Annotated in this window: 45 protein-coding genes and 7 pseudogenes (1 of these 52 cut by a window edge); 21 read left to right on the top strand and 31 right to left on the bottom strand. The window is 68.7% G+C overall.

Annotation, left to right across the window (positions count from 1 at the left end; translation table 11 throughout):
• From PZE19_RS17080 to PZE19_RS17035, 10 genes are all read left to right on the top strand, one after another.
• Positions 1 to 71, top strand: the 3' end of a protein-coding gene (locus PZE19_RS17080) for a hypothetical protein (protein WP_277861834.1). 3,991 nt of this gene lie to the left of the window's left edge; the window shows 71 of its 4,062 coding nt (coding positions 3,992-4,062); its start codon lies off the left edge, out of view; it ends in the stop codon at positions 69 to 71.
• 116 nt (positions 72 to 187) lie between these two features.
• Positions 188 to 643 (top strand): hypothetical protein, encoded by a 456-nt coding sequence (locus tag PZE19_RS17075; RefSeq protein WP_277861833.1) that lies wholly within the window; start codon positions 188 to 190, stop codon positions 641 to 643.
• Between the two features lie 51 nt (positions 644 to 694).
• Complete coding sequence (locus PZE19_RS17070; protein WP_277861832.1) at positions 695 to 1,111, top strand: hypothetical protein; 417 nt, start codon at positions 695 to 697, stop codon at positions 1,109 to 1,111.
• 536 nt (positions 1,112 to 1,647) lie between these two features.
• Positions 1,648 to 1,881 (top strand): hypothetical protein, encoded by a 234-nt coding sequence (locus PZE19_RS17065; RefSeq protein WP_277861831.1) that lies wholly within the window; start codon positions 1,648 to 1,650, stop codon positions 1,879 to 1,881.
• A gap of 167 nt (positions 1,882 to 2,048) precedes the next feature.
• Positions 2,049 to 2,861, top strand: a complete 813-nt coding sequence (locus tag PZE19_RS17060) for a hypothetical protein (protein WP_277861830.1) — start codon at positions 2,049 to 2,051, stop codon at positions 2,859 to 2,861.
• Between the two features lie 35 nt (positions 2,862 to 2,896).
• A complete protein-coding gene (locus PZE19_RS17055; RefSeq protein ID WP_277861829.1) occupies positions 2,897 to 3,268 on the top strand; it encodes a hypothetical protein in 372 nt (123 codons plus the stop codon).
• 38 nt (positions 3,269 to 3,306) lie between these two features.
• Entirely contained in the window at positions 3,307 to 4,002 is a 696-nt protein-coding gene (locus tag PZE19_RS17050; RefSeq protein WP_277861828.1) for a hypothetical protein, read from the top strand.
• Positions 4,003 to 4,019: 17 nt separating this feature from the next.
• Positions 4,020 to 4,811, top strand: a complete 792-nt coding sequence (locus PZE19_RS17045; protein WP_277861827.1) for a hypothetical protein — start codon at positions 4,020 to 4,022, stop codon at positions 4,809 to 4,811.
• A gap of 60 nt (positions 4,812 to 4,871) precedes the next feature.
• Positions 4,872 to 6,998, top strand: coding sequence for a hypothetical protein (locus PZE19_RS17040; protein WP_277861826.1), 2,127 nt, complete (start codon positions 4,872 to 4,874; stop codon positions 6,996 to 6,998).
• Between the two features lie 872 nt (positions 6,999 to 7,870).
• A complete protein-coding gene (locus tag PZE19_RS17035) occupies positions 7,871 to 9,244 on the top strand; it encodes a glycosyltransferase family 2 protein (protein ID WP_277861825.1) in 1,374 nt (457 codons plus the stop codon).
• An 823-nt stretch (positions 9,245 to 10,067) separates the two neighbouring features.
• Here the strand turns inward: PZE19_RS17035 and PZE19_RS17030 are convergent.
• The 5 genes and pseudogenes from PZE19_RS17030 to PZE19_RS17020 all read right to left on the bottom strand — a co-directional run bounded on the left by PZE19_RS17030 (position 10,068) and on the right by PZE19_RS17020 (position 13,357).
• Positions 10,068 to 10,391 (bottom strand): hypothetical protein, encoded by a 324-nt coding sequence (locus tag PZE19_RS17030; RefSeq protein WP_277861824.1) that lies wholly within the window; start codon positions 10,389 to 10,391, stop codon positions 10,068 to 10,070.
• Between the two features lie 162 nt (positions 10,392 to 10,553).
• Positions 10,554 to 10,724 carry a DUF6444 domain-containing protein gene (locus PZE19_RS33030; protein WP_368411302.1) on the bottom strand — a complete coding sequence of 57 codons (171 nt, stop codon included), beginning with the start codon at positions 10,722 to 10,724 and terminating at the stop codon, positions 10,554 to 10,556.
• Between the two features lie 477 nt (positions 10,725 to 11,201).
• Positions 11,202 to 11,822 carry a transposase gene (locus PZE19_RS17025; RefSeq protein ID WP_277861823.1) on the bottom strand — a complete coding sequence of 207 codons (621 nt, stop codon included), beginning with the start codon at positions 11,820 to 11,822 and terminating at the stop codon, positions 11,202 to 11,204.
• Between the two features lie 134 nt (positions 11,823 to 11,956).
• Positions 11,957 to 12,106 (bottom strand): annotated as a pseudogene (locus PZE19_RS33025) (hypothetical protein); the annotation flags it as partial.
• A gap of 762 nt (positions 12,107 to 12,868) precedes the next feature.
• Positions 12,869 to 13,357: a hypothetical protein gene (locus PZE19_RS17020; RefSeq protein WP_277864401.1), complete on the bottom strand. Its 489-nt coding sequence runs from the start codon at positions 13,355 to 13,357 to the stop codon at positions 12,869 to 12,871.
• A gap of 107 nt (positions 13,358 to 13,464) precedes the next feature.
• Between PZE19_RS17020 and PZE19_RS33345 the strand changes: the two are divergent.
• Positions 13,465 to 14,776, top strand: a pseudogene (locus tag PZE19_RS33345) (IS701 family transposase); the annotation flags it as partial.
• Positions 14,777 to 14,806: 30 nt separating this feature from the next.
• Here the strand turns inward: PZE19_RS33345 and PZE19_RS17000 are convergent.
• Both PZE19_RS17000 and PZE19_RS16995 read right to left on the bottom strand, forming a co-directional pair.
• Positions 14,807 to 15,797 (bottom strand): IS630 family transposase gene (locus tag PZE19_RS17000; protein ID WP_438269994.1). Its coding sequence is split into 2 segments (ribosomal slippage): positions 14,807 to 15,622 and positions 15,624 to 15,797, totalling 990 coding nucleotides; the frame shifts between segments, so codons are not numbered across the junction.
• 135 nt (positions 15,798 to 15,932) lie between these two features.
• A complete protein-coding gene (locus tag PZE19_RS16995; protein ID WP_277864362.1) occupies positions 15,933 to 17,180 on the bottom strand; it encodes an IS701 family transposase in 1,248 nt (415 codons plus the stop codon).
• A gap of 193 nt (positions 17,181 to 17,373) precedes the next feature.
• On the opposite strand from PZE19_RS16995, the pseudogene PZE19_RS16990 reads away from it, so the two are divergent.
• From PZE19_RS16990 to PZE19_RS16980, 3 genes and pseudogenes are all read left to right on the top strand, one after another.
• Positions 17,374 to 18,544: pseudogene (locus PZE19_RS16990) on the top strand (ISAzo13 family transposase).
• A gap of 665 nt (positions 18,545 to 19,209) precedes the next feature.
• Positions 19,210 to 19,968: a pentapeptide repeat-containing protein gene (locus PZE19_RS16985; protein ID WP_277861819.1), complete on the top strand. Its 759-nt coding sequence runs from the start codon at positions 19,210 to 19,212 to the stop codon at positions 19,966 to 19,968.
• Positions 19,969 to 20,518: 550 nt separating this feature from the next.
• A complete protein-coding gene (locus PZE19_RS16980) occupies positions 20,519 to 21,541 on the top strand; it encodes a sigma-70 family RNA polymerase sigma factor (protein WP_277861818.1) in 1,023 nt (340 codons plus the stop codon).
• A 158-nt stretch (positions 21,542 to 21,699) separates the two neighbouring features.
• Here PZE19_RS16980 and PZE19_RS16975 read toward each other — a convergent pair whose 3' ends face one another.
• Positions 21,700 to 22,689: an IS630 family transposase gene (locus tag PZE19_RS16975; RefSeq protein WP_277861817.1), complete on the bottom strand. Its 990-nt coding sequence runs from the start codon at positions 22,687 to 22,689 to the stop codon at positions 21,700 to 21,702.
• A 9-nt stretch (positions 22,690 to 22,698) separates the two neighbouring features.
• On the opposite strand from PZE19_RS16975, the pseudogene PZE19_RS16970 reads away from it, so the two are divergent.
• Positions 22,699 to 23,512, top strand: a pseudogene (locus PZE19_RS16970) (IS5 family transposase).
• A gap of 128 nt (positions 23,513 to 23,640) precedes the next feature.
• On the opposite strand, the pseudogene PZE19_RS16965 reads toward PZE19_RS16970, so the two are convergent.
• From PZE19_RS16965 to PZE19_RS16935, 6 genes and pseudogenes are all read right to left on the bottom strand, one after another.
• Positions 23,641 to 23,981 (bottom strand): annotated as a pseudogene (locus tag PZE19_RS16965) (IS701 family transposase); the annotation flags it as partial.
• A gap of 77 nt (positions 23,982 to 24,058) precedes the next feature.
• Positions 24,059 to 24,211 (bottom strand): hypothetical protein, encoded by a 153-nt coding sequence (locus tag PZE19_RS16960; protein WP_277861815.1) that lies wholly within the window; start codon positions 24,209 to 24,211, stop codon positions 24,059 to 24,061.
• 85 nt (positions 24,212 to 24,296) lie between these two features.
• Positions 24,297 to 25,712: an IS701 family transposase gene (locus PZE19_RS16955; RefSeq protein WP_277861814.1), complete on the bottom strand. Its 1,416-nt coding sequence runs from the start codon at positions 25,710 to 25,712 to the stop codon at positions 24,297 to 24,299.
• A gap of 184 nt (positions 25,713 to 25,896) precedes the next feature.
• Positions 25,897 to 27,290: pseudogene (locus tag PZE19_RS16950) on the bottom strand (ISNCY family transposase).
• Between the two features lie 1,137 nt (positions 27,291 to 28,427).
• The gene (locus PZE19_RS16940; protein WP_277861813.1) at positions 28,428 to 29,729 is read right to left on the bottom strand and encodes an MFS transporter; all 1,302 of its coding nucleotides are present in this window, start codon (positions 29,727 to 29,729) and stop codon (positions 28,428 to 28,430) included.
• The gene (locus PZE19_RS16935; RefSeq protein ID WP_277861812.1) at positions 29,726 to 30,274 is read right to left on the bottom strand and encodes a hypothetical protein; all 549 of its coding nucleotides are present in this window, start codon (positions 30,272 to 30,274) and stop codon (positions 29,726 to 29,728) included. Before PZE19_RS16935 ends, PZE19_RS16940 begins: the two co-directional genes overlap by 4 nt.
• A gap of 205 nt (positions 30,275 to 30,479) precedes the next feature.
• Between PZE19_RS16935 and PZE19_RS16930 the strand changes: the two genes are divergently transcribed.
• The 3 genes from PZE19_RS16930 (at position 30,480) to PZE19_RS16920 (ending at position 33,637) form a co-directional block, all read left to right on the top strand.
• Positions 30,480 to 31,601: a DNA topoisomerase IB gene (locus PZE19_RS16930; protein WP_368411301.1), complete on the top strand. Its 1,122-nt coding sequence runs from the start codon at positions 30,480 to 30,482 to the stop codon at positions 31,599 to 31,601.
• Positions 31,602 to 32,673: 1,072 nt separating this feature from the next.
• The gene (locus PZE19_RS16925; RefSeq protein ID WP_277861810.1) at positions 32,674 to 33,279 is read left to right on the top strand and encodes a hypothetical protein; all 606 of its coding nucleotides are present in this window, start codon (positions 32,674 to 32,676) and stop codon (positions 33,277 to 33,279) included.
• The gene (locus PZE19_RS16920) at positions 33,272 to 33,637 is read left to right on the top strand and encodes a hypothetical protein (RefSeq protein WP_277861809.1); all 366 of its coding nucleotides are present in this window, start codon (positions 33,272 to 33,274) and stop codon (positions 33,635 to 33,637) included. The genes PZE19_RS16925 and PZE19_RS16920 overlap by 8 nt, the downstream gene beginning before the upstream one ends.
• A gap of 897 nt (positions 33,638 to 34,534) precedes the next feature.
• On the opposite strand, the gene PZE19_RS16915 is transcribed toward PZE19_RS16920, so the two are convergent.
• The 5 genes from PZE19_RS16915 to PZE19_RS16895 are packed head-to-tail and all read right to left on the bottom strand — an operon-like array spanning position 34,535 to position 41,207.
• Complete coding sequence (locus PZE19_RS16915) at positions 34,535 to 34,765, bottom strand: DUF6444 domain-containing protein (protein WP_277861808.1); 231 nt, start codon at positions 34,763 to 34,765, stop codon at positions 34,535 to 34,537.
• Between the two features lie 13 nt (positions 34,766 to 34,778).
• Positions 34,779 to 35,822, bottom strand: a complete 1,044-nt coding sequence (locus PZE19_RS16910; protein ID WP_277861807.1) for an HD-GYP domain-containing protein — start codon at positions 35,820 to 35,822, stop codon at positions 34,779 to 34,781.
• On the bottom strand, positions 35,819 to 39,652 hold the full coding sequence (locus tag PZE19_RS16905; RefSeq protein ID WP_277861806.1) for a PAS domain-containing hybrid sensor histidine kinase/response regulator: 3,834 nt from the start codon (positions 39,650 to 39,652) through the stop codon (positions 35,819 to 35,821). The genes PZE19_RS16910 and PZE19_RS16905 overlap by 4 nt, the downstream gene beginning before the upstream one ends.
• Positions 39,649 to 40,101 (bottom strand): response regulator, encoded by a 453-nt coding sequence (locus tag PZE19_RS16900; protein WP_277861805.1) that lies wholly within the window; start codon positions 40,099 to 40,101, stop codon positions 39,649 to 39,651. Before PZE19_RS16900 ends, PZE19_RS16905 begins: the two co-directional genes overlap by 4 nt.
• Positions 40,098 to 41,207, bottom strand: a complete 1,110-nt coding sequence (locus PZE19_RS16895; protein ID WP_277861804.1) for a sensor histidine kinase — start codon at positions 41,205 to 41,207, stop codon at positions 40,098 to 40,100. Before PZE19_RS16895 ends, PZE19_RS16900 begins: the two co-directional genes overlap by 4 nt.
• Positions 41,208 to 41,346: 139 nt before the next feature.
• Here PZE19_RS16895 and PZE19_RS16890 point away from each other — a divergent pair, with 139 nt between their 5' ends.
• Together PZE19_RS16890 and PZE19_RS16885 are read left to right on the top strand one after the other, a co-directional pair.
• On the top strand, positions 41,347 to 42,672 hold the full coding sequence (locus PZE19_RS16890) for an IS701 family transposase (protein ID WP_277861803.1): 1,326 nt from the start codon (positions 41,347 to 41,349) through the stop codon (positions 42,670 to 42,672).
• Between the two features lie 90 nt (positions 42,673 to 42,762).
• A complete protein-coding gene (locus tag PZE19_RS16885) occupies positions 42,763 to 43,173 on the top strand; it encodes a hypothetical protein (protein WP_277861802.1) in 411 nt (136 codons plus the stop codon).
• Positions 43,174 to 43,360: 187 nt separating this feature from the next.
• On the opposite strand, the gene PZE19_RS16880 is transcribed toward PZE19_RS16885, so the two are convergent.
• From PZE19_RS16880 to PZE19_RS16865, 4 genes are all read right to left on the bottom strand, one after another.
• A complete protein-coding gene (locus PZE19_RS16880) occupies positions 43,361 to 45,577 on the bottom strand; it encodes a putative bifunctional diguanylate cyclase/phosphodiesterase (protein WP_277861801.1) in 2,217 nt (738 codons plus the stop codon).
• 354 nt (positions 45,578 to 45,931) lie between these two features.
• Positions 45,932 to 46,894: a response regulator gene (locus PZE19_RS16875; protein ID WP_277861800.1), complete on the bottom strand. Its 963-nt coding sequence runs from the start codon at positions 46,892 to 46,894 to the stop codon at positions 45,932 to 45,934.
• Complete coding sequence (locus PZE19_RS16870) at positions 46,885 to 50,022, bottom strand: hybrid sensor histidine kinase/response regulator (protein WP_277861799.1); 3,138 nt, start codon at positions 50,020 to 50,022, stop codon at positions 46,885 to 46,887. The genes PZE19_RS16875 and PZE19_RS16870 overlap by 10 nt, the downstream gene beginning before the upstream one ends.
• 15 nt (positions 50,023 to 50,037) lie before the next feature.
• The gene (locus PZE19_RS16865; RefSeq protein ID WP_277861798.1) at positions 50,038 to 50,820 is read right to left on the bottom strand and encodes a hypothetical protein; all 783 of its coding nucleotides are present in this window, start codon (positions 50,818 to 50,820) and stop codon (positions 50,038 to 50,040) included.
• Between the two features lie 1,042 nt (positions 50,821 to 51,862).
• On the opposite strand from PZE19_RS16865, the pseudogene PZE19_RS16860 reads away from it, so the two are divergent.
• A pseudogene (locus PZE19_RS16860) lies at positions 51,863 to 52,177 on the top strand (diguanylate cyclase domain-containing protein); the annotation flags it as partial.
• A gap of 265 nt (positions 52,178 to 52,442) precedes the next feature.
• Here the strand turns inward: PZE19_RS16860 and PZE19_RS16855 are convergent.
• The 8 genes from PZE19_RS16855 to PZE19_RS16820 form a co-directional block, all read right to left on the bottom strand.
• Positions 52,443 to 52,613 carry a hypothetical protein gene (locus tag PZE19_RS16855; protein WP_277864400.1) on the bottom strand — a complete coding sequence of 57 codons (171 nt, stop codon included), beginning with the start codon at positions 52,611 to 52,613 and terminating at the stop codon, positions 52,443 to 52,445.
• A 219-nt stretch (positions 52,614 to 52,832) separates the two neighbouring features.
• Positions 52,833 to 53,138 carry a hypothetical protein gene (locus PZE19_RS16850; protein ID WP_277861797.1) on the bottom strand — a complete coding sequence of 102 codons (306 nt, stop codon included), beginning with the start codon at positions 53,136 to 53,138 and terminating at the stop codon, positions 52,833 to 52,835.
• A gap of 125 nt (positions 53,139 to 53,263) precedes the next feature.
• Positions 53,264 to 53,509 carry a hypothetical protein gene (locus PZE19_RS16845; protein WP_277861796.1) on the bottom strand — a complete coding sequence of 82 codons (246 nt, stop codon included), beginning with the start codon at positions 53,507 to 53,509 and terminating at the stop codon, positions 53,264 to 53,266.
• A complete protein-coding gene (locus tag PZE19_RS16840; RefSeq protein ID WP_277861795.1) occupies positions 53,509 to 54,489 on the bottom strand; it encodes a hypothetical protein in 981 nt (326 codons plus the stop codon). Before PZE19_RS16840 ends, PZE19_RS16845 begins: the two co-directional genes overlap by 1 nt.
• A 47-nt stretch (positions 54,490 to 54,536) precedes the next feature.
• Positions 54,537 to 56,030 (bottom strand): Ycf46 family AAA ATPase, encoded by a 1,494-nt coding sequence (locus PZE19_RS16835; RefSeq protein WP_277861794.1) that lies wholly within the window; start codon positions 56,028 to 56,030, stop codon positions 54,537 to 54,539.
• A 56-nt stretch (positions 56,031 to 56,086) separates the two neighbouring features.
• The gene (locus PZE19_RS16830) at positions 56,087 to 56,281 is read right to left on the bottom strand and encodes a DUF2997 domain-containing protein (protein ID WP_277861793.1); all 195 of its coding nucleotides are present in this window, start codon (positions 56,279 to 56,281) and stop codon (positions 56,087 to 56,089) included.
• Complete coding sequence (locus PZE19_RS16825; protein WP_277861792.1) at positions 56,278 to 56,646, bottom strand: hypothetical protein; 369 nt, start codon at positions 56,644 to 56,646, stop codon at positions 56,278 to 56,280. The genes PZE19_RS16830 and PZE19_RS16825 overlap by 4 nt, the downstream gene beginning before the upstream one ends.
• Before the next feature lie 81 nt (positions 56,647 to 56,727).
• Positions 56,728 to 57,027, bottom strand: a complete 300-nt coding sequence (locus tag PZE19_RS16820; protein ID WP_277861791.1) for a DUF1257 domain-containing protein — start codon at positions 57,025 to 57,027, stop codon at positions 56,728 to 56,730.
• Positions 57,028 to 57,671: the final 644 nt, after the last annotated feature.

Raw genomic sequence — 57,671 nt, 5'->3', positions numbered from 1 at the left:
TCGTGACCGGAAGGGCCCGCAAACTGGTGCCCGTCGGGGATTTCGCACGCAGCTTCCGTCGTTTCCGATGACGAGAGTTCTGAGCCCGGCGCAGTGGGGCCTGACGCGATTGAACGTCCTGCATGAAGGACCAAGGCGCAGCCTTTTCCTCTCTGTGAGTCTACGCTGACACGAAGGGTGAACGATCATGCCGACTTATCGCGAGCGCGATGTCCGCGGCGCGATCCGCGAGACGCTGAACGCCACCGGCGCGTTCGACGGCGTCTACCTTGCAGGCCTCCCCGAGAATCGAGGAGAGCGATCGGGCGACCTCCGAGCCGCCGCGATCGAACCGGCCGCCACTAACGTCGCTGGGCAAGGGGACGACATCGACGGTACCCTCGCGGCGACCGCGTGCATCACGCTCATACTCCTCGCCCGCGACGATGATCCAGCCACCCGCGACGACGCAGCGGAACTGCTCCTGAACACGGCGGCCGCCGCTCTGAATGGTCGCAGCCTGGCCCGGCTTACCCTTCCAGGCTCGACTCGCATCAGATCTTGGACTTGGCTGCGCCCTGCCGCCCCCGAGCGCCGTATCGAGGCGACACTTGAGTTCCAATACCTCGTCGAAGGCTGGAGTGCCTTCGACCTGTCGGAATAGTTGCTCCCCCCGTCTCCGATCCGACCCGAATCCCCGAGAAGGAGTTGCACCATGGCTGCGACCAAGCTCCAGGCGAACTGGACGGCCGTCTCGTTCGGCTCGACCTTAATTTCCCGAGTCACCCAGGTGACCTTCACACAAGGCGGCTCGGTAGCCGCCTATGCAGCCGACGGCGACCATTTTCCGACCGTCGTCGTCAACACGATGAACAAGCCCAAGGCCTCGGTCACCAGCGGCGACGTCGCTGCGCTCATGGCGATCGCGTCGGGGGCGACTTCCACATTCAGCGCAACCCATAAGGATGCCAAAGGTGAGACCGGCGGCGACATCCTATACGTTCTCGCCAACGCAGTCGCCGAAAACGCCGAGACCTCCGGTTCCCATGGCCAGTTCGGAACCGCCACGCTCAGTCTCATGGCCTATTCCAGCGACGGCATCACGAACCCGCTCAGCTTTACTCGGGCGTGATCGAGCCCCGTGTTCTCAACACTGGTGATCCGACCGCACAACCATACCGAGAACCTCGATGGAATCCACCACGTTCGACGCCCTACTCGTCCCCGAATCGTGGAAAAGCGGCGGCACCCAACTCGACAGGATCGACTCCGTGCTCCGCGTGGCCGAACCTATACTGGGTATCGATCGGCAGAGCGGAGAGAGGGCCTACATTCGCCGTCAGCCAGCGGGCCGTCTTTTCATTACGTCCGACCCGCGCGACACGCTCTCCTTCCCCGTCGGCCATTCTCGCGAGGGTCGTCCCCGCTACGAGTGGTCTACGGCGGCCGACGGCTCGGAGCGAGGCGTACTCGTCGAGGAGGCTCGCCATGCTTGACGAACAGATGCTTCGACGCCCCGAGTTCTCCCCTGGGTCGGAGGTCGTCCTGGGCGACGGCCAAATTTGGACGCTCCCCAGGCCCGCGCTCCGCCTCTTCCCCGTGCGTGATCCCGAGGGCCGCATCGCAATTGGGGGCGGCCCGAGCTTCGGCGCAGAGTATGAGGCCCTCATGGATGAGTTGGCCGCATGCGACGCTGACGACACCACCGCGCGGCTCACGCTCCAATTTCGCATGGCGACCTTGCTTCTGACCCGCAATTACAACCTGGCAGATCACCATTTCCGCGAATTGCTCGTCGTCGACGCCGACGACCCGGTCTGCCGCGATCGTTGGGGCGTGATCAACCGGGCGATGACGGGACGCGTCCCAAAACCTTTAGCCGATGGCTCCGCTTCACCCTGATCGCGAACGGGGTCTCCCAGGACCTCCCCTGGGAGGACGCCATCGGCGTCTCGGAAATGCTTGTCTCCCTCGGACGCGCCGTCCCTCCCTCGCGATGGATCGATGGCGTCGAGGCACGGGCCCGTGAAGTAGCACTTGATGCTCTCTTCTGACCTCGAACGCCCGACATGCGAGAAGTCATCATGGGTCTCGAAGCGTTCCTGATACCCTCCGAGTCGACCTCCGCTGGTCCCGGTGCGCAATATGACCGACTTACGGATCTACTTGTCTCGCCGCCGGTCATACCTGAGGACGACGCGAAGGGGACAACGCCTCCCTTCCCGACCTTTGTATCGACGACTCCTGCTGCGGCGGTCGCAATCCCCGAGGCAACGGTGGTGCTTTCATCGCCCAGCGTCGAGGCCATTTCCTTGGCCGAACTACCGCTCGTTGCTTCTCCGTCGGTCGACGAATTCATCCCGCCGCCCGAAGCAACTGCCGCGAATCCACCCCAGCCCCTGGCATTCATGCCGTTGTCGTCCACTCCGCACCTGGACATAGTGCCTGGTGGAGCTTCTCAGCTTGATGGTTTCCTGGCAGCGACTTCCTTCGACGAGGCAGTGACGGCACCGACCGGCAACAGCTTCGACGATGAAACAGTCATCGCTCCGGCCTCCCTGTACGAGGCTCCCGAATCGATCGATGCACCGACTAGTCAGGGCGAACTTAGGAGCGATTCGGCCGCAAGCATTAATGAGCCTTCGCGCCACCGCTTATCGACTTCTCGACCTCGGAACGGCCCACAGGCCTTCTCGTCCTTAGGTGCCAGGGACGACATGACCGGCGGTCACGTCGCGTGGGATGAAACGCTGGAGCGGATCGAGGGCCGACTCATACAGATCGCAGCGAAGGTGGATCATGCCCTCGAACGACTCGCCTCGCCCGGGCCGGTGTCGCTCGGATCAAAGTCCCGGTCGTTCCGGGGGCGGATCGACGGCTGACACGGGCCGATCATAAAGGAACGGGACCCTCGGATATGGTTACATACAACGGCGAGAACATTTTCGGATCGGCGGTGCAGTTCCAACACATCCCTCGGCCTCGGGCCCAACAGGAATTCGCCTTCTTCGGCGTGAGCGGGACACAGGTTCTCGACGGCGGGGGGAGAGGGAGGGATTTCTTCATCCGGGGAGTGCTCACAGCGTCTTCGCTCGCGGCGCTCGATGCGGCTGAGGCTCGATTTCGGGACTACGCCGACGGTATCGCACGTGATCTCGTCGACAATCGCGGTCGGATCTGGCCCAATGTCATTTTCAAGGGCGAGTTCGTCCCCGACGCCCGAGGAGCCGTCCCTGGCGGTAGCGGATGGGCCCTTCCCTACCGCGCCGTATTCCACGGACTTACGTAAGATCTCTCGTCCTCGCGACGAGACGAGGTGAAGCCCCCATGCCCTTCGACCAATCTTCGATCATCGAGGTCCGCCCGCCCACTTGGGACGGTTCGACGCTGCAGCTTTCGTGGACGTCGACGGCACCAGCCGGCACGACCTTCCAGGTCTATGTCGGGCGAAAGCTGGCCTGGTACGGCACAAGTCGGTGGGTCGCCTTAACGATGCCGACCTCGAGAGTGCGTTTCGACATCGGCGCTGTCGGATCCGGCGAAGCGACGGTCGACTTCTCTCCTTCGCTCCCCCATGGCCCCTCAGATCGGGTGACACTATCGTGGCTCGGCGGCTCGTTCCTTGACCCGACCGGCGGCGACGACGTCCAAGGTTTCCGGATCTTCGGCCCACGAAAAGCCGGTTGGGCCGTCGACTTCTCCACGCCGTTGGTCGAGATCTCCGCTTATCCCGGCGGAGTTCCGATCGACGGCTACGGTATCACCGGCTTCGGCCAGGGGGGGTTCGGTCGCGCGGCGTCGTTCTACCAGTGGACGAGCCCTGCGTTGGCGACGGGGAGCTGGACCTTTGCAGTGGTACCGTACGACGCCGCAGGAAACCAAGGTGCGCCGGCGCTACAGACGGCCTGGATCGCGTCTCCGCCACGGCCTCCTGCGGCAAAGCCGGACGGCTCGAGGTTGCGCTGCGATTTCGACCCGACTACTCGCCGGGCGACCCTCACTTGGAACCCCAGCCCCGCCTGAAAAGGAATGAGCCTCACATGGCGACGACCTACACGCAGCGAGCGAAACTCGCCAGGCCCGGTCCGGCCGATCGCAACTGGAACGTCCCTCTCAACGCCAACGCCGACGCCCTCGACGCCCTCGCCCCGATTGGAGGCCTCTGCGTCACCCCGGCCGAGATCCCGAGTTCAAGCCTTCGCGTGCAGGTCGCAGCGGGGCGATTCCAGCGTCGGGACGGTACCGTCGGCGTTTTCGCCGGCACCCCGTCATTACCGCTCGCGGCCGACTCAACGACCTACATCTTCTTGACCGACTCTGGCGACTTGATCGCGTCGACGTCCGGCTTTCTCACGAGCTCGCACGTCCCGCTTGCAATCATCTCCACTGGTCCTTCGAACGTCCTTGGCGTTTCGGACCTTCGCGTCGTGTGCGCGACTGTCGGCAGCGACTCTCGCCCGTTCCTCACGGCCGCCGGTGGTTCGACTAACGACGGTGCGAGTTTCGTCCTAGGGACTGCTTCGGGTCTCAAGATCGGCACGGCCGCCGCCCAGAAGCTCGGCTTCTGGAATGCCACGCCCATTGTTCGGCCGGGTAGCTATTCACAGGCGTACTCCGCCAGCTCGCGGACCCTCCCAGCTTACACGCCGGCCGTTGCTTCGAATTCCTTCGCCGGAATCGCGTCAGGGCAGGGGGGGGCGACGTATGCGCAGGCGGCCGATTTGAACAGCCTTCGATCCGCGTATGAAAATCTGCGCGTCTTTTCCGAGAGCTCGACCCAACTCCTCAACGCTCTGATTAATGATCTGAAGGCGATGGGGTTGCTGGGATGATCCGCGCGTTCGATCTAAGTACTCGCGCGGATCGAACATCGCCACGAGAGGGCGTCCGTCATGCCTGGGAGTTTTGACTTCGACCCCTATGACGTCCCGCTTTCGGGGCCGGCGGCGACGATCCGCGTCTGCCGCTATATCCCCGACGCGGAGGGAGATTCGCGCTATGCGGTACTCCCAAACGTCGCGTGCGAGCGGATCCGCTATACCGAGGGGCCTGAACCCCCAACGGCCTGGTTTCGCTACATCCTGGACGATGCCGACCCCGCAGGCATCGCGCCGGTCGATTTCGGCGGCCTCTGGCCCCTAGGATCCGCCGGGCCGTATGTCCTCGGCAATGACGAGCGGCTGGTCGTGTTGGCGACGACTCCCGACGGCGACACGCACGTCCTCTTCGACGGGTTCGCGCAATCGCCGCAGGTCGATCTATCGCCGCAATCTCAGCGCGTCAGCTTCCTTGCATTGGGCGTCGCGACCCGTTGCTGGGACGATCCGATCGGGAGCCGTCTCCAGCGTCACGCCGACGATCCATACCACGGGGAGTTGGTCCTCGTCGACCTTCCCAGTCGATTCAACCCCGACGGCAAGGCCAATTGCACACCAAACGGATATGACGTCGAGCAGTCCAACCCCTCGGTCAGGTATCCAGTCTTTCTCGACCCGAACGTAGACCGCGACCCAGACCCTCGCTCTTATTGGACGCTCGGAAAGTTCGTCCGCTACGTTTTGGGCGTCTACAATGATCAAGCGTACGTCCTAAACCCCGACTTCGACAGACTCGACACGCTTCTGCAGTCGCGCGGCCCCGCTCCTGGCGCGCTGCCGGTCGGCGACGACTCCGGAAGCGCGGCCGACGTCGTCGTTCGCGACTATGACGCCACCAATTCGCCCTGGCCCGAAGCCCTCTCCGACCAGCTCGATCTGGCCGGTTTTGGCCTGCGCTTCAGCACCGGTGAGGACGCAGACGGGTCTCCTCGTAGTGAGATCGAGATTTACCGCAAAGACGCCAACGCCGCCGGCCCCGTCCGTGACCTGCTACTTCCCAACTCCGGCACCGAGCTCAAACCGGCGAGCTGCAACGTCGCGGCCCTACACCTGAGGCGGGACTCTAACGCGATCGTGAACGCCGTCACAGTCGAGACCGCCCAGCGCCGCGTGGAAGCATCGTTCGTGCTGGCCCCCGGCTTCAGACCCGTCATTGGCGACGAATCGGCGGCTCAACGAGTCCGATTCCTTCGCGGGAACCTCGCGGCGAAGACCGGAGAGGACCGTCGCAAGTACAGATATTATGTCGCTGACGAAGTGGGAGACGGCCACTGGGACGCATTGCACGCCGAGTGGTCGATGAGCGCCCTGAATCTTTCCGACGTATTCCCGAACGATGAAGGCGGGAGCCCGACCTATGTGAAACGCTCGCGTCCCGGTTCGGCGACCCTCGTCACGAGGGACTCCGAAGGACGCCCACTGCGGGCCCAACTCGCTCTCTCACGCGATTACACGGGTCCCGCGCCAGCAGTCTGGGATGGTTCGGGAGACTGGCAACCGATCACAGGAGGTTGGCAACTTCTGGAGGACCGGCTCGGGATCTATATCGTCGTTGAAGATCCTGAATGTTGGCCGATCGGCGACTACACGGGTGATCGGCCGCAGGAGGCGAGCTGTACACTCCGGGGCGTGTCCAGCCAGGCGAACCCGACCTCTCCCAACACAAGGTTCCACCTCCGGCTGACCACGGTCATAGAAGACGACTTGATGCTTCCGGCCTCGGTCGACGCCCGGCCCGCTTCTCCGACGTCGTTTGCACGCCGGCGGCGCGTCGATGGCCGTGACCACTTCGCGTTGGAAGCGGTCGCCTCTCGGTCGCTTTACAATCCGGGCGCAGACCCAAAGATTTTCCGCGACGATGCTTCGCGAGCCCTAGCGTGGGCCCGACAGCTACGTGCTGCACATGAGTTGCCACCGACGATCGGTGCTGCTACCGTCCCCGGGCTGGTCACCGCTTACCGAGTCGGCGACCGTATCGCACGCATCAACGGTCGCGACGTCGCCCTCCAGACGAATGTCGGAGAAGCCCAAGGCGAGGTCCCAGCTTATCCGGTCGTCACGGCCGTCTCATGGGAGTTCGCCGCGGAGCGGCAGGCGACCATTATCGAATTATCCGATGCTGGCATCGAGCGGGTCGACTGATCGGCTCGTTGAAGGAGCAATTCAAATCAGCTACGAAGTACGCACCCTCCGTGAGCGTCAAGAGGACGCCGTCGCGGCCGTCAGGCGCCTTGCATCACCAGCCGAGGATGGATCCGGGGCGGCCATCGTCCAAACCAAGGTCTTGGGAGTTTACCCGACGACCGCCTCGGCTTACTATGCCTGCGCGCCAGTGCGGATCGACGGAATGGAGACCGAAGGATCCAGTATCGCGTTCGTCGCGGAAGCCTCCCGGACGATCTTCGCGTATAATCTGGGGGCCAAACTCCCGCCTGTCGGAACCACACTGATCGTCCACTCCTGCGGAGGTCGTTGGACCTTCCGTTACGACGGTTGAACAGGTTGAATCGTGATTGATACCAGGTGAATCTCGGGTGGACGATGACGAACGACGCACTCCGCTCTTTACGGCTGCGGTGGGATGACCTGATTGACCCCGCCGCAAACGATCGACTCCGCACGCCAGGACTGAATGCCGCGCCGACGACGGGAACCCCGCGATTTCTCGGCCGTATACTCGACGGCGGTGACATCCCGAAGTCCATTGGTCGCGTCTTCCTCGTGAACCCGGCGAGGCTCGGAGGGAAGGAGGCGGAAGGCGTCTCTGCGACAGTGACTGTCGACGCGTCTCGGAGGATACCAGTCGCTGTGATCGGTTCCGTCGTCCCGAAGGCGGGCGACCTTATTATCGCATTCGGCCTGGCTGGTCGATGGGTCGCCTCACTTCACGGCCAAGTCGCGACGACAGTCGATTGTAGTGGGTGCGCCGCGCCGAGGAGGAATTTGATCCTCACTTGGACGAACAACTTGGTCGGAACCGGTTCGACCGCCTTGATTTTCAACGACCTGGACGAATGGACGAGCGGTTGCATAAATCAACTCGTCTTCCGGTTGGTCTGCCGCAGTGGCATGACGAACTTTTCGGCGATCTACTTCTCCGACGGGACCTGCACGACGGGCCAACCGATTACCTGCACGGCCCCCGGCCAGCCACCCCTTGGACTTACGATCTCGCAACAGTCCTGCACCCCGTTCTTCCTCCAGTACGCCGTATCGGCAACGGGCTGCGCGACCCTGGCCGCACAAGGATACTCGAGGTTCACGATTACGCAGTAGGCCTCACGACTGGTTTCTATTACGATCATCCGCACACTACAGCTTGGGCGTCGCCCGACGGCGATCCTGGCAACGCGTATCAGCATCGACGAGACCTTCGATCGCTTTCCAGCGTGAGCCTTATGACCGACGCGCACCTCACGAATTCAAGCCCCTCCTCTCAAACGTTCAGTCTGGTTATCCCTCTTTTCAACGAGGAGGAAAATCTTGCGGAGTTGCACCGCCGGCTGACGGCATCCGTCGCCTCCCTTGATCTTGACTACCTGATCATCTTGGTCGACGACGGCTCCCGCGACGGAACGCCAAAGCTGATCGATGAACTGGCTCGTCGCGACCCTCGACTGGTCGGAATCCACCTTAGCCGCAATTTCGGCCACCAACCGGCCATCTCCGCCGGTCTCGACTTCGCTCGAGGCGACGCCGTCATCGTCCTCGACGGAGACCTCCAAGATCCTCCCGAACTGATTGCAGAGCTCATCGCGAAATGGCGGGAGGGGTTCGATGTCATTTACGCCGTCCGCCGTCGCCGTGATGAGAGTTGGCCCAAGCGGTTGGCCTACTACGCGTTCTACCGCCTCATGGCTGCGATAAGCGATATTGACATCCCTCTCGACAGCGGCGATTTCTGCCTGATGGACCGCAAGGTCGTCGATGTCCTTACGCACCTACCTGAACGCATGCGATTCATCCGCGGGTTGAGGTCGTTCGTCGGTTTCCGTCAGGCCGCCCTTGAATACGACCGCCCCCCGCGTGCAGCCGGCATCCCCAAGTATACTCTCCTCCGATTACTTGCTCTGGCGGTGGACGGCCTTATAAGCTTCAGCGGATACCCATTGCGACTTGCCACATACCTCGGCCTGATCGCTGTCTCCGTTGCCGCATGCCTCTCTTTCTGGATCTTTTACGACGCTTTCACCTACGGTCATTCACCAGCCGGCTGGGCGAGCACTGCCGTCATCGTCCTGTTCATGGGATCGGTCCAGCTCCTTAGCCTGGGGATCATCGGCGAATACATCCGCCTCATCTTCCTTGAGACGAAGGGTCGCCCGACATACATCGTCCGCGAGCGGATCTCCCACACCGTGTCGACCGACGAAGCCTTTGGGGACTAAGCGACAGCACATAAAAGTACAGTTCGTAACCAGCCTCACCTTCCGTCATTTCTTGTATGACCGCGCCGTTGGGCGAAGAGCGTACGGGGGCCGGTCCGGTCGTGACGAAGGCGGTGTAAACGTTCACGCCCCGACGGGGATGAGCGATGGCGCTGAGCCGACTGAGTGGTGGGCTTCGACGACAGTGGTCGAGCAGATCGCGGCGTCGGTGGCGGGAGTCGATCGCCGTCAGGATGCGTTCGACGAACCGTGAGCCGGTCGGCGAGTCGGTCCCGAAGCTCGGCTTGCGCCAGCAGACCGCGTGACGCAGGGCACGCCCGGCGGCGTTGTCGGTAGGCTCGACTCCCTCGAATCGCGCGCAAGTCTACAAGGACTGCTCGACCTTGAGGACCTCGCGGCAGGTCGCCGCGGTCTTCCTCGAGCCGCACTTCACGCCGCGTTTTAGGAGTACCCGCACCTCGCGGCGCAGCTATGGCAGCGTTCTCGTCGCGAAGGTCCGCCGCGAGGCCTCCCCGACGTGGACCTTCGATCAGGCCGCTAACATCAAGTCGGAATGCATCGGCAGATCCGAGCCGATCGCCTCACCGGCGTCGCCGCGGTCGATCATCGCCTGGAAGTCGCGGCGGAGGTGCGCCCAGCAGGCCTGGCGTCTCGAAGGCGGGAGGTGCTAATCGGCCGAGTATCCGTCCGACGTCACGACCGCCGGCGGCGATCGGTGCATCAGCTCGGCGAAGGTTTCGCGGCCGCGGCCCGCCGCGATCCGGAAGACGCCCAACACCTCGGCCGCGGCGGTCCAGGGCCAGGTCCGGCGACGGCCCTCGCGTCAGCCCGTGTCGTCGACGTTCGCGGGGAGCGCGTGGACGTGCTCGAGGGCTTCGGCGTGGAGTGGAGCCGGGGCGTCGGCCGTGCGTCGCTCCAGGTCGCAGGCCGCCGGCGGGCCAATCGGCAGGCCGAAGAGGCTTCTCATGACGCGGGCGAGGTGACGCTTGCTTATCCGCCCCTCGCCGGCCAGGACGGCGGTGGCCGACTGGGCCTGCGGCCCATAGCTCACCTCCGTCCCGACTGGGGCGGTGCCGTAGCTCGACGCTCCGCTCCCCGGGCAGGTCAGCCGATGCGAGCGATGCTGGACGACGCGCGGCCGGGCCACGGTGACCTCGATTACTTGGCGGACGAGCGGCCCGGGATCGTCGCTCGCGAGGGTCTCCGCGCAGCGTCGGTAGTTCTCGGGCCTGGCGTCGACGACCTCGTCGGACTGCAGCCAGATGCGATCGCTCCGCCCCTGCCCGGACTGGCCGCCGCGCAGGCGTCCCTAGGGTCTGCGCGGCGGTGCCGGCTTGAGGTCCGGCGAGTCGCTCGACGGGGGCCGCGACGCGTTCGACGAGCTTGGATCCGGCCGGGCCTCCAGCTCGGCGATGCGGGCGTCCTGCTCCGCGATCCGGGTCCCGAACGGGGCGACGATCGCGGGCAGTCCCGGCCGCAAGTCGGCCGGGAGGGCGTCCCACTACTCGGCGGGTATGCAGACGGGCCGCGTCATGACTCGAAGTTGCTCAGGCCGACCGTCGCCGGTCAAGCACCGGCCCGTGAACGGTTACCGGGCTTTTCGGACAAGGTCTGAGCTCGACTTGTGCAGTTTTGCCGCCCTCTATGCGGCCGGTGCCAGGACGGCGTGGAGGATTTCTCGGATCGGAGACGGGAGTTTCTGGAGGGACCGGCCTTCGGGGGCGTGTGCGAAAGCCCCTTCGGCCCAGATCCAGAGGTGGACGGCCGACAGGGCGTCCGATAACGTGACGACCGTCTTTCCCGGCCAGGAGACGCCCCCGATCCGGTGTTTCGGCGGCGGCCTTGCATAAAGCATCGCCACCACCGAATACAGCCCGAACAGGCATGGGGCGACCCGCAGGACCGTCGAACTGGTCCACCCTCGCGTCGTCTGGACGTGGAGTTCGGAACGCGTCTCCTAGCATGTGGTCTCGATGTTCCAGCGGCCGGTGTAGGTCTCGACGATCCCCCGCACGTCGAACGTCGCGTCAGTCGTGTAGAAGTACTCGTCGCGATGGGTGCCGCCGCGGTCGTGGACGAAGGCCCAGCGGATCGGGACCAGCCGGTCGCCCCCCTTATACCATCGGCCGGTCCCCGTGGCCGTCTCGACCCGGCGCGTCCCGCCGCCGTACCAGGCGACCGTCATCCCTCGGCGTCGCGGCGTCGCCTCGACGGCCTGGCGCGGCTTCGGCAGCCTCGCCCCCTTGACTCGCGGGCGTCCCAAGCCCTCGTAGGGCGGCGGCGGCTCGAAGAGGTTGGCCTCGGGATGGATCTTGCTCACCAAAGTCAGACGCTCGCGGTCGCGATCCGCGAACCGGGCTAGTTCGCGCGTCCCGTAGGCCGAATCGCCCACGAAGACGAACCGGCGGCCGGGGAACCATCGGAGCATCAGGCGCAAGAGCCGGATCGCCTGCTGGGCCGGCGTGCGGTGGCGACGCCCCTCGCGACGGTCGTCGGCCGGGTCGCGATACAGGGCGACGAGCGCCGGCAGGGCCCAGGGCCGCACGGCGAAAGGGAAGCGGACGAGGACAGCGACCACGACCCATTTATGACCGTACCGCCAGGCGGTGAAGACGTGCGACGAGCGGACCGGGCCGCGATGCCGGGCTTTGCCGAAGACGCCCTGCCCGGAGGCGAGAAGACCGTGTCGTCGGCGACCAAGACCACCTCGGCGTCGGCCGGCAGCCGGGCGACGACGCATCGGGCGAGGATGCAGGCCAGGCGGAGCGGCGACCACCGGGCTTGCGAGAAGACGCGTCGATAGCTGGAGGAGGCCCGTCGGCCAGCGAGCCGGCCGTCCGGAGCAGGTTGGCGACCGTGCATCGGCCGACCGTGAGGATCGCCGCCCAGAGCAGGGTCAGAAAGCGTCGGAAGGTGGGCCGTGTGAAGGCCGGCGCGAAGTTCTCCCAGACCCCGCGGAGCGTCACGGGCAGGATGGCCATGTGTCCGTCCTCAGCCGGCGCGGTTGAGAATTCTGTCCAACCTCCCATCGTACCGCCCGAGGCGGGCTCAAAGCTGCACAAGTCGAGCTAAGGCTCATGCAATCTCGGAGAATGCAGTAACCAACAATGAATCCGTCATTTACAGATGAAGCGAGATGTCGGAGTTGTCCGCTCGCGCCTGGCGTGCGTTGCGCCGGATTCGACGTCCCACGGCTCTGCCAGCTCGTCGACCCCGAGCACCCGGACCACGACTTCGCGTACGTCTCCGCACTTGCGGTAAATGCAGACGACGAACTCCCATCGCGCCGGCCGCTCGAGGCATCCCTTCGCCTCCTACGCGCCGTGAGATCCTGCCCGAACCGCGACGTGCGGACTGATTGCGGGTGCGCGGGGCTAGCCACGTGCAGGCGGGGCCTGGGAAGTGACGGATTGGTCCGACTTCCGGATTGTCTGGACTGCCTGGACATATAATTCGGCCTCTATTTCAAACTGCACTTTCCGTGATGTCCTTCATCAGACTGCACTTTCCGCGACTTCATGCATTCCACGGGCGAACATTCCGCCCAGCCGCCGCCGCAACGGCCCTGTGGCTGTCCGGGGCGGCCCGACCACGGACCGTGGCCGGGCCGGCTGAACCAGCTCGTCAGGCTGGACCCGCCGGCTCGTGCCCCACTCCACCCCGCAGACCCTCCCCGAGCCGCTCCACGGCGGCGACCGGGAACGGGTGGCCCCACGCCGCTGCGAATTCGCAGGCCGGCACCGACCCCTGTAATCGTCTCAGCCCCCGCCAGACGGCGCGGGCCATGGCCGGCGTATCCCCCTCGACCAACGCGGTCCGGGCATCGACGTCACGCCGGAGGTGCCGGGCGTCGGGGAACTCGTAGACCTCCAGGCGCGTTCGGCCGGCGACCGCCATGAACCGGAACTCGCACTCGACCGGCTCGGTGTTCCAGGTGACGACCTCTTCGGGGACGCCCGCGAGCGATTGAACGGCGGAACGCGCGAGGTCGCCGATGGAGTCGCCGGGGGTGTATGAAGCGGTGAACTCCAGCGCGACGCCGGGCGCGGTCAAACGGACCGTGGCCCATCCGTGGGCGGGGGCCTCGACGTCCAGCCGCTGTCCTTCCGCCATCGATGCACCTCCAATCGCTTATGAGTCGCCGGGTGGACGGGGGCCGGCCCGAGCGGGACGATGGCGGTTACCACGCTGCCTGACACCCCGAGCGGAGCCGGCCCCCGATGACATCATCTCACCCGCTGCCCGTCCCATACCAGTGGTTCTCCTGGCTCGCCGCGGCGCTCGACCGAGGCTCGCCCTCCTGTTCTTCGGGGCCCTCCTCGCCCGGGGGCGGCGGACCGTCACCACCTGGATCAGAGCCGCCAGGCTCAGCGGCAAGCATCAGTCCTGTTACATCACCGTCGCCGCCGCAGGCAAGCGGGCCGACCGGATCGCCAGGCGCCTGCTGACCGAGGTGATTCAGCCGCTCCTGAAGGGTGCCACGCGGCTGACCCTCGCCCTGGACGACACGCCGACGAGGCGTTACGGTCCGCACGTGCAGGGGGCCGGCGTGCATCACAACCCGAGCCCGGCCCGGCCGGCACGCCCTACGTCTACGGCCGCGTCTTCGTCGTCCTCGGGCTGCTGGTCGCACATAAAGGGTGGGGCATGGCCGCCCTGCCGTTGCTGTCCCGCCTCTACCTCCGCAAGAAGGACCTGCCGGGCATCGGCGCGAAGCACCGGCCTGAGTTCCGCACGAAGCTGGAACTGGCCGTCGAACTGCTTCGGTGGGCCAAGCCCTGGCTGAGCCTGCTGAAGCTGCCGATCTGGGTAGCGGCCGGCGACGCCTACACCAAGAAGGAATTCCTCAAGCCGGCCAAGGCGCTGGGGATGACGGTCGTCAGCCGGCTCCGCAAGGACGCGGCCCTGCGGACGCGGCCCGGGCCGAAGCCGCCGAGGCGGCGTGGCCCGGCCCCGACCTACTGCGCGGGCGTGATCGACCTGGCCAAGCGGGCGGGCCAACGGCGCGGCTGGTCCTCCGACACTTTCGAGTTGTACGGGGAGAAGGTGGTCAAGTAGTACAAGAAGTTCCTGGCGACCTGGCGGCCGGCCGGCGGCGTGATCGGGGTGGTGCTGGTGGACGAGTCGGCGGGGTGGCGGGCGTACTTCTGCACCGACCCGTCGGCCTCGGTCGCGGACATCCTGACGGCCGTAGCCGATCGGTTCTCGCTGGAAATCACCTTTCGCGAGTGCAAGCAGGTCGTCGGCGCCGGCCAGCAGCAGGTAAGGTTCATCTGGGCGGGCATCGGGGCGTTCCACATCTGCCTGTGGACGTTCACGTTGACCGAGGCGTGGGCCTGGGGCCGGGCGGATGAGGAGTTGCTGGACCGCTCGGGCTCCCCGTGGGACGCCCCAACACGCCGGCCGAGCCACGCGGACAAGCGGAGGGCGTGGCGTCGTGCGCTGATGGACCAGGAAATCCGCGCGGTTATACGACCCGGGGTCACCGAGGAGGAGATTCAGGCCGCCGACAGGCTGCTCAGCCTGGCGGCAAGACATATACAGTCTCCCGGAAAGTACCGTTCAAAAGACAAACATGATATTAGACCCGTTTTCAGGAAGGTGTAGCCCGGTATCCGGAATGCGAGAGGAACCTGCGGAATTCGTCGGGGGGAACTCGTCGACGAGGCGGCCGAGCAGCCTCCAGAGACCGTCGACCGTCCTCTCGCCGGCCTTGCGGAGTAGGGCCTTGAGCTTCGAGAAGGCCAGCTCGATCGGGTTCAAGACGGGGCTGTACGGCGGCAGGTACATGAGGCGGCATCCGGCCCCCTCGATCGCCTCCCTGACCCCGGCCCGCTTGTGGCACGCCAGGTTATCCATGACCACGACGTCGCCGCGTCGATGGGCCGGGACCAGCTGCTGGCGGACGTAGGCGGCGAAGAGTTCGCCGTTGATCGCCCCGTCCACCACGACCGGGGCGATCACGCCGTCGGTCCGCAGGCCGGCGACGAACGTGGTCGTCTTCCAGTGACCGTGCGGCAAGGCCATGACCAGTCGGACGCCGCTGGGGGCCCGGCCGCGCGTGCGGGTCATGTCCGTGCTCGCCCAGGTCTCGTCGACGAACACCAGGCGGGCCGAGTCCAGCCCGGGCATGGCCTCGCGCCAGCGTCGTCTGGCCTCGGGCACGTCGGGGCGGTCCTGCTCGGCGGCCTTCAGGACTTTTTTGTAGGTCAGGCCCAGGGCGTGGAACGCCCGCCAGAGCGTGGAGATCCCCAGGTCCAGGCCGAAGCGGCGGCGGTGCTCCTCCAGCGTGGCGCCTGGGGCCTCGCGGGCCGAGGCGCGGATGGCATCGAGGTGCTCGGCCCACCTGGGCGTCGGGCCGTATCTCTGCGCCCGGGGGGGCGGTCTCGCCGGTCTCGCGGCGACGCTGCTTCAGGCGGCGGCCCCAGCTGGGGCTGACGCGGTACTTGGACGCGACCTCGGCGGTCGGCGTGCCGGCGTCGCAATCGGCGAGCACGCGCTCGCGCAGGTAGGCGGAGTAGGCTCTCACGGCATGGCCCTCGGGGACGGCGATACCGCGAGACTACCCAATGCTACTCCGTTAGCTTGGTTTTGTGGCGGGCCTGTCAGGGCCGGCAGTATGCGCAGTCGTCCCGGCTGATGGGGGCCAGCAGCCGTTGGAGGGCGCGGCGGATCGCCGGCAGCGTGATCACGGCCGCTCCGCGCCCCCCTTTTTGCCCGGCCGGGATCGCCCCCGGCGGGCTCGACGGCGTTCCAGGGTCAGGAAGCCGAAGGCCAGCAACTCCAGGCGGGCGTGGTGGTGGAAGCCGCGCCGCGACCGGCCTTCGTGGTGGTCCAGCCCGAGTTCCTCCTTCATCTGCTGGCAGCCCAACTCCACCGGCCAGCGGCTCCGCCAGAGCCGCACGGCCTGCAGCCGGCTCGTGTCCGATGGGAGGTTGCTGAACGCGTACTTCAGCGCTCCGTCGGCCTGCTCTTCGATCAGGAGCCAGATCGGCCCGGCGCCGGCGCATTCGCCGGTCGCCCAGCCGGAGGCCGGCCACACCCGCAGGCAGGCGAGACGGCCGGCCATCGGGCCCTTCGTGCCCTCCCGCCAGGTCACCTTGCGACGCGGCGTCCTCGCCGCCAACCCCTTCAGGCTCGTCGGACGAGGCGAGTCGTCGGCCAGGCGGGGCCGCGACCGCGGGCGGCCCGTCGCCCCGGGGCCGGGCTCGACCCATCGCGGCTCCTCGGCGAAGACGACCATCTCCTCGGAGACGCCGACGACGTAATGCAGGCCCCGATCGGCCAGGCCGTCGCGGAACGACCCCGAGGCGCCGTAGCCCGAGTCGGCGGCCACGACGCCGCCCGGCAAGCCTTCGGCCCGGGCCTGGTCGAGCAACTCCAGCGCGATCTCGCCCTTGGTCAGCGATCGTCGCTCGGCCTCGGGCACGCGGGCCTTGGCGAGCCGGGCCGGGTCGCCCAGCCACGAGTCGGGCAGGTAGAGCCGCATGTCCAGCGGATAGTGGCCCTTCGGGGCGAGGTAATGGACGCTGACGGCGCACTGGCAGTCGGCCGTCTTGCCCAGGGCGCCGCAGTACGGCCGCTGCCCCCCGACGGAGTGGCCGCCCTGCTTGGGGAAGGTGGCGTCGTCGACGACGAAGATCCCCGCCGGGTCGGCGAACTTGCGGGCCATCGCGGCCCGGTAGCGTTGGAGGACGGCCCGTTCGTCCCAGGTGCTCTGCCCGAGGAACTGCTGGAGGGCCTGGTCGGGGTCGGCGACGTCGAGGCCCTCGGGCAGGGCGACGCGCGAGGACATCGGCTCGACGCTCTTGCGGCCGCCGTCCTGGATAAGGCCCCGGAGGTATACGCCGCACCAGGCGGCCTGCCGCGGGCGGTTGAAGTCGTCGCGGAATGCGGCGGCGTAATCCGAGAGCCGGTCGAGGACGTCGGGGGTCAGTTCGGGGGTCTAGGTCCGGTTCATGCCGGTTCTACGAACCAGGCCGCCCGGCCGTTCGTAGGATGTAACGGAGTAGCACTAATCCGTCAACAGGGCGCCATACCTTCAAGGAAATCGGTCTAAAGGTTTGCGCCAAAACAACTTGCCGAATTCGGCCTTGTTATAGCCTGCGAGAATCTGCGACAGCTCGGCGATGCAAGATCCTCACATCGTGGAAGCCCTTCGCAGCAAGTATGCCGCGCTGCTCGACGACCTGGATGAGCGTGGACGTCGGCGCTGGGCGGCCGTCGAGGCCCGGGCCCTGGGCCGTGGCGGGGTCACGGCCGTGGTCGAGGCCACGGGCCTGTCCGATCGCACGGTCCGGACGGGCCTGAAGGAGCTCGACGACCCCGAGCCGCTCGCCGGCCATCGCCTGCGGCGAGCCTGCGGCGAGCCGGCGGCGGCCGCAAGTCGCACACGTCCACCCAGTTACTCTGCAGGACGCCCTGGACCGGCTGATCGAGCCGACGGCCCGCGGGTCGCCGACGAATCCGTTTCGGTGGACGATCAAGAGCACCTACCGCCTGGCCGACGAGTTGCGCAAGCAGGGGCACGCGGTCGGCCCGACCTCGGTGCGGCGGATGCTGGCGGCTATGGGGCACAGCCTGCAGGGCAATCGCAAGTCGCGCGAGGGGAGCCAGCACCCGGACCGGGACGGCCAGTTACGGCACATCAGCGACCGGGTCCGGGCCCGCCGGCGACGCGGCGAGCCGGCGTTGTCGGTCGACACCAAGAAGAAGGAGGTCCTGGTGAAGACGCATGACTTCCCGCACCCGGCCCTGGGCAAGGCGGCGCCGTACGGCGTCTACGATATCCATCGCGACGAGGCGGGCGTGTCGGTGGGGGTCAGCCACGACACGGCAGAGTTCGCGGTGGCGGCGATCCGCCGGTGGTAGGAGAACCTGGGCCTGGCGCACTACGGCCGGGCGAAGCGGGCGCTGGTGACGGCGGACAGCGGCGGCAGCAACGGCTCGCGCTGCCGGCTGTGGAAGGTCGAGCTGCAGAGGTGGGCGGACGAGACGGGGCTGATCGTCGAGATCTGCCACTATCCGCCGGGGACGAGCAAGTGGAACAAGATCGAGCACCGGTTGTTCTGCCACATCACGCGGAACCGGCGGGGGACGCCGCTGGAGACGCTGGAGGTCGTGGTCGAATCGATCGGCGCGACGACCACGACGACGGGCCTGGAGGTCCATGCCTGCCTGGACGAAGGCACGTACGAGAAGGGGCGGAAAATCAGTGACGAGGAGTTGGCGGAATGCGCCATCAAACTACACGCATTCCACGGTGAATGGAACTATGAGATCCACCCGAGCCGTCGCTAATATTCCGGCAAGTTATCTTGGCGCAAATCCTAACTATTCAGGGCTGTATGCCATCCCGAGGTAAACCGCTGTAAGTGGAAGTGTTCCTGAAAATCGGTCTGCCGATCCCGGTTTCATGGAATTCAGCGGGCGGACGTGTTGATCATCCCATTGAGCAAAAGAGGGGGAAGCCGGTTCGGTCGGGGCAAACTTCTTCTTCCGCCCGACCTGGCTAGAGCGTCACCCCACTGGCAACCCAAGTCGCGACGACGTCGTTCGCGTATGGGAAGAAAGGAGGGATCTGTGTTTAGATTCTCTGAATTCTCGATCGTAGGCGGGCTTGAAGGGCTCGAGCAGAGATTGAGTCTGAGCCGCGTTTCGTTGATCACGGTCGTGAAATCCGCCCCGGACGACGATGTGCCAGTCGTTCCCGACCCGGAACCGGATCTTCCTCATTATCCAACGCCAGCACCCGAGCCGGATCCGGGCGACTTCCCCGGCTATCCCCCTCCTCCCGTATTCCCGCCTCCGCCTGTCGGCGGCCCCATCGGGCCCGGCTAAACCTTACGACAGCGAGTCTGGTCGCGTCCCCTTGGGCGTCTCGCCTTATGGCGGGGCGCCCTCGCGTTGTTTCGGTCCCAAGCACAGACCCAACCTTGACCGTTCCTCTTGCCGGACGCTGAAGCATGGCGATACATACGTTGTTCCGACGCTGGCGGACCGGCTCCATCGCCTCGATCGAAGCCGAAAGCCGCGGCCGAGCCGTCGAGTTGGCCGCCCGCTCAGGGATAACCCTCGCCTACGCCGACCTGAAGAGATGCGAAGCATCTCTGTGCTCCCTCCCCGACACCGACTTCAGGGGTGCCGACCTCGACGGTGCAAGCCTCCCGTTGGCGAATCTGCGGCGGGCCGACTTCCGCACGGCCACGCTGATCGAAGCCAATCTCGTCAGTGCCGACCTCCGTCAGGCCGATCTTCGCAACGCAACTCTCCGAAATGTCGACTTCCGCAATGCCGACCTTCGCGACGCCCTCTTCGTTGGAGCCGATCTTCGAGGAGCGCGTCTCACCGGTGCTCGGCTCGATGGAGCACGACTGGACTGGCGATGGGCCGCCTTTGCCATCGAGCTGCTCTGCCGAGACTCGGGCTGCAAGGGAGACGCACTACCGCTGATCGTCGAGTTGGCCTTCGAGCGAGACGAGCGACCCTACGCATGGCTCCGGCCTCTCCTCCACAAGCCCCACCTCCTCGGCTGGGTCGCCTCAGTCCTCGGTCGGGCCGTTCATACCGGCGACGGAGCCCCCGAGATCCTCAGGACTCTCGCCGACGACGTCGATCCGTCAGCCTTACATGATCCGATCCCAGTTCCGGACGAATCAACCGAGCGCCTGTACTGGACCCGTCCCGTCAACCCCAGGCGTGTCCGCCTAATCTCAAATCAATGAACACGCTTCGAGCTGGTCGTCGTACGCTGCATTGACATGGTCCATTCGAACTGAGGGAGTCGCGAAATGCCGCTGGCACGTTCTCGCCGCGTCCCATCCATCCCCTCATCGGCTCGCGACATGGAAATGTTGCGAATTGCTCCGATTGATGCCGCGTCCTTGCCACGCGTCCACGTCGCCCCACGGCAGGCGGCGGGGACACTACGCGTCTTCGACCGGTCAACCGGTCGCGAAATGCTCGTCTACACGCCCACGTTCCGCTCGCAGTTCGAGGCAGGGCATCGGGCGGGGCGGTGGTACATCAGACCGGCCGCGAGGGTAGGAGGAGGGCCTTACAGTATCGCTTTCGCCTCGACTCGCCAAGCCGTGGAGGCGATCGCCGCCGATTCCTGGCGCCTACGAGTCTTCACCCTTGACGCGATCCCGCCCTCCACCTGTCGTCTCGACCATCCGCGCCTCCGAGTCATATGGCCACCTACCGACCCTCAAAGTTGAGCGCTGCCGTGCGGATCGAAATCAATGATACTGAAATCCATTGGATACTATCATCATGACGACAGACAACACCCTCTCCGATCGACGAGCCAACACCGCGACCGAGGACCTCGCCAGCCGCACTCGCCGTCCTTTCGCTCAGACGGCTCCTCTCCTGACGGCCGAGCAGGAAATAGCACTCGCCGCCCGCATTAGATCTGGCGACCAGAATGCCCGCGGAGAATTGACCCTTGCCAATCTGCGGTTGGTGTTGAGCATCGCCAGCGAATTTCGGGGTCGAAATCGCGCACTCGACCTTGACGACCTCATCCAGGAAGGCAACCTCGGCCTCATGCGGGCGGCTTGCGATTTCGATCCCGAGACGCATGGCACCCGCTTCGCCACTTACGCTTCATACTGGATTCGACATCACATCCATCGAGTGCTGGCGGAGCAATCGTCGATGATTCGATTCCCCTATTATCTTGTGATTCTGCGCCGACGTTTCGAGAAGACCCGAGGCCGTCTTGTCGAGGCCCGCAGGTCCCAGCCGAGCGATTCCGGCCCGATCGAGCCGGAGTTGGTGGAGATAGCGAAGCATATGGGAGTCGCGACGAAGCGACTCAAATACGTCTGTGATTCTCAAATCGACACACGATCCTACTCGACGACCTCGCTCGACGACGCCTCACACGACGACGTCCTGGCACAATCAATCCCCCCGGAAGCCCCCCTGGAGATCGCCGAATCGATGGAGCGGCTCCACGCGGCGATGCGAAGGTTAACCCTACTTGAAGCCTGGGTTCTACGGCGCCGATACCGTCTGGACGACTCGGTCGACGAGGCTGAGGACGAGGCGGAATCTCGCGCTCGTCGCCGCCACCCCGCGAAGAGACGGCCGGGGCCCAAGTCGGACGGACGGCGCACCTACCGCGAACTCTCTCGAGAGATCGGAAAGCCCATCCACCAACTCCGACAGATCGAACGCTCTGCAATCATCAAGTTGCATGACTTCATCGATCCTCCAGTTAATCGCAACGACTCACAAGGCTGCGACCCTCGCCTGGCTCCTGTCGTCACGTTGCGATGTTCAGCCTGAACCTTCGATCTTGCCAACATGATCCAGAGTATGATATGAATTGCAAATTCGTTTACTAATGATTTCTCATTTTCCAAGATTGCATCGAGGCTGTTATGAACTTTGGTTCACCACAGACCATAGTTTAGGGTATGAGACCTCGCAAATCCTACAGCGGTTTACCTCGGGATGGCATACAGCCCTGAATAGTTAATCCAGCCGCGTATGTCTTTCGTTGTGATGTGGTCGAGGGCGTCGGCGATCGCCTGATACAGGGCCGGGGTGGTCCTGGCGGCGGTCCGATGCAGGCGGGACTTGAGCTTCGACCACATCTGCTCGATCGGGTTGTAGTCGTGGCCGCACGGCGGTAGCCGGACCTCCTTCGCCCCCGCCTTCTCGACGGCCGCCTCGGCCGCCTGGGCGTCATGGACGCGGAGGTTGTCGCTCACCACCAGGTCTCCGGGGTGTAGGTGGGGTGTCAGCACGTCCTCGACGTAAGCCCGAAACGCCGGCTCGTCCATCGCGCCGGGGAACGCCAGCGAGCCGCGAAGGCCGTCGAGGCCCATCGCCGAGACGACCGTCGTCGTCGAACACGACCCGGGGGCCGAGCCTTCGACTCGACGCCCCTTCGGGGCCCAGCCGCGGGTCGGCGTCATCGTCGTGTCGACGCCGGTTTCGTCCAGGAAGATCAGCCGTCGGACGGCGATCCGCTCGACCTTGCGACGGAACCTCCGGCGGGCCTCCTTGACGTCGGGGCGGTCGCGTTCGTTGGCGTGGAGGCTCTTCTTCTTGCGCGTCCACCGGGCCCGCCGCAGCATCCGCCAGATGGTCACGAGCGTGCAGGCGAAGCCCCCCATGTCCTTGAGCTGCTGGAGCGTGGCGTCGGGATGCCTGCGGGCCAGGTCGAACAGCCGGATGCGTTCGTCGATGGAGAGCTTGAACCCGGCCTCGCCGCCGTGCGACTTGGGCTCCAGCCCGCCGTTGCGCCGCCGATGCTGCAAGAGCCGCACGACGAACGACAAGCTGGCCTCGAAGCGTCGAGCGCCCTCGCGTTGCGAGATCTCGCCCCGATCCACCGCGTCCACCACCCGCTGCCGCAGGTCCGACGAATAGGGTCGCCTGGCCGTCCCCCGCGCCGTCGCGTCACGTGATCCAGGCTCTATTGCCATCATTCGCGTCTGCCAACCGGTAGTAAACCGCTGTATCCCAGCAACGTCACCGACGTGGAGTGGGCGTTCGTCGCGCCCTACCTGTCCCTCCTGCCCGAGGACGCCGGCCAGCGGGTCTACCGCCTGCGGGACGTCTTCGACGCCCTCCGCTGGATCGTCCGCAACGGGGCCCCTGGCGCTACCTGCCCGGCGACTTCCCCCCTGGGAGATGGTCTACCAGCAGACCCAGCGATAGCTGGACGCCGGCTGCTTCGAGGCGATCGTCCACGACCTCCGCGTCCTGCTCCGACTCTCCGAGAGGCGGGACGCCGATCCGTCGGCGGCCGTGCTCGACTCCCGCACGCTGCGATCGAGCGTCGAGAACGGCGCCCGAGCCGGCTACGACGGCTACAAGCGCAAGCGGAGGTCGAAGGTGCACATGGCGGTCGACCCGCTCGGGCATCTCCCGGCCTTGCACGTCGCGCCGGCCTCCGAACAGGACCGGGCCCACGTCGGCCGTCTCTGCGAGGCCGTGCAGGAGGCGACCGGCGAGTCGGTCTCGCTCGCGTAAGTCGACCAGGGCTACGCCGGCGACGACGCCGAGGCCGACGCGGCGAGCGAGGGGACCCACCTGGAGGTCGTCAAGCTCCCCGAGGCGAAGAAGGGCTTCGTGCTGCTACCTCGGCGCTGGGTGGTGGAGCGTTCCTTCGGCTGGGCGTCGCGGTTCCGCCGCCTGGCGAAGGACTACGAGAGGCTGCAGACCGTGCTCGCCGGATTGCACTACGTCGCATTCGGGCTGCCCATGCTTAAGAAGGCCGAACCCATACTGCCGCACATATCATAACACGCTCTAATGCTACTCCGTTAGCTTGGTTTTGTGGCGGGCCTGTCAGGGCCGGCAGTATGCGCAGTCGTCCCGGCTGATGGGGGCCAGCAGCCGTTGGAGGGCGCGGCGGATCGCCGGCAGCGTGATCACGGCCGCTCCGCGCCCCCCTTTTTGCCCGGCCGGGATCGCCCCCGGCGGGCTCGACGGCGTTCCAGGGTCAGGAAGCCTCGCCGCGACCGGCCTTCGTGGTGGTCCAGCCCGAGTTCCTCCTTCATCTGCTGGCAGCCCAACTCCACCGGCCAGCGGCTCCGCCAGAGCCGCACGGCCTGCAGCCGGCTCGTGTCCGATGGGAGGTTGCTGAACGCGTACTTCAGCGCTCCGTCGGCCTGCTCTTCGATCAGGAGCCAGATCGGCCCGGCGCCGGCGCATTCGCCGGTCGCCCAGCCGGAGGCCGCCACACCCGCAGGCAGGCGAGACGGCCGGCCATTGTTGCAGGGCCTGGTCGGGGTCGGCGACGGCCAGGCCTTGGGGGAGGACGGCCTCTCGGGCCATCGGCTCGACGCCCTAGCGGTCGGCGTCCCGGAGCAATCCGCGGAGGTAGACGCCGCACCAGGCGGCCTGGCGGGGCCGGTTGAAGTCGTCGCGGAAGTCCGCGGCATAGGCGGCGAGTCGGTCGAGCACGTCGGGGGCGAGTTCGGGGGTGTAGGTCCGGTCCATGCCACCTGTACGAACCAGGCCTCCCGGCCGTTCGTAAGATCTAATGGATTAGCACTAGTTGGACTGTCACCGATTCAACGAAGTCTCACCTGATCAACTGGTATCCGGTGGCGGCCGACGCGGCGGGAAGCCGCCGGTGACCTCGTGCCAGTGATAGATCCGCGCCGCCTCCTTCCGCCACAGGACGCGCGACACTTCCGCGGCGATCCGCTCGGGGCCGGGCGACGGGTCGCGCAGCAGTCGCGTGAAGACCTCGCGCACTTGCGGCACCGTCACGGCGCGGGTTTTCCCCCCCGACCCGCCGCCGCTCGCAGCACAGGAACCAGAGCGCCAGCAGCGACAGCGTGACGTGGTGGTGCCAGCCCACCCAGCCCCGCACCTCGTACTGCGCCAGCCCGACCTCCCCCTTGGCCGCCTCGAAGACCTCCTCGATCTTGTGCCTCGCGAACCGGGCGCGGACCAACTCCTCGAGCGGGACGTCGGTCGCGGCGTCGCTCAGGGCATAGTGGATCTCCGGCTCGGCCTCGACCGTCCGCATCACCACCAGCCGCTCCTCCGGCCCCAGCCGGTGCTCCAGCCTCGTCCGCACGCGCACCGCCATCGCGTCGACCGAGATCGGGCCCTTCTCGCCGGGGCGGATCGTCAGCCGCACCCAGCGACCCGCCGGCTGCCCGGAGGCCCACGCGTCGACGCGACGGAAGGGGACCGCCCGGGGGCGGCCGTGGCCGGGGCGGCGGCTCGGGGGACGGGGGCACTCCAGGTCGCGGACGACGGTGTCGCTCGGCACGTCCAGGACGTATTGCTCGCCGCGGCCGCGGAGCCAGGCGCGGAACTGAGCCGGGCGGCCGAACTCGTCGTCGCCGACGACCCAGGCGTGCGGCAGCCCCGGCCCGCTCCGCTCGACCAGTTCGGCGGCGATCCGCCAGCCCTCGCGGAACTCGATCCCCTCGGGGACGTGGCACTTGGCCCGCCGGGCGGCGTCGCCGGCCCAGTCCTTCGGCAGATACAGCCGGCGGTCCAGCGGGGCGTAGCCGCGGGCCGCGGCGTAGGCCAGGAAGATCCCGCGCTGGCAGTTCTCCTGCTTGCCCAGCCGTCCGCACCACTGGCGGCCCACGCCGCAGGAATCGGCCCCGGACTTCGGAAAGGTGGTGGCGTCGATCACGAGGACGGCCCGGTCTTCGCCCAAGTCCTCGGCGACGTGGCGGCGGAGCTCGGCCATGACCGCCTCGTCGTCCCAACGGCCGGCCCCGACCAGGAACTGGATCGGCTTGCGGTGGACTCCGGCCTCCACCGCGATCGGCTCGCAGGTCTTGCGCTGCAGCCCGCCGAGCAGCCCGCGGATGACGAGCGTGGCGTTGGCCCGCTGCTCGGCGCGGCGGAACCGCGGCAGGTAGCGCCCGAGGAACGCGGCGAGCCGGCCCTCGCAGCCCCGGACGGCCTCCGGGGTCAGGACGGCGTCGGCCAGGAGCACCTGGGCGTCGGGGTGGTCGAGGAGCGACATGGCGATCCCTCCCGTCGAAGTCCTTCGGCCCTCAACTTAACTCATGGCACGGACAAGCACTACTGGAATCGGTGACAGTCCAACTAGTTTTGCAGTGCGAAATGGATGTCATTACCGCGATGGCACTTGCGTTTCGGCGGTCCGATTTCGTTCGGGGCGATCGGTTCGCCCCCCGGGCCCCGTCTCATCCCCTCGCCGCCCCCGCGACCTTCGTCAGGTTATGGGCCACGATCCCCCACCCGACCCATCGCCCGAAGCCACCCTCGCCCCGGTAGCGGCAGCGCTTCAACCTATAATCCCGCTTCAGCGCGTGGATCCGCCCCTCGATCCCGGCCCGGAACCGATACGCCTCGCGGAACCGACGCCCCTTCTCCTCCGCCCGCCGACCCGGCGGAGCCTTGCCGACATGCGGCAACGCCACGTGCGCGACGCCGGCCTCCTTCGCCAGCCGCTCGTTCTCCGCCGACGCCATCCCCCGGTCCGCCGCCAGCAGCCGTGGGGGCCGTCCGAACTTCCTCCGGTGATCCGCCAGGGCATCGGCCAGGTGCTCCTGGTCCTGCCCGCCGCCCGTCTCCAGGACCTTGTAGCCGACGATGAGCCCGCCCTCGACCTCGTCGAGCCGGAGCTTGCGGCCGAACTTCGCCGGCTGGCCCGCCTTGAACCGCGGGATCACCTGGGTGTGCGGCTCGAACAGCGAGACCAACTTCTCGCCGGAGGGCACCGGGTCGTCCTTCAGGACCCGACGCTCGGCCTGGCCGACGGCCTGCTTGAGCCGCGGCAGGACTTCCGCGAGCCGCCCGGCCAGCCGCCGCCCCGCCGGGTCGTCGCCGCGCCCCCGCAAGGCTTCCAGCACCCGCTCGCCTTGGGTGCCGGTGCGCTTCGCCACGGCGACGAGCCGGCCGTAGGCCGCCTTCAACGCCTCCCGCCCCTGGTCGCCCTTGCGGCGGGCGATGCGGTGCAACTGCTGCGACAGCGTGCGGACAGTGCGGACCCGGCTGCGGAACGCCTCCTTCAGCCCCGAGGCGGCCGCGCCGAGGGCGGCCCGAGCCCTACGGAGCAGCCGCGAGACGACCCGCACCCCGTCGCCGACCAGGCCGCTGTCGGTGGGGAAGTGGATCTTCTCTCGACCGCCGCGGTGTCGACGCGGAGCTTGCGGCCGCGCGTCACCTTCAGCGACCGGGCGAGCTGGACCACCCGGTCGTTGAGCGCCGCGAGCGTCTCCGGCCCCATGGTGTTGGCCCAGCGGATCAGCGTGGTGTCGTCGGGGACCCTCTCCAGGTAGACCCGGCAGAACTGCCGCAGCACCAGGCTGTCGTTGACGAAGTACTCGGCCTTCGCATAGCTCCAGCCGTAGAGCCTCATCACGACGAGCATGCGGAGGATGACCTCCACCGGCGTGGCGGGACGGCCGCGGGACCGCGAGCGCGGCGAGTGGCGGGCCATGGCGTCATGGTTGGCCTCGACGATTTGGTCATCGTCGAGGAGGCGGTCGAGTTGCTCGAGCTGGGGCTCGAAGCGGAGGCCGAATTGGGGCACCATGGCGAAGAGGTCTGCCCGGTTATATCGATTCCTGAGCATGGCTCCGGCGTACCATCGGTCCGATCGGAGGGGTTCCTGAGCACGCCCCCAGCATACAAAAGCCTTGAAACAGGGCCATTTCGCACCGCAAACTAGCACTAAGGAGCGTGTCGGCGGCGGTTTGAATTTCGGCGTCGGCGGGGCCGGCCCGCAAGGTCGCGAGATTCTCCCCGGCCAGATTCTCGCAGCACCACGCCCGGCGCTGGTCGGCGTGGCTGGGCTGGCGATTCGTCGCGTCGGAGCGGTTCGCTAACTTGGCCTTCGATCGTCTCCACGCCCAAGCCTCGTTCAGGATGTAGGTCGAGAGGAAGGCGTGGAAGGCCCCGACGCTCGCTTGGATGGACCGGACCTATCGCTCGCTCCGACGACCTCCTTCACCTACCGTAATGTGATCTCCAGACCGAAGCGGTCGGCGATCGTGGTGAGGACGTCGGCGGCTGTGGATGGCGGGTTGGTGCAGAAGTAGGCTCGTCGACGAGCACGACTCGAATCAGGTCGCCGGGAAGGTCATGTGACATTTGACCTCGGCAATGTCATACAGCTGGGAAGAGCTGCGAGACCAGCCTCGCCTCTCGCCGGCCCGCTTGGCCAGGTCGACGACGCCCTCGCCGTAGACGTGCGGCCGGCCGCGCTTGCCAGCCAGCCTGAGGCCGGGGCCGGCCCGCAGCACCGCATCCCTTGCCGAGCCGGCTGACGACCGCTCCCGGTCCGGCAGGGCGTGCCCCCTGCGGCTGGTGCACGCCGGGGAGACGCCGACCTGGCGATTTTCGACCCGACAGGACGTGCCGGAGCATCGCTGCTGGACGCCGGCGGAATTCGTCCCCTTTTTGGGAACATAGACTCGTCGACGATCAAGACGCCCTCTGGGTCGCCTACGCGCTCGCGGGCGTACGAGCCCGGATCGTCGCGGACTTGATCGGCGTGCCGGTCGGCCCGACCGAGGAGGTGCCAGACGTCGTGGGGTGAGGCATCGCCGGCTTGCTCGGCGAGACCGCGGAGCTGTTCGACGACCCGACGCTGCGGCGGCGAGTTTCTCGGCCTTCTCGCGGACGTCATCGGCCGTCGGCGCTGCGGGCCTGACTCGGCCACCATGAGAGGAGACTTTACACGGCGATCACTTCGATCGCAGCAGTAGTATCAGGCACGCGCTCGCGACCGACGAAGCGCGACGGCGAGCTTCGGGGCTGTGGCGACCGCGAGGATCAGGACGAGCAAGTACACGCCCGCGGCGAACCAATACGGTGCCGAGAGAGAGACTCGGTCGAGCAGGACGTTGCCCAAGAGGTAACTAGCGATCCGCGCGAGCGTCTGGATCGAGGTCAGAGCGCCAAACACGCCACCCTGTTCGCTCGCGGGAGTGATCCGTGAGAGCAGGCCGGTGATCGACGGGGCCAGCAGGCCGGAGCCTAACGCGACCAGCACGATCGCGACTGCTAGTGGGAGGACGGACGCCCCCGATAGAGCCGCCGCGACTGCGAAGCCCAGGCCGGCCAGCCCTCCGCCCACAAGGATCAGTTTGACCTCCCCGTAACGAGGGACAAGCGACCGTATCAGGCCCCCCTGAACGATCGCCGAGACCAGGCCTGTCGCCGCGAACGCGAATGCCGCGGCTTTCGTCGACCATCCCATCCGGCGCTGAAGAAAGACGGCGAAGGTCCCTTCGAGCGAGGCCCAGGCCAGGATCGAGAGGAAAGCGATGGCCGTCAACGCCCCCACCCCCTCCAGCCGGAAGACGTCGACCAGCCCTTGACGCGTCAACACCCGCGCGGGCGGCTTCGGCACTAACCCCCCGACCGGGAGGCTCTCGGGGAGCTTCGCGACGACCAGGATCAACGCCAGCGTCGAGAAGGCCGCCGCGGCCAGGAACGGCGCACGCAGGCTCCAGTCGGGCGAGAGAGGCAGTTCGAGCAACAGGCCGCCGAGAAGAGGCCCTAGCACGAACCCCAGGCCGAACGCCATGCCGATCATCCCCATCCCCCGGGCGCGGTCCTCGGGGCGGGTGACGTCGGCGACATAGGCTTGGGCGACCATGACGTTGCCGCCAGAGGTCCCGTCGAGCATGCGGCCCAGGAGCAGCGTCGGGAAGTCGCGAGCCAGTCCCAGTATGACGAACGAAAGCGCCGTGCCCGCCTGGCTGAAGACCAGGAGCGGGCGTCGGCCGTAGCGGTCGCTGAGCCTCCCCAGGATCGGGCCGGCGACGAGTTGGCAGATCGGAAAGGCCGCGAACAACATCCCCACGCGCCAGCCTTCGAGCTGATATCGCTCGCCCAGCGGCCCCAGCAACGGCATCACCAGCGAGAAACCCAGCAGGTCGATGAGGACGATCAGGATCACCAGGTGCAACGGCGACCGCGGGCGTGAGGAGACCACGCCGGCCTCCGCCTCCGGAAACGCATCTCCGCCCAATTCCAGGTCGGATTCGGTCGGCGACGTGGTCACGCCCGGGCCTCCGCAGCCGTCCGCGGTCTGGGCTCGCGATGATCCTTGCGCATCCGGTCGGCCTGATTCTTCATCTCGGCGAGGAGCCGATGGTGCGAGACGACGCCGGCGTACTCGATGACGAAAGCCACGGCGTTGAACCCCAGCGCGAAGCCCGCGGCGGCCAGGTGCCATGATCCGTAGCGCCCGCCTCGGGTGTCGGCCGCAGCCCCCAGCCAGGCCGCCGCCGCGACCGCCGCCACGGCCCCCATTATGAACCTCGACGCCCGCCCTTTGTTCCGCGAGGCCTGGGCCACGAGCCAGTCCGGCAGCCCGTATACGCGCGACACCTCCTTGGCCCACTTCACCGTCGCCATGAAATACGTGTAGACGATGGAATGAATCCCCAACACCAGCACGACGGTCCCCAACGAGACCAGCAGATGAACTCCACGCCAGGCCGCGCCGCCCGCGCGCGGCTCGACCGTCGCGGGGAAGCCCGTCGCGAACGCCGCCAGCAGTAAAGAAGCCCCCGTAACAGCCAGGACCAAGTAAGAACGAATCATCGAGCCTCGACCGATCGAGCGAGAGACGGAATCCGATCCTCTTCAGAGTAAGGAAAGACCGACCGATCCCGCAACCGACGGCCGGAGGGAAGCGGCCACAGCCCGGCGCGCTCCGCGTCGGATTCCGGCTCGTCGCGACATCCGGCTCCGCCCGAACATCTCTTCTGCGCGGGATCCGGCATCAGGATTGCCTGAGCGGATAGCCATGAGCGCTAACACCCTCGAAGAGCCGTCGAACGCCACCCGCGATCATGCGGCCCTCGCCGCCAGGGCGGCGGGGCTCCGGTACGTGAGCGACGCCAAGCCCGGCCTCGGGCGCAGGCGGTCCGGAAAGGCTTTTCGATACGTGGATGCCGTTGGAAAGGCAGTGCGGGACGAGGCGACGCTCGGACGGATCAAGTCCTTGGCGATCCCACCGGCATGGACCGACGTCTGGATCTGCTCGTCGGCTCAGGGTCACGTCCAGGCCACCGGTCGCGACGACAAGGGGAGGAAGCAGTACCGCTATCACCCCCGTTGGCGTCGCGTCCGCGACGACGCCAAGTACGGCCGCATGGCCCTCTTCGGCCAGGCCCTGCCGCGCATCCGCGAGGCGACGGACGCCGACCTGCGGCTCGCCGGCATGCCCCGCCGCAAGGTGCTGGCGGCCGTCGTTCAACTCCTGGAGCTGTCGTTGATCCGCGTCGGAAACGAGGAGTACGCCAGGACGAACAAGTCGTTCGGCCTGACGACCATGCGCAGCAAGCACGTCGCCGTCGACGGTCCGACGATCGAGTTTCAGTTCAAGGGCAAGAGCGGCGTACGCCACAAGATCTCGATCAAAGACCGCCGCCTCGCCCGTATCGTCGCCCGTTGCCAGGAGCTTCCGGGACAGGAGCTGTTCACCTACGTCGACGACGATGGTGAGGTCCAGCACGTCGATTCGGGCGACGTCAACGAGTACCTGCGCGAAGTCTCCGGCGAGGACTTCACCGCCAAGGACTTCCGCACCTGGGCCGGGACGGTCCTGGCGTCGATCGCGCTCCAAGAATTCGAGACGTTCGACTCCGACGCCCAGGCCAAGCGAAACATCGTGCAGGCCGTCGAAAGAGTCGCCGAGCGCCTGGGGAACACGCCGAGCGTGTGCCGCAAGTGCTACGTCCACCCCGCCGTGCTCGACGCCTACCTCGACGGCTCCATGCTCGAAGCCCTCCGCGATCGGACCGACCGCGAGATGACCATGTCCCTCGGCGACCTCAAGCCCGAGGAGGCCGCCGTCCTCGCCCTCGTCCAGAACCGCCTCGCCCGCGAGGACGAGCCTCGCAAGGGACGACGTGGCGGGGGCTGAACCTGCCGGCGAATTCCGCCCGCCCCTCGTAGGTCAATAGCTCGCGCTCATGGCCTTTACCCCCGCAACCACGGGACTTCTCACACGCATCTCCCTTAATGCATACAACTTGCGGAACGTGAGCGGAAATCTCGATTCCGCCGACTTGAGCGGATTTGGACGCCAAGACAAGGGCTCTGACGGGAGTTTAGTGACAAGTTTGGTGACGACGCGGCACGGGTCCGCATCTGCCTTCACCGGCCGTGCGTCCTAAGACATCTGTTTCGCCCCCATGCGGATCGTCGTGACGGGCGACCGGGCCTGGTACCCCCCATCTTTACTGATGGCGCCTTCTGGGCCGACTCGTCACGTGTCAACGGCGTCGTTCGCGATCGCGCATGGCGACGACACGAGCATCACCGAGTCGATGACCGAGGCTGCTCCGAGTTGGGGATGTACACTGTCGGCCTACGCGCTTCGGTGGAGCGAGTTCGACCACCCTGTCGCTGGGCTACCGGAGGCGGCCGTACGACCACAATCTGGGCACCCATAGAGACGCCGACGCGGTCGCAGGGCAGGGCGGCCATTGCATGATACTCCACCGTGACAGGGCGGCGAGGGAGGGTTGTAAGACTTGCGCGCGCGGGGCGATCGCGGCGGGTATCCCGTCCGACTTCGTCGACGACCAGATGGGCGACTCGGCGAGCATTCGCGGGGGGGAATCAGACTCCGACGGACTATGGCGGCGGGCCCCGGCATGGTAAACAGCACTGGATGATGGAGCCAGCCCGCGAAGGTCTCGGCGGTGACGTGGCCGAGGGAGTCGGCCAGGAGGTGATAAAATGCCGGTGTCGTCCTGGCGCGCCACAGGCCTTCGGCCACATCTCCTCGATCGGTCCGTACGAGGGACTGCAGGGGGGCGGCCGCAACTCCCTCGACCGCCGCCAGGTGGAGGCCAGCTCGAATCCTCATGCGCGGAAGGGAAGGCGGGGGAGGGCCGAGGCTCCGGCACCCGTAACGGCGGTGCGGTTAGGATGGAGCCTCATCGGGGACGTGCACACGCGGCCCGCCGGGTTGTACAAAGGAGGAGATCATGAAGGATCCGCGGCCCGGCCCCGAGGGCGGAGAGGCCACCGCCCGCAAGCGGGCGGCCTACGCCGGCGACGTCGACGCGGTTTGGAACGAGCTCGTGTCGCGCGACGTGTCGCTCTTCGGACTCGAGGATGCCTTCGAACAACTGGGCCGCGCGATCGAGGTCCGCTGCGGCGGGGATCCGGCGCGGTTCGCGGCCGAGACCTTCGCGAGGATGATCTCATTTACGACTTATATGATGATGAGATGTTCCTTTTACATCAACACTCGAATCTCCGGCGCAGCCCGGTCGAGGCGGCAGTTCGGCCCCAGCGAGCCTCCGCAGGACGTGTCCGAGAGCTTGCTGCCCCGGCTCCTGGACATCCAGGAACACGTCGCCGGCCTGCTGGAGGCTCAGGCGCGCGTCGCCCGGCTTTGGACGCTGGCCGACGCCAAACGCGACGAGAACGCCCGGGCCGCGAGGCGTTACGGAGAGGCTCCGGCCGCCGACCCGCCGGAGGCGGCGTTGGACCACCGCGAGAGGCCTGACGTCGCGCCCGTCGACCGGAGCCCCCCCTACTGGCTGGGCGGCGGGCTGCGGCGCGGGGAAGACCGGGGCGATGGCTGAGGCTTACCCGAAGGCTGGCATCGTCGGACTGGAGGCCCGCTGGGACGCGATCCGTGCAAAGCTGGAGGCCGCCTCGCCGTCGCTCCTCGCCCAGGGGACCCTGGTCGATAAGAAGGCCCGCGGCCGTCGCGACTGGGCGGTCCGATACCTGGTCGAGGAGGGCGGGCGATGCGTCCACAAGTCGATATACGTCGGCGGCGACAAAGCGTCCGAGCTGATCGAAAGGGTCAGGCGCCTGCTGGAGTGGCATCGCGTCCAGGGGAAGTGGGCCAGTGAGGTGGAGGCCCACGCCCAGCTCACCGCCCGGGCCGGCGGGGTCCTCCGACGCATGGAGGTCGGGCGACGGAGGTCTCGATGAACGTCGTCCTCGACGAAGCGGTGGGCGAGCCCGATCCTGTTGTGCGTCGCTTGGAGGTCCCGCGTAGGGCAAGGGACGGGACGTACTCGCAAGAAATCTCGGCCTCCGGGATTCAAGGAAGCGGCGACAAGGGATCGACGAGTCTGAGTGGGCCTTGCCGATCGACGCGCACGCGCCGCCCGATTCCGCAGTCGACTCGGAGGGCTTGCTCGAGGAGTTCCAGCAGCTAGCCATCGGCCGCCGTGAGTCGCTCGCGGTGGTCCGGACGGCGCAGGGACGGCTGCGTCGCCGCCGTCGATTCGGTCGTCTCGCGTCCGCTATTCGAAGAATGATCCGTGCCGCCCCGACGCCGGTCGAGACGCCCGCTCCTGCTTGCGAGCCCTCCCGGCCGCTACCTGGCTATTGGACGGATCGCCCCCAGCCGACCGCAAGTCTCGTCCAGGCGGCGAGCCGCACGCTCCCCACCCCGTGAGCGATGGCGAGGTGGACCGGCCTGTCTCGGAGTTGTCGAACTCGACTCGGCTTTCTGCCGGGACATCGCAGACGCTCTTCGTCTCGACGACGACGAGTACGTGATCGAATCGCATGCCCCGTTCGGAGGCGGGCCTCTCGCCGGCCCGTCTCGTCGACTTCGCCGGAGCGCCGACGGACGTTCACGGGCGCCTCCGCGTCGACCGCGCCGAGGGCGTTGACCGACGCAACACCGCAGGTCGACATTCCATACCGTGCGCGGGCGAGAGGGCGCAGGCGGTGCCCGACCACGTCGGGCCGGACGATGGGAGCCGCGAAGACCTGACTGATCAGCGGCTCGGGTCGCCGCACCCGAGGGGCTCGCCGCGGCCCCGGGCGATGTCCGCACCGGCGTCGAAGGCTTCGGCGGGCTCGAGCCGAACGAGTTCACCCCGCAGATGCCCCGGTCGTCGGCCGCGCCGGCGAAGCCGGCCTCAGGTGCGACGGGTCGCTCGACCGCGGCCGCGACGAATTCCAGGAGATCTGATTCAACCTCGCCACCAGCTCGGCGATGAGGGCGTCCACTCCCGCGATCCGTGACTCCTGGGCGGCGATCGCAGTCGGGACGACCTGGACCTCCGACGAGGTCACCTCCTGAATGCTCCCCTGCCGCCTCATGATTCGATGATCCTCAGCCCGATCCGGGTCGAACCCCGACTCTCGAAGGATTGCTCCCCGGCGGGCTCGCCGGCCCTCCCGGCGGCGTCGCGACCCTCGACCCGAAGGTGGGGTCGAAGAAGACTCGGACGAGTTCGGGGTCGAGCCCGCCGGCGGCGGCGTTCTCCGTCATCACCGCCCGGCACTGTTCGTGGGGCATGGCCGGCCGGTACGGCCGCTCGCTCGCCAGCGCGTCGTACACGTCGGCCACCGACAGGATGCGGACCAGCAAGGGGATCGCGCCGCCGGCGATGCCGTCCGGATAGCCCCCGCCGTCCATCCGTTCGTGGTGCCAGCGGATCAAGGAGATGACGTCCCGGGCGGAGCGGAGGGGCTCGACGATCTTCGCGCCGTCTTCGGGATGCCGCCTGGCGACCTCGAACTCTTCGGGCGTCAGAGGCTCGGGCTTGTTGAGGATGGAGTCGGGCATGCTGAGCTTGCCGATGTCGTGCAGGGCCGCGCCGCGACGGAGCACGTCGATCTCGGGCTCGCCCAGCGCCAGCTTCGCCGCGAGCGAGAGGGCGTGCCGGGTCACTCGGCCCGAATGCCCATGGGTGAACGGGGATTTCGCCTCGATCGCGCGGGCCAGGGCGAACACGACGGATTCGGCCGAGTCCAGCGCGTCCACCAGGTCCTTCTGGCGCAGCAGGGAGCGGCAGCGGGCGACGACTTCCAGGGACTGGAACGGCTTGGTCAAGAACTCGTCGGCCCCGAGGTCCCAGGCCCGCATGCGGTCGTCGATCGCGGAGCCGGTCAACATCAGGATTGGGATCAGGCGAGTCTCCGGGCTGCTCTTGAGCCGCTCGCAGACCTCGAATCCGCCCACCCGAGGCAGGTTGACGTCCAGGATCACCAGGTCGGGTCGGCGTTCGGCCACGCGATCCATCGCCGCCTGGCCGTCGCCGGCCACGACGACCCGTTGGCCCTTCGCCTCCAGCACCAGACGGAGGAGCTGGGTGATCGCGGGCTCGTCGTCCACGATCAAGATGAGCCCGAGTCCCGGTCCACTTCCGTTCATCCGCCGTCTCCTCCCACGGATCGCGCACCCTCTGCGCCGTCCCGGTCGAGCACCGCGCGGACCTTGAACGCCAGGGCGATCGGGGTGAACGGCTTCTGGAGGAAATCCGCCCCCTCCCGCAGCACCCCGTGGCGGATCACCGCATCGTCTGTGTACCCGGATACGTATAGCACCCGGATCCCGGGACGTCGCTCGGCCATCCGCTCGGCGACGGCCCGCCCTCCCGATCCGGGCATGACGACGTCGGTGACCAGGAGATCGATCGGCCCGTCGTATCCGGCGGCCACCCGCACGGCGTCGTCGCCGTCGCTCGCCTCCAGCACGCGGTAGCCGCATTGCGCAAGGACGTAGCGGGTCAGGGACCGCACGGCGGCCTCGTCCTCGGCGAGCAAGACCGTCTCCGTCCCGGGCGGAGGAGGCAGGATCGGGGATGGTGATTTCGGGCCAGTGGACGCCGGCTCGACCCGGGGGAGATAGACCTTGAACGTCGTGCCGACCCCGACCTCGCTGTACACCGCGACGTGGCCGCCGCTCTGCTTGACGATCCCGTACACGGTGGCCAGCCCGAGCCCGGTCCCCTTGCCAGGCTCCTTGGTCGTGAAGAACGGCTCGAAGACCTTCGCCATCAGCTCCGGCGGGATCCCGCTCCCCGTGTCCGCCACGCTCAGGAGGACGTGAGGGCCGGCGCGGGCGGCCCCGTGCGTGCGGACGTACGCCTCGTCCAGCTCGACGTTCCGGGTCTCGATCGTCAGCCGGCCGCCCTCGGGCATCGCGTCCCGCGCGTTCACCGCCAGGTTCAAGAGCACCTGCTCGACCTGCCCCGGGTCGGCGCGGACCGGCCGGGGCTCGGAGCCCAAGGCGGCCGTCAGCCGGACGTCCTCGCCGATCAGCCGCCGGAGCATCTTTTCGGTGTCCGTCACCACCTCGTTCAGGTCGATCACCCGCGTGGCCAGGACCTGCTGGCGGCTGAACGCCAGCAGCTGGCGGGTGAGGCCGGCCGATCGCTCCCCGGCCTTGTAGATCTCGGCGACCAGGTTCCGGGACGGGTCGCCTTGGGGGAGGCTCTGCAGGAGGAGGTCGCTGTAGCCGTTGATGATGGTGAGGAGGTTGTTGAAGTCGTGGGCGACGCCCGCGGCGAGCTGCCCGAACGCGTCCATCTTCTGGGCCTGCTGGAACTGCTCCTCCAGGCTCTTGCGTTCGGTGACGTCCGCCCAGGAGCCGACGACTTCCAGGGGGCGTCCGGTCGCGTCGCGGACGAGCCGCAAGTCGGCGCGCATCCACCGGTAACCCCCGTCGCCGTGCCGGAAGCGGTATTCCTGGTCGTTCCGCCCCCGCAAGAACAACTCGCCGTGCAGATCGGCGAGGATCCTCCCCCGATCTTCCGGGTGGATGTTCTCCGCCCACCAGCCCGGCCTCATGGCGGCGTCCGGTCGATAGCCGAGCACCTCCAGCAGGCTCTCGCTGATCCACGTGAACTCCTGGATTCGGTCGCCGGCGACCGACGAGGTGAAGAGGATGGCGGGGCTGGAGGCCACGACGTGCTCCAGCCGTTGCGTCGCCCGTCGGAACCGCTCCTCCAGGACGCGCCGAGTCGTCACTTCCACCGAGACCCCGACGAAGTGGATCAAACGGCCGGCCGCGTCCCGGACCGGGGATATTGACAGCTCGTTCCAGAAGGATGAGCCGTCCTTGCGATAGTTCAACAGCTCGACGGTGCAGGGCTCGCCGCCGCGGATCGCTTCCCGGAGCCGGTCGACCGCGGCCGGATCGGTGTCCTCGCCCTGGAGGAACCGGCAGTTGCGGCCGAGGACCTCCTCCGAGTCGTACCCCGTCAGGCGCTCGAATCCGGGGCTGACGTAGATGATCGGGTCGTCGGGCCGGTCGGCGTCGGCGATCACGATCCCCTGGCCGACCGCCCTGATCGCCCGGTCCCTCAGCCGGAGGTCCGCCTCGGCTCGCTGCTGGTCGGTCACGTCGGTGTGGATGCCGACCCATTCCCGGATCCCCCCGCCGGGGTCCATGATCGGCACCCCGCGGACGTTCATCTGGCGATACACGCCGTCGGCCCGGCGGAGTCGGTGCGCGACCTGATATACGGTCCGTTCCGCAACCGCCGTGCTCCAAGCGTGGGCGGTCGCCTCCCGGTCGTCCGCGTGGACGGCGTCCAGCCACCCCCAGCCCCGGTATTCTGCGAATGCTTGCCCTGTAAAATCCCCCCACGCCTGCTCCGTCTCGATCTCCCCGGACGCCGGGGTGTTCCAGACGATGGCGGTGGTGGCCGCGATCAACGTCCGGTATCGGCTTTCGCTCGCCTGGAGCGCCGTCTCGGCGTCCTTCCGCGTGGTGATCTCGCGAGCCACGCCCAGGTGGCTCATCGACTCGAGGCCGCCGTCGGCGATCAGGCTGCTTCGATACTCGACCCAGATCCGCGAGCCGTCCTTGCGGTAGTCCTCGTATTCTCCCTGGAACTCGCCTTGAAGTCCCACGGCCCGGAGGCGATCGCGGGCGGACTCGCGGGGCGGCCCCTCGGGGACGCGGTCGAGCACCGATCTCCCGACCAATTCCCCGGCGGTCCACCCGTACAGCCGCGTCGCCCCGTCGTTCCAGTAGGTCACGAGGCCGTCCGAGTCGGTCACGACGACCGAGTCGCGGACGCCGGCCAGGATCTGGGCGTCGCGCGCCTGCCGTTCCTCGGCCCGCTTGCGCACCGTCTGATCGATCGCGAACGCGACCCCCCGGGCCGCCCCGTCGAGGCCGGCGGCCCCGAGCAGGATCGGCACCCGACCGCCGTCCTTGCGGATGTATTCCTTCTCGTAAGGGACGCACCGGCCCGTCATGGCGATCTCGGCGAGGGCGTTCAGGTCCCCGTCGCGAGCCTCCGGCGGGCTCATCTCGACCCAGGACAGGAGGCCCGCGCGCATCTCGTCGCGTGTATAGCCGACGAGTTTCAGGAAGGCGTCGTTGGCGTCGTACACCCGGCCCCCCTCCTCCCAGAAGAAGGTGGCCAGCATGCCCGAATCGACGACCGCGCGGAATCGGGCCTCGCTCGCCCGCATCGCCGCCTCGGCCGCCTTCCTCGCCGTGACGTCTTGAGCGATCCACGAGTACCCGAGCGGTCGGCCGTCGAGGTCCCGGAGGTGGGAACCGGTGACCGCCACCTCGACCCGCGTGCCGTCCTTGCGGAGCCGCACCGTCTCGAAGTGCTCGAGCCGTTCGCCTTTCTGCAGCCGATCCATGATCTGGGAAGCCTCCTCCCGTCCCTCGGGGGGGACGATGAGGGAGATGTGGCGGCCGACCGCCTCCGCCGCCGTCCACCCGTAGAGCCGTTCGGCGGCCGGGTTCCACGACGTGATGAGGCCGTCGATCGACTTGGAGAGGATGGCGTCGCCGGAGGACTCCACGACGCTGGCCAGGAGCGAGGCGGCCCGCTCCGCCCGTCGGCGCGCCCGGCGGTTCTCGACCTCGCGCACCTCCCGGTCGATCGTCGCGGAGAGCCGGACGAGGTTGCCCTTGAGCAGGTAGTCGGCGGCCCCCGCCCGCATCATCTCGACCGCCCTCTGCTCGCCGATGGTCCCCGAAACCACGACGAAAGGAAGGTCCGGATCCGCCTCCCGGCAGAGGGCCAGGGCCTCGACCGCCCCGAAGCCGGGCAGGGAATAGTCCGAGAGGACCACGTCCCACGGCGCCGTCGCCAGCGCGGCTCCCATCTCGCCGGCCGACTCCACCCGCATCCACACCGGGGCGATCTCGCCTCGGGAGAGCTCGTGCATCATCACCTCGGCGTCGTCCGCCGAGTCCTCGACGATCAGGATCCGCGGGGCGGCGGTCATGGGCCTTCGCCGCCGGCGGTCGGCACCTCGTTTAGGACGAGCCAGTACATCTGGAGTTGATGGACGGTCTCGGCGAAGCGGGGGAAGTCCACCGGCTTGCGGACGTAGCTATTGGCCCCCCGGTCGTAGCTGGCGAGCAGGTCCTGCTCCTCCTTCGAGGAGGTCAGCACGACCACGGGAAGCCTCCGAGTCCTCGGGTCGGCGCGCAGGCGCCTGAGGACTTCCAGGCCGTCCACCTTCGGCAGCTTCAGGTCCAGCAGGACCACCTGGGGCAACTCCTTCGCGTCCTTGCCCTCGTGGGCTGCGGTGCCGAAGAAGTAGTCCAGGGCCTCCTGGCCGTCGCGGACGACGACCATCGCGCTGGCGATGCGGCTCCGCTCGAAGGCGAGCACGGCCAGCTCCTCGTCGTCCTGGTTGTCCTCCACCAGCAGGATGATCTTCCCGTTCACGGCGTCTCCTCCAGGGGCAGGGTGAAGTGAAAGGTCGCCCCTCGCCCCGGCCGGCCCTCGGCCCAGACCTGCCCGCAGTGGCGGTGGACGACCCGCTGGACGGTGGCCAGGCCGATGCCGTTCCCGGGGAACTCCTTCTCCCCGTGCAGCCGCTGGAAGGCCCCGAACAGCTTGGGGGCGTGGGCCATGTCGAAGCCGGCCCCGTCGTCCCGCACGAAGAACGCGGGGGCCCCCTGGTGCTCCTCCCGGCCGACCGTGACGGCCGCGGACTCGTTCTTGGAGGTGAACTTCCAGGCGTTGCCCAGCAGGTTCTCCAGGGCGACCCGCAGCAGCGAGCCGTCGCCCACGGCGGACAGGCCCGCCTCGATGACGAGGGCGACGCGCCGGTCGGGTTCTCGGCCCTGCAGCTCGGCCGCCACCGCCTCCGCCAGGGCCGTCAGGTCCACCCGCTCTCGCTTCATCTCGCCGCGGTTGAGCCGGGACAGCTGCAGCATGTCGTCGATCAACTGCCCCATCCGCTGGGTGCCCGACCTCAGCCGCCGGAGGTAGTGCCGCCCGCGGTCGTCGAGCCGGTCGGCATAGCTCCTCAGCAGCTCGTCGCTGAAGCCGTCGAGGGCGCGCAGCGGGGCGCGCAGGTCGTGGCTCACCGAGTAGGAGAACGCCTCCAGCTCCCGATTGGCCGCCTGAAGCTGCTCCGTCCGCTCCCCGACGCGGTCCTCCAGCTCCCTGTTGAGCCGTTGCAGCTCCTCGCGGGCGCGGGCGGTCACGTCCTCGATCGCCAGCAAGACCCACGGCGTGCCGTCGTCGTGGACGCGGTGGGCGTCGAGCAGCACGACCTTGACGCCGACGTGCGAGAATTCGAGTTCGACCTCGTAGTCCTGGAAGGCTTCGCCGGCCCGGTCGACCGCGTCCAGCAAGGCCCTCAGGCACGAGTCGCCCCACCGGCCGCCCCCCAATTCATGCAAGAGCCGGCCTTCCGTCTCGTCCCTGGTCACGCCGAAAGTGCGGTAGAACGCGGCGTTGGCCTTGCGGATCTGCAGGTCTCGGTCCAGGACGAGGAGCGGGTGTCGGACGGTCTCGACGATGCCCTGGGCGAAGCGGTGCATGCGAAGGGGCTCTCTTTACTCGGCAGAGGATCTCTCAGAGAGCCTAGTTCTACTGTAACCGATTCCCTCGTGACTCTTGGCTCGGCCTCCACTACGATCGAACGCCGTGGCGAATCTGCGGCACGCTTGGGGGACCCCGATGTCACTCCTGGATCATCCGGACGCGAAGGCTCTGCTGGCCGACGCCGTAGTCACTGCCGAGGCCATCACGGGTCAGACCGACCGCCTGACGGCCTTTCTCCAGCGCTACTTGCCCCGGTTCTACCGCGTCGAGCAGCGGGCCACCGCCGCCCTGGTCATCCGTGCCCGGCTCGGCGGCCTCGAACGCAAGACCTCCGAGCCCATCGCCATCCAGGCCGGCCTGCCCCGCAAGCCGATCCAGTTCTTTGTTGGCGCCGGCAAGTGGGATGATGAGGCTGTCATGGCCGAACTGCGTCAGCACGTCCGCGAGGAATTGGCCGACCCCGACGGCGTCGTGATCGTCGACCCCAGTGCCTTCCCCAAGAAAGGGGCAGAGTCCTGCGGCGTCGATCGCCAGTGGTGCGGCCGACTCGGCAAGGTAGACAACTGCCAGGTCGGTGTCTTCCTGGCTTACACCACAGATGCCGGCTACGCCCCGCTCGATCGCCGGCTCTATCTGCCCCGAGAGTGGGCCGACGACGAGGCCCGACGCGAGAAGTGCCACGTCCCCGAGGAGATCAAGTTCCAGGAAACCTGGCGGATCGCCCTGGACCTGCTCGACCGGAGCCTGCCCGGTCTGCCCCACGCCTGGATCACAGGCGATGACGAATTGGGTCGGGCCTCCGAGTTCCGGGCCGCGTTACGTCAGCGTGGTGAACGCTATGTTTTGGACGTGCCGTGCAACACCTCGGTGCGCGACCTCCAGCGGCGACGCCCGCCCCGCAAGAAGGCCGGCGTCGGCCGCCGACGCGAGGTGCCGTTCGTACGGGCCGATGCCTGGGCGGCACGACAGTCGGTATCACGCTGGGAGCGGATCACGGTCCGCGACGGCGAGAAGGGACCGCTGAAAGTCGATGCGCTGAGCGTGCGGGTGCGAACCAAGCAGGACGGACGTGTTGGACCGGAGGAGCGCCTGGTGGTGATCCGCCCGGTCGGCGAGTCGCGGATCGACTATGCCCTGAGCAACGCCGGCCCCGAGATTCCTCTGGCCGAGGTGGTGCGAGCCCAGCGGCAACGGCACCGGATCGAGGAGGTGTTCGGCGCCGGCAAGGGGGAGGTCGGGCTGGATCACTACGAGATGCGGAGTTGGGTGGGCTGGCACCATCACATGACGCTGTCGCTGGTGGCGCTCTGGTTTCTGTGCTTGGAGCGACGGCAGGTGGGGGGGGGAAACCCCAGCGATGACCGTGCGGCAGACGCGGCACATCCTGACCCGGCTGCTCGGCAGCCGGCCACCCAGTCCGGAGGAGGTCGCGGCGGAGGTCAGCCGCGTGCTGCGGCGTAACGAGGAGACGAGGATCTACCACTGGCACAAGGCCACCGGGGGATTTCCCCCGCGACGTCTGGTGTCCAACACAAGTTAGAGGCAAGTGGCATGTCCACCGACTTCTCCGATCTGCGGGATGCCATCCACCGAGTCTGGCCCGACACCGCCTTGGAGACTCTGTCTGCCGAAGAAGTGGCGTCGATCGGGCGTGAGCACCTCGGCATTCCCGAGCACTATACGGCCTTCCTGCGGCTCATCGGTTGGGGGAGTCTGGGTCCCGGGGCCTTCATGTTCTACAGCGGCCCGGTTGCCGCCGAGGAGGTCTTCGGCCCAGCCCCGGCGTTGAGTGGAGTCTGGCTCGTTGGAGACGACTTCGCCGGCTGGTGCCTCGGCATGGATTCACGTGCCGGTTGGAGTCTGGTAGGGGTCGATGACCACCGTCATGGGCCACTTCCCGAGGCGTCGCCGGACATCGCCACATTTGTCGCAGATCGTCTCGCGGCAGAGGCCGACACCTGATTGGGTGGTGCAGCGAACCCCGCCGCGTTACAGGTCGTGGGCAGGTCGGTGACGGCCGGTGTCTGCTGATCTTGGTCGCTCGGCTCTGTCGGACGGAGCTTCGCAAAATACGGTGGCCTTGAACGGTAACAGTAGAACTAGGACGCGGAAAGTCTTCGTCGCGCGAGAATCGCGACGCGGCCCCGTCCTACCCGGATCGCATGGGCGGGGCGCCGCCCGTTCGGGCCAGCCAGGCGGGGACCTCGCACGCGGGGAGCGGACGCCCCAGGAGGAACCCCTGGGCCAGGTCGCAGCCCCACGACGTCAGCAGGTCCAGGGTTTCCCGGCTCTCGACCCCCTCGGCCACGACGCGATGCCCGAGGTTGTGCCCCAGCTCGATCACCGATCGCACGATGCAGGCGTCCCGCTCGTTGGCCGCCATGTCCCGCACGAACGAGCGGTCCACCTTCACCTCGTCCACCGGCAGCTCCTTCAGGTAGCCCAGCGAGGAATATCCCGTGCCGAAGTCGTCGATCGAGACGAGCACGCCCGCCCGGTGGAGCCGGGCCAGGGTCGACTTCGCGCGGGCCGGGTCGGCCATCATAGCCCCCTCGGTCACCTCGACGGTCAGGCGTCGCGGCGGGACCTCCGCCTCGTCCATCAGGCGGTCGATCGTCCCGACCAGCAGGTCGTCCTGGAGGTTCTCGGGCGACAGGTTCACCGACACGCCCAGGTCGATCCCCCCGAGGGACCAGGCGCGGCGCTGGTGCAGGGCCTCGCGCAACGCCCAGAGCCCCAGCGGGCGGATCAGGCCTGTCTGTTCGGCCATCGGGATGAATTCGCCGGGGCCGAGCAGGCCGTCGCGCGGGTGCTGCCACCGTACGAGCGCCTCCATCCCCACCGGCCGCATCGTCCCGAGGTCGAAGGTCGGCTGATAGTGGAGGCGGAGCTGGCCGTCGTCGATCGCGCGGCGAAGCTCGACGACGAGCCCAAGGCGCCTGGGGCAGTGATGGTCCCGGCCGCTCGAGTAGACGGAGCTTCCGGCCCCGGCCCGCTTCGCCGAATACATCGCCACGTCCGCGTGCTTCAGGAGCGTCTCGGCGTCCAGGCCGTGCTCGGGGTGGATGGCGATCCCGATGCTGGCCCGCACGTCGAAGGGCCGTCCCTCCACGACGATCGGCCTCGCCAGCACCCCCTGGATCCCGGCGGCGGCCTCGCGCGCCCTCCTCTCGTCCGCCCCGGGCAGGAGGATCCCGAACTCGTCGCCCCCCAGGCGGGCCAGCACGTCGGAGCCTCGGACCACCTCCGCCAGCCGAAGGCTGAACCGCTCGAGGACGGCGTCCCCGCAATGGTGCCCGAACGTGTCGTTGATCTCCTTGAATCGGTCCAGGTCGAGCAGGAGCAGGGAGAACGGGCTCATCCCCTCGCCGGGGAGGCCGATGTGGCGCTCCAGCTCGTCGCGGAGCAAGGTCCGGTTGGGCAGGCCCGTCAGGGCGTCGTGCGAGGCCTGATGGGCGAGTTTCTCCTCGGCCCGCACCCGCTCGGTCACGTCCCGAGAGGAGCAGCGGACTTCCAGGAAGGCGCCGGTGTCCGGGTCGAGGATCGCCTGGGTGGAGCCCTCGATCCAGAGGTATCGGCCGTCCTTGTGCCGGAGCCGGCACGATTGGAGCTGGGCCCCGGGCGAGGCCCGGAGCGCCTCGCCCGAGCGGGCGACCGCGGCGAGGTCGTCGGGATGGATCAGCTCGTAGATCGGCCGGCCGATCAACTCCTCGGGCGAATAGCCCAGCAGGTGGCGGCAGGCGGGGGTGACGTCGAGGAAGACCCCGAGGGCGTCGAACCTCGAGATCATGTCGGTCGCGTTCTCCGACTGGAGCCTGTAGCACTGCTCGCTCAGGAGCAGGGCCTTCTCCGCCCGCGCCAGCCGCTCCTCGAGCGACAGGAGGTCGATCTCCTTCGTCGCGGACTCGGCCAGGTCCACCAGGACGGCCAGCCGGCATCCGTCCCGGGATCCGCGAGGCCCGTCGACCGTGCACAAGACGCCGAGGCGGCGGCCTCGGCCGTCGACCAGGGGGACGCCTACGCAGGCGACGCGGGTCGGCCCGGGCCCGGGCGGCCCCCCGGCCGGCCGCGGATCGAGCCGGGCGGCGTCGATGATCGAGGGCGCGCCGGCCCTGAAGATCCGCCGGCAGAGGCCGCGATCGAAGCGCCCTCGGCCGGCCTCGGCCCACGACGTCCGCCGCGGGCCCTTGCGGAGGAGCCGGTCGCCCTCGACCAGCCAGATCAGCACCGTCGAAGACTTCAGCAGGGCGGCGGCGAGCCGGGCCAGCCGGTCGAATGCGGGCGTGTGCAGCGTCGCGGGCGCGGCGGGCCGACGCCCGATCAACGGCCGGGACGAGCCCCCGGATCGGCGAGAAGCGTCGACCATGTGCCACTCCGGAGCCGGCTTCTTCGTCCCGCCAGGCCGATGGACGCCGGATCTCACCGGAGGACCGATCGCCCACGAAAGCCATAGGCCATGGGATCGACCTCGTCAAAACGACCCCCCCCCTCCCCCTCGCCGGGCGCGGGGCGGTTCGACGCCGGGGCCGAGGGCCGGGAATACGGCGGGATGGACGGCGCCTTCCCAGGCCCGCGGCCGGCGTGCAAGGCAAGAATCATCACAGAATCATCACCATGCAAGATCCAGGTCCGAGGCCTCGACGGTCGCGTGCGGATGTCGGCGTTCGGCCCGGGCGACGCTCCTCAAGCTCCGACTCCCGTTTTGCAGACGACCGCCCCTTCAGGCCGACTTCCTGCGCACGACCAGCGTGATCTCGTTGCCGCTGGCGTTGTGGCGGACCTCGTCGACGAACGCCCGGATCAGGATCATCCCGCGTCCGCCGATCCGGGTCAGGCTCTCGGGGTCGAACGGGGCGTCGAGGCCCGAAGTGTCGAACCCGGGGCCCTCGTCGCGGATCCGGAACGTCGCGGAATCCCGATCGATCTCCGCGGAGACGTCGATCCGACGGTCCCGATACGGCGAGGTCTCGCGCCTGGCGTCCGCCAGGGCGTGGAAGATCCGCTCGTCCTCCTGACGCAGGTCCGACGAGACCTCGAGGTTGCCGTGGAACATGGCGTTGGCGAGGGCCTCCCCGAGCGCGACGCCGACCCGCGTCCGCACGCCGCCGTCGCACACCCCCATGCCGGCCAGCTCCTCCTGGAGCGAGGCGATCAGCGCGGCGATCAGGGGCCCGTCGTTCGCGAGCCGCCACGAGGTGACGCTCCGCTCCACGCAGCGCAGCAGCTGCGAGCCCCGATCGCCGCGGGCCGCCGCCGCGAGCACCGCATCGATCGTGCCGGCGAGCTCGGTCGCGAGCGACTTCTTGGGCACGTAGTGGGTCGCCCCCGCCCGGAGGGCCTGGAACGCGACGTCCTCGCTGCCGTAGGCCGTCATCAGGATGACCGGCAGGTCGGGATGGACGCGGCGGATCGCCTTGACGAGCTCGAGCCCGTCTATCCCCGGCATCTGGATGTCGGTGACCACGACGCTGGGCTTGGAGCCTGCGATCATCTCCAACGCCTCCCCGCCGTCGTTCGCGACGACGGGCCGGAGCCCGGGGTTCCTGGCGACGATCGCGGCCACCAGGCGGCGGTCGACGGGCGAGTCGTCCACGATCAGGACCGTCGGGACGCGGGCGTCGGGATCCGCCGGCGTCTCGATCGTCGAAAGGGCTGGAGGCTGCGGGGCTTCGATCACGGACATGTCGTTCGCTCCTCGATGGGTGATGCGTCGAAGGAAGGTGCGCAAAACGTCGCGTCGTCCGGGGCGAGGCCGCCGGCCGCGATTCGGAAGCGGTCCAGGGCCGCGCCCATCGCGTCGATCTCGACGGACGCCCCCGAGCAGGAGCCCGAACGCCCCGCCGCCTCGAGCCTCGTCGCCGCCTCGAAGACCTCCGCCGCCGCGAAGTGGCCGGAGGTGCCCTTCAGGGTGTGGGCCGCGCGGACGAAGCCCCCGACGTCGCCCGCCTCGGCCGCGGCCCGGAGCTCGGCCAGCAGCCGCGGGCAGTCGTCGAGGAAGAGCCCCAGGATCTCGCGGAGCAGCCCCTCGTCGCCGCCCGCCGTCGCGAGCGCCGCCCGGCGATCGAACACGCCGGGCGGCGGGGGTTCGGCCGGGCGGGCGTCGGCGCCCGCGGGGCTCCCCAGCACCTGTTCGATGGCCGCGAACAGGGCCTCCGATCGGATCGGCTTGGAGGCGTAGCCGTCGAAGCCGGCGGCCAGGCAGCGTTCGCGGTCCCCCTTCATGGCGTGCGCCGTCAGCGCCACGACGGGCAGGCGGGGGAGGCCCCGGGCCCGCTCGTCGTCGCGGATGGCGGCGACGGCCTCGAACCCGTCCATCTCCGGCATCTGCACGTCCATCAGGACCAGGTCGAACGCGGCGTCCCCACGCGCCGCCAAGGCCCGCCTGCCGTCGCCCGCGATCGCGACCGTATGGCCGCGCCTCGCCAGCATGCCGCCGATGACCTTCTGGTTGACCACGTGGTCCTCCGCGAGGAGGACCTTCAGCCTTCGCCCGGCGGGCGCCGCGGCGTCGGCCCCCCGGGGCGGCTCCTCGCGATCCCGCGCCCGCCGATCCGGGGAGGAGCTGACGAGGTCGATGATCGCGCCGAACAGCTCGCTCCGACGCACCGGCTTGGTCAGGCGCGCGGCGATGCCCAGCGAGCGGCAGAGGGCCGCCTTCCCCGACTCGTCGTTGGACGTCAGCATCACGACGTGCGTCCCCGCCAGGCCCGGGTCGGACTGGATCCATCCGGCCACGGCGTACCCGTCCAGGTCGGGCATCATGCCGTCCAGGACGACCAGCGGGAACGGCCGCCCCGCCGACTTCGCGGCCCTCAAGGCGCTCAGCCCGGCGGCCCCGCCCGCGGCCAGGGTCGGCTCGGCGCCCCAGTGGGTCAGCAGCTCCTCGAGGATCCGGAGGTTGGTCCGGTTGTCGTCCACGACCAGGATCGGCAGCCCGAGGAGCCGCTCGGGACGGGCCTCCTCGCGGACCTTCGGACACCCCTGCCGCGCGGACATGCGGGCGGTGAAATGGAAGGTGCTGCCCTCCCCGGGCTCGCTCTCGACCCAGATGGCGCCGCCCATCATCTCCACCAGCTTCACGGTGATGGCCAGGCCGAGGCCCGTGCCCCCGTAACGTCGCGTGGTCGACCCGTCGGCCTGTTCGAACGGCTCGAAGATCCCCGCCTGCTTCGCCGCCGGGACGCCGATGCCCGTGTCGCGGACCGAGAAGTGCAGGCCGACCTCGCCGGAGGGCAGTCCTCGCTCGGGCTCCCAGGCTTCGACCGAGACGGCCACCTCGCCCGCCTCGGTGAACTTGACCGCGTTCCCCACCAGGTTGACGAGGATCTGGCGCAGCCGGCCCGAATCCCCCTCGAGGGCGTCGGGCAGCTCCGGCGCGATCCTCCCCGAGAGCTCGAGGCCCTTGGAGTGGGCGCGCGGGGCCAGCGTCTTGAGCGTCTCGTCCAGATGGTCCCTCAGGGCGAAGGGCGCCGGGTCGAGGCGGAGCTTGCCGGCCTCGATCTTCGAGAAGTCGAGGATGTCGTTGATCACGTCCAGCAGCGAGTCCGCCGAGGCCTTCACGAGCCCGAGGTATTCGCGCTGCGGGGCGGTCAGGTCGGTGTCGAGCGCCAGCTCCGTCATGCCCAGGATGCCGTTCATGGGCGTGCGGATCTCGTGGCTCATGTTGGCCAGGAACTCGCCCTTGGCCCGGCTGGCGTCCATCGCCTCGTCGCGGGCGCGTCGAAGCTCGACTTCGAACAGCCTCCGGGCGGTGACGTCCTCGATCTGCGCGACGAAATGCAGGGGGGCGCCCTCGCCGTCGCGCACCAGGGAGACGCTCAGCATGACCCAGACGACGCGGCCGTCCTTTCGGAGATACCGCTTCTCCATCCGATATGACGACGTCTCCCCGGCGAGGAGTCGTCGGGCCTCTTCTTGGTCCGCCTCGACGTCCTCGGGATACGTGACGTCCTGGAAGGTGCGCCCCAGCAGCTCCTCGGGAGGGTATCCCACGATCTCGCAGAGGGCCTCGTTGACCTTGAGCCACCGGCCGTCGGGGGCGACCAGGGCCATGCCGATGGCGGCGGAATCGAAGGCGCCGCGGAACCGTTCCTCGCCCTGCCTGGCGAGGGCCGTGGCCGCCGCGAGCTCGGCCGTCCGCGCGACCACCTCCGCCTCGACTCGGGCGCCGGCGATCTCGACCCGGGCGCGTTGGGCGGCCACCTCGTGCATCTCGGCCGCTCCGCGCAGGCAGTGGGGGATCAGGAAGGCGTCCTCGAAGGCGACCCAGGCCGCGTGCTCGACCCATCGCCACGCCCCGGGGGATTCGGTCCCGAAGATGGACCTCGGCCAGAACGCCCCTCGCAAGACGTGGTCGGCGACGACGATCGCCGAACCGACGGCGACGACCCTCCAGTCCCGGTAGAACGCCAGGAGGGCCAAGGACCCGAAGATGTGGAAATGGGTCTCGATCCGCCCCCCCGTCAGGTGGATCAGCAGCGCCCCCATGAGCATCTGGGCCGCCGCGACCGCGTAGCGGGTCGACCTGTCGCCGGGGCGCAGGATCGCGAGCGAGGCGGCCGGCGCCGCGATCAGGCCCCCCAGGAAGAGCGCGGCCCAGACGTGCGAGTGGATCCGGCTCGACTCGCCCGCCCAAGCCAGCGGCGAGATCGCCAGGGCCGCGCCCAGGGCGGCCGCCCACTGGGAGATCAGGAGCGCCGCGAAGAGGCGATCGGCCCTGCGGGCGATCCTCAGGGAGTGCCCCGCGAACAGGACGGAGGATCGACCCGCGACCCATTCCTCCTCACGGTGGGCGATCAACGCATTAATCATGGAATCGCTCGATTCTCACGCCTGGCTCCGCGTGGTTGGGCGGCGGGGCCGCCGAGGATGGGGCGACGATCGATGCGAGGAAGGCGGCGGGATCCGGATTCCCGCGGGGCGGTCTTGCGGATCCCGGCCCCGACGCGGCGGATCGGAGGCCTCGCCGAGCCGCGTCGGGTCGGTTCCATCTCGCGGCGTCGGCGATCCTCGACCCTCCTCGGTCCGACGACGGTCGCCCAGCGGGCAGCCGAAGACCGCGCAGGCCCGGCGCCGGGCCCCGACGCCGATCGCCGCCTCGGCCGCCCCCGCGGACCAGTCGTTGGGCCCTTCGACGCCTCGCCCCCGCGTGATCCCCCCGCTGAAGGCGAGCCGGCCGTTCACGTCGAAGACGAGGACGTGGCCCGACGTCGCCGCGCCGAAGCGACGGGCCTCGGCCCCTCCGGGGTCGAGTTGCACCGTGACGCCCGGCATCGATTCCGCCTTCGACCAGGCCGCGGACCTCGCCCAGCCCTCGGCCGCCCCTTCCGGCCGGAAGAAGAGCACCCGAATCGACGCCGCCCCTTTGCATCCGTCCGCGAGGCGTTCCAGCTCGATCAGGCTCGCCATGGTGCACGGGCATCGCGGGTGCGCGAACATCAGCACGTTGGGCCGCGAGCCGTCCCTCGCCAGCCCGTTTCCGGCCGGCCAGGCGTCCGGCGGCGGCCCGGCGGACCCGGGGGCGGACTCGTAACGGCATAGCAGGCCGAACCCCGATGCCACCGCGACGCCCCAGGAAACCGCCGCGACCATCCCGAGCGACATCTTCATACCATTCCTCCCTCGCAGGGGACGCAAACACTCGGCTTCGAGGACGGCCCATCACGTCGCCCATGAAGGCCCCGAGCCGCTCTCGATTGAGGCGCGCCACGCCGTAGAAGTCGCCCGCGACATGCAGCGAGGGCCGGACGACCGCGCCGAGCTCGAGGCCCGGCGCGTCCGGCAGGGGACGCGGCTGCAGGCCGCGCTGGACCTTCTCGGCAGGCCGCAAGTCATTGATCAACCCATCTCGTTCGCGGCGCAGCTCCATGGCGCGGGCCCGCAGCACGCGATCCCGGCGCTGCGAGGCCTCGAGCCGCGCCTTCCAGGGGCCGGAAGTGTATACATCGGGTTGCCGGTCTCCATCCGAGGCGCCTCTCCTCACATCCGCCGGGGCTTTCCAGGGTCGATCGCGGCTGGCCGAGACGCCTGGAGACGAGCGCGGCGATCGATGTCCGAGCGGATCCGAATCGTCGGTGGACTCCAGTTCGTCCCGACCTCGCCGGCATCGACGCGATTCCTCCGCTCGGGATCCGATCGAATCCCGGCTCGCACGGAGGCGTCGCGGACGTCCCCTTCCTTGAGCCTAGTACATGGACGCGGCTTCGATTCTCGGTGAGGCCCCGATCAGAAGAGGAATTGAGCGGGCCCCCCCGATGGGCGTGCGGGGACTCCGGGTCGTCGAGCGTCCAGACGTCGTGGCCCTGCGTCCGCCGAATCACGTGCGGCCCAGGTCCGCGGCCAGCCGGTAGATCGATGCTGGGGGCGGACGGCGGCCGCCGCAAAGTCGTCGATCGACGACGCGCACCGCACCGGATTCCTACGCCGCCCCGGCTCGGCGATCGCCCTGCAAGCTCTTCCTGACGCTCTACGCCTCGCTCGAGCGTCGGGTGGCCGCGCGGACCGAGGAGCTGGCGGCGGCGAACCGGCGGCTGGAGGCTTTGAGCGTCACCGACCCGCCCACGGGGCTGGCCAACCGCCGCCGCTTCGATGAGGCTCTGGGAGCCGAGAGTGGCTGCGGGCCGCGCGGACCGGGCGCCTGATCGCGATCGCGATGGTCGACGTCGACCGGTTCAAGCTCTACAACGACCGCTACGGGCACCTCGCGGGCGACGAGTGCCTCAGGAGCGTCGCGTCGGCGTTGGCCGGGAGCGTCCGGCAGGGCGTCGACCTCGTGGCGCGTTACGGCGGCGAGTAGTTCACGGTCATCCTCCCGGGGGCCGGCCTCGATGCGGCGTCCGAGGTGGTCGGTCGAGCCTGCGCCGCGGTGCTCGCGTTGAACTTCCGCCACGAGGCGGCGAGCCTCGGGATCGTGACCACGAGCGTCGGAGTCGTCGCAGGCGTACCCTCGGACGGGGAGCACGCCGAGGACTGCCTGGGGCGCGCCGACCTCGCGCTCTACGAGGCCAAGGGCCGTGGCCGCCGCCGCGACCCGCCGTGCTTTCTGGCCAGAGCCTTCGCGGGACGAGAATCCACGGGCCGTTCGGGGTGCATGCTCCCGGGGCCATCATCGGCGCGGCGGGCTCCACTCTTGGCCGGCCATGGGGGGCGAACGCGCGAATGGTCCACGGCTAAAAAGGAGCTCGGCGTCCCCGGCCACGGCCGTGGCCGTGGCCGGGGATGTGCACCGGACCTCACCGGCGCGTGGGTCGGTGCCGAATCTGCCCGTTGGCGACGCTGGCCGCCGCGAGGGCCGCGGCGGCCAGCAGGAAGACGACCCAGCTCCCGGTCGCCCCGCCCGCGATCGCGGCCATGAGCAGGCAGTCGTTAGCGTAGGCGACGTTCAGCTTCTTCCTGGCGTTCAAGGGCGACTGCCTCCGGGATTGGGCGTTGGCTGCTTCTCGGCTGTCGGGTCGGCCTGGAAGACGAGGGGAAGAGTAGCTCCCCGGCGCTCCACGCTCGGGGCGTGCCCGCGGGTGACGACCCGCAGGCGGCGGATGACGACCATCAGGGTCCTCCGTGATTCGGGTCGGTTCGGATTCGACACGGTCAAAGGAAGCCGCGCAAGCACGGCCAGCATTCGATTACTCCGCGTAGACGCGGCGGTGCGGCCGGGCCCCGAATCCCGGTCCGACGGCGAAGAGTTCGGCGGGGGCGTATTCGAACTCGACGTCGCAGCGGCCGCAGCCGGCCAGCGCAGGCGGGCCGCAGGGGGCGGACGGCACGGGGACGTCGGCGCCGCAGAACGGGCAGGCGACGGCCAAGTGGAGGTCCTCGGCCTCCAGGTCTTCGGGCCGGCCGGGGCGGGGCTGGAAGCCGAGGCGACGGATCACGGCGAGCGGGTCGCCGGTGCGGCGGGCGACGGAGCGTTCGAGCCGGGACGGGGTCACGGGATGCTCCTCTCGGGCGTGGGGCGGCCGGGGCCGTCCGGCACGCCCGGCGGCCTCGGGGTCGCGCGGGGCGATAGGGCGGGACGGGAATGCGGGGCGGCGCGTAGAAGGCGGACGCTGGAGAGTCAGAGCCCGGGCGTGAGCCGGTGGGCCTCGAGCCAGGCGACCTCGGCCTCCAGGGCCTCTCTGCGAAAAGCGAAGGGGCCGAGCGCGGGGCCGCCGACGCGGGCGAGGTCGGCCGTCCAGCGGCCCTCGGCGTCGGGCTCGACGCGGCTGGCGCGAAGGATGGCGGGGCGGCCCAGGGAGGCCAGGTCGATCGTCTCGGAGTACACGGCCCGCACGACGCCGCGGGGGTCGACGACCAGCTGCATCAGGCGCCTCCCGTCGCGGCCGCCTGGCGAAGGATGCGGCGGCGGGGGCGGTCCACCAGCATGCCGTCCAGGGCCGACTGGACCTGGCTCAGCTGGCGGGCGACGCGGGCCCGCAGGTCCGGGCCCTCGCGCAGGTCCCGGGCCGCCACGCCCCGGACCGCTTCCCGCGCCCGCTCCACCAGCTCGTCGAGCTGGGCGTCACCGCGGACGTTCAGGGCCTTGAAGCGGTCGAAGAACCCGCACAGGTTCTCGACCGCCGAGTCGCGGAACACCTTGGGCCGGCCGTCGTCGCCGACGCCGTCGAGCCGCTCGGCGAGGCGCTCGACCAGGCTGGCGAACTCCTCGGCGAACGCCCGCTCGGCCAGCTCGACCGCCTCCTCGAACCGCGACTCCATCCGCGCCCGCTCGCGCTCGAACAGGGCCGGGCTGAGCCGCGACAGGTACTCGGGGGGCTCGACCGATGGGAAGTCGCACGAGACCGCGAACAGGCCGACCAGGGTCGAGGGATAATCGGCCGGGTCGTACAGACTCCCCAGGCGCTCGGCGGCGGCCCGCCGCAGCTCGCCGTAGCGGCGGTCGAGCTCGGCGACGGCGTCGTCCAGCTCGGCCTGGAAGTCGACGATCCGGCGGGCGAAGTCGTCGACCTGGTTTTTGCGGATGAGCCGCACGCCGGGCTCGGGGAAGGGCAGCGACGTCTCGCGCCAGTAGGACCGGATCCGGCCGCGGACGGCCGTGACGGCGCGGAAGGCGGGGTGGCCGACGTCGAGCAGCCGCTTGCCGGCGCTGAGGCAGGAGCCCTCGGCGTCGAAGGCCTCGGCGGCCCGGTCGCGCTGCGGGGCGGTGAGCGCCTTGCGAGTCCCCAGCCAGGTGAACGAGACGCGGGCGGCGGCCGTCTCGTCGCGCAGCCGGCGGGCCGGGTCGGCGAGGTCGTCGGGAGGGCCGGCGGGCGGCCCGTCGATGCGGTCGAGCAAGGTGGTCATGGCGGCTCCGGTGGTGATGGAGAAATGGAGGGGTGCGAAAGCGACGATCAGTTGTCCGAAGGCGCGCCCCGGCGGACCTCGCGGCGGGGCCCGTCGAGCGGCCACCCGCCGCGCGTGTAGACGCCGGGCCGGTCGGCGGCCAGGCAGCGGCCCGAGGCCCACGACCGCAGCCGCTCGACCGACTCGCCGGCCGTCACGGCCACCGGCACGACGTTGAGCGCCGCCTCGACGAGCGGCACGTCGAGCAGGGCCGCCAGCCGGCAGCAGGCCCGGATCTCGGCGCCCGTCCAGTCCTGGTCGCGGGGCCGGCGCTGGGCGGGGTCGAGCCCGAACCGCTCCGAGTGCATCCGCCAGATCAGCTCGCGCTCGCGGGGGTCGGGCAGGTCGATGAAGTAAATTGCGTCGAACCTCTCGGCCCGACTGAACTCCGGCGGCAGCCTCGTGACGTCGTTGCAGGTGCCGACGAAGAAGACGTCCGACTCGTGGTCCGACAGCCAAGTCAGCAGCGAGCCGAACAGCCGGGCACCGACACCCGAGTCGCCGTGGGAGCCCGAGGCCGCGCCGCCTAAGGCCTTCTCGACCTCGTCGCAGAACAGGACGCAAGGCGCCATCGCGTCGGCGATCCGCAGCGCCTGCCGCACGTTCCGCTCGGTCTCGCCCACGAGCGAGCCCAGCAGCGCCCCGACGTCGAGCGCGAGCGTGGGCCGCCCCGTCTCGGCGCCCAGCGCCTTGGCGAACTGCGACTTGCCCGTGCCCGGCACGCCCAAGAGCAGGATCCCGCGGGCGTGGACGCCGGCCTCGCGACCCGGCCGCAGGGCCTTCGTGCAGAACGCCTTGAGGGCGCCCAGGCCGCCCAGGTCGGCGAACGTCCCGCCGCCGCGGTGCAGCGTCAGCAGGCCAGACTTCTTGAGCATTCCGCTCTTCAGCTCCCAGAGCGGCCCGGCCGCGACCCGGCCGTGGCGCACCAGCGAGAGGCTGACCGCCCCCTCGGCCTCGAACCGCGTGAGCCCGGCGGCGGCGTCCAGCACCCGGCCCAGCTCGTCGCCCTCGGGCATCTCGTCCGGCTCGACGGCGATCGAGCGGGCGATCGCCTCGAGCTGGCCGCGGCCGGGCAGCTCGTGCTCGATCACGACGAACTGCTTCTCCAGCTCGACCGGGATCTGCACCACCGGCGACAGCACGACCACGAAGGTCCGGGCCTGCTTGCCCGAATGGATCCGCGCGTCGAGGGCCTGGACGACCTCGGGGCTCGCGAGGAAGCGGTGGAAGTTGACCAGGACCAGCAGCGCCGCGCCGTCGGGCGCGGCCATGGCGTCCAGCGACCGGACCGCCGCCAGCGGGTCGGCGGCGTCGACGCCGGAGGCGGCCGCGCCGGCGAGGGCCCGCAGCCCGCCGTCGACGTCCCAGGCGGCGAGCGACCAGCCCTCGGAGCGGCAGAGGTCGGCGATCTCGGCCAGGGCGTCCTGGTGCTCGGCCGACCGGATCCACAGGCCGGTGAAGCAGGCGCGCACGTGCTCCGCGAGGCGCTCGGCGAGCGTCATCGGATGCTCCTCGATGGTTAAGACGAAGTGTGTTGGGGAAGTGCGGAGGGGCGGCGTCAGGTGGACTGCTCGAGCCGCGGGGCAGCCTGCACGCCCTGGTGGAACTCGGCCGTGAGGGTCTCGGCCGTCCTGAGGCCCAGGGCCTGCTCGACGAACCGGCTGGCCTCGCGGCAGGCCGCCCCGGCGAAGCCCGTCGTCCGCACGGTCGTCCCGCCCTTGGGGTCGACGACGATCTCGATGGACTTGCTCAAGACGCACCCCCGACGCTGATGGTCAGCTTGATCGAGCCGTCGGCCAGCGCGTGCTCGACGACCGAGCAGCCCCGCTTCCGCGCCTCGATCTCGGCCTTCTCCACCGCGTAGATCTGGGTGAGCCGCTCCAGGTGCCGCTGCTCTCCCCAGCGGCCGCCGTAGTTGTCGTAGCGGACCGTCCCGCCGGTCGCGTCGATGACGACCGGATAGCGCCAGCCGGGGAGTTCGACGAGCAGCCCGGCGACGCTCTCGCTGAACAGCCGGGCGGTGCCCTCCACGGGCCCCTCGAGGTCGAGACGACGGCAGGCGGCGGCGATGGCCTGCAGGTCGTGCATCCTGGTCTCGATCTGAACGATGTGTGACACGGGGGTGGTCGCCTTTCCAAGGGGACGGAGATGAAAATGGACGCCGGGGCCGACGTGGCCCCGCAGCCCTGACCTAGAACCCTAACAGGGGGTGCCTCGTGGCGCAGTCGAGTTCTCCACCGCGTACGCCTGCGCCAGGCGGCCCGGGTGCTCCGGCGCGCCCCAGGCCCCGTCGAAGTTGTCGTAGCGGACCCGGCCGGCGGCCGCGTCGACCACCACCGGATAGCGCCAGCCCGGCAGCCGGACCAGCAGCCCGACGGCCTGGCCGGAGTATAGCTTGGCGACGCCTTGCACCGGCCCGGGCAGGCCGAGCCGGCGGCAGGCGGCCGCGACCGCCGCCGGGTCGCGGAGCTGGGTCTCGATCGTCACGATGTGGCTCACAGGTTTTCCTCTCGAAGTCGGTGAAGGAAGCCGTCGGCTCGCCTCGCCCGTCGGGCGAGGGCTAGGAGCTTCGGCATGCGTCTATGACGCGATATCCGCGGGAATTAAGCGGAGGAGGTCGGTCGCCGCCCGGCCCGCCGCGAGACGCCGCTCGCCCTCCTGGGACGCTCGGGAGGGGGCGAGGTCCGCGTGGCTTTTGAAGGTCATGCAGGCCCCCGGCCTGGACGTGTCCGTCTCATGCCCGGCGTGCGGTTGGTCGGGGCGAGGGAGGAAGCTCCGGTCGTGACCAAGGACACCCGACGCTGGGCGATCGGCGAGCGCGCTCGATCCGTACGATCTGCGGGGGGATCCGATCAATGACGATTTGGACAGGCGCCCCCCCCGCGCTGGACATGCCGCGGCCGAGGGAAGGCGTCGGCGTGGGGTCGTGGCACTCGGCCGATGGTCGTCGATATCGTGATCCTAGTCGACGGCAGCCGGGCCGACCACCCTCAAAACCCCCAGAAGGCCGCCGCTTACGCCCCCCCGGGCTAGATTGGGCGATCCAGCCCGCCTCGCCGCGAGCGAGGGCTCGATCATCGAATTTGGGTGTCCGCGCCCGCCCCCTCGATCGCCCCGATGAGTCGAGGCCCGCGGAGCTTTCG

Source organism: Paludisphaera mucosa, assembly GCF_029589435.1.
Taxonomy (GTDB): domain Bacteria; phylum Planctomycetota; class Planctomycetia; order Isosphaerales; family Isosphaeraceae; genus Paludisphaera; species Paludisphaera mucosa.
This window is presented reverse-complemented; position numbering and strand designations above follow the sequence as displayed.

Bases quoted from the DNA above. Each gene is read 5' to 3' on its own strand.
- PZE19_RS16975 (WP_277861817.1), bottom strand. From the start codon at position 22,689: ATGGCAATAGAGCCTGGATCACGTGACGCGACGGCGCGGGGGACGGCC.
- PZE19_RS16920 (WP_277861809.1), top strand. From the start codon at position 33,272: ATGGCTGAGGCTTACCCGAAGGCTGGCATCGTCGGACTGGAGGCCCGC.
- PZE19_RS17070 (WP_277861832.1), top strand. From the start codon at position 695: ATGGCTGCGACCAAGCTCCAGGCGAACTGGACGGCCGTCTCGTTCGGC.
- PZE19_RS16890 (WP_277861803.1), top strand. From the start codon at position 41,347: ATGTCACTCCTGGATCATCCGGACGCGAAGGCTCTGCTGGCCGACGCC.
- PZE19_RS17075 (WP_277861833.1), top strand. From the start codon at position 188: ATGCCGACTTATCGCGAGCGCGATGTCCGCGGCGCGATCCGCGAGACG.
- PZE19_RS16910 (WP_277861807.1), bottom strand. From the start codon at position 35,822: ATGAACGGAAGTGGACCGGGACTCGGGCTCATCTTGATCGTGGACGAC.
- PZE19_RS16870 (WP_277861799.1), bottom strand. From the start codon at position 50,022: ATGATTAATGCGTTGATCGCCCACCGTGAGGAGGAATGGGTCGCGGGT.
- PZE19_RS16865 (WP_277861798.1), bottom strand. From the start codon at position 50,820: ATGAAGATGTCGCTCGGGATGGTCGCGGCGGTTTCCTGGGGCGTCGCG.
- PZE19_RS17065 (WP_277861831.1), top strand. From the start codon at position 1,648: ATGGATGAGTTGGCCGCATGCGACGCTGACGACACCACCGCGCGGCTC.
- PZE19_RS16875 (WP_277861800.1), bottom strand. From the start codon at position 46,894: ATGTCCGTGATCGAAGCCCCGCAGCCTCCAGCCCTTTCGACGATCGAG.
- PZE19_RS16845 (WP_277861796.1), bottom strand. From the start codon at position 53,509: ATGCAGCTGGTCGTCGACCCCCGCGGCGTCGTGCGGGCCGTGTACTCC.
- PZE19_RS16955 (WP_277861814.1), bottom strand. From the start codon at position 25,712: ATGTCGCTCCTCGACCACCCCGACGCCCAGGTGCTCCTGGCCGACGCC.
- PZE19_RS16915 (WP_277861808.1), bottom strand. From the start codon at position 34,765: ATGAGGCGGCAGGGGAGCATTCAGGAGGTGACCTCGTCGGAGGTCCAG.
- PZE19_RS16980 (WP_277861818.1), top strand. From the start codon at position 20,519: ATGACGACAGACAACACCCTCTCCGATCGACGAGCCAACACCGCGACC.
- PZE19_RS16930 (WP_368411301.1), top strand. From the start codon at position 30,480: ATGAGCGCTAACACCCTCGAAGAGCCGTCGAACGCCACCCGCGATCAT.
- PZE19_RS16935 (WP_277861812.1), bottom strand. From the start codon at position 30,274: ATGATTCGTTCTTACTTGGTCCTGGCTGTTACGGGGGCTTCTTTACTG.
- PZE19_RS16905 (WP_277861806.1), bottom strand. From the start codon at position 39,652: ATGACCGCCGCCCCGCGGATCCTGATCGTCGAGGACTCGGCGGACGAC.
- PZE19_RS16960 (WP_277861815.1), bottom strand. From the start codon at position 24,211: ATGGACCGGACCTACACCCCCGAACTCGCCCCCGACGTGCTCGACCGA.
- PZE19_RS16880 (WP_277861801.1), bottom strand. From the start codon at position 45,577: ATGGTCGACGCTTCTCGCCGATCCGGGGGCTCGTCCCGGCCGTTGATC.
- PZE19_RS17045 (WP_277861827.1), top strand. From the start codon at position 4,020: ATGGCGACGACCTACACGCAGCGAGCGAAACTCGCCAGGCCCGGTCCG.
- PZE19_RS17050 (WP_277861828.1), top strand. From the start codon at position 3,307: ATGCCCTTCGACCAATCTTCGATCATCGAGGTCCGCCCGCCCACTTGG.
- PZE19_RS17055 (WP_277861829.1), top strand. From the start codon at position 2,897: ATGGTTACATACAACGGCGAGAACATTTTCGGATCGGCGGTGCAGTTC.
- PZE19_RS16840 (WP_277861795.1), bottom strand. From the start codon at position 54,489: ATGACCACCTTGCTCGACCGCATCGACGGGCCGCCCGCCGGCCCTCCC.
- PZE19_RS17020 (WP_277864401.1), bottom strand. From the start codon at position 13,357: ATGGCGGAAGGACAGCGGCTGGACGTCGAGGCCCCCGCCCACGGATGG.
- PZE19_RS16925 (WP_277861810.1), top strand. From the start codon at position 32,674: ATGAAGGATCCGCGGCCCGGCCCCGAGGGCGGAGAGGCCACCGCCCGC.
- PZE19_RS16895 (WP_277861804.1), bottom strand. From the start codon at position 41,207: ATGCACCGCTTCGCCCAGGGCATCGTCGAGACCGTCCGACACCCGCTC.
- PZE19_RS17060 (WP_277861830.1), top strand. From the start codon at position 2,049: ATGCGAGAAGTCATCATGGGTCTCGAAGCGTTCCTGATACCCTCCGAG.
- PZE19_RS17035 (WP_277861825.1), top strand. From the start codon at position 7,871: ATGGACGAGCGGTTGCATAAATCAACTCGTCTTCCGGTTGGTCTGCCG.
- PZE19_RS16885 (WP_277861802.1), top strand. From the start codon at position 42,763: ATGTCCACCGACTTCTCCGATCTGCGGGATGCCATCCACCGAGTCTGG.
- PZE19_RS17040 (WP_277861826.1), top strand. From the start codon at position 4,872: ATGCCTGGGAGTTTTGACTTCGACCCCTATGACGTCCCGCTTTCGGGG.
- PZE19_RS16835 (WP_277861794.1), bottom strand. From the start codon at position 56,030: ATGACGCTCGCCGAGCGCCTCGCGGAGCACGTGCGCGCCTGCTTCACC.
- PZE19_RS16985 (WP_277861819.1), top strand. From the start codon at position 19,210: ATGGCGATACATACGTTGTTCCGACGCTGGCGGACCGGCTCCATCGCC.